42 protein-coding genes (2 of these 42 cut by a window edge) are annotated in these 57671 nt (G+C 42.8%); 27 read left to right on the top strand and 15 right to left on the bottom strand.

All coding sequences use genetic code 11. The annotated features are described in order from the left end of the window. The 3 genes from BGP76_RS10465 to BGP76_RS10455 all read left to right on the top strand — a co-directional run. A protein-coding gene (locus BGP76_RS10465; protein WP_119844619.1) for a DUF4861 family protein crosses the window boundary here: on the top strand, window positions 1-1014 show its 3' portion. The gene continues 246 nt to the left of window position 1, outside the view; only the last 1014 of its 1260 coding nucleotides appear in the window; its start codon lies off the left edge, out of view; the stop codon is at window positions 1012-1014. Window positions 1015-1138: 124 nt separating this feature from the next. Beyond that, complete coding sequence (locus BGP76_RS10460) at window positions 1139-2311, top strand: glycoside hydrolase family 105 protein (RefSeq protein WP_221409878.1); 1173 nt, start codon at window positions 1139-1141, stop codon at window positions 2309-2311. 20 nt (window positions 2312-2331) lie between these two features. Beyond that, window positions 2332-2739 carry a cupin domain-containing protein gene (locus tag BGP76_RS10455; protein WP_119844975.1) on the top strand — a complete coding sequence of 136 codons (408 nt, stop codon included), beginning with the start codon at window positions 2332-2334 and terminating at the stop codon, window positions 2737-2739. 64 nt (window positions 2740-2803) lie between these two features. On the opposite strand, the gene BGP76_RS10450 is transcribed toward BGP76_RS10455, so the two are convergent. After that, on the bottom strand, window positions 2804-5275 hold the full coding sequence (locus BGP76_RS10450) for a glycoside hydrolase family 9 protein (RefSeq protein WP_119844618.1): 2472 nt from the start codon (window positions 5273-5275) through the stop codon (window positions 2804-2806). A gap of 286 nt (window positions 5276-5561) precedes the next feature. On the opposite strand from BGP76_RS10450, the gene BGP76_RS10445 reads away from it, so the two are divergent. The 10 genes from BGP76_RS10445 to BGP76_RS10400 all read left to right on the top strand — a co-directional run bounded on the left by BGP76_RS10445 (window position 5562) and on the right by BGP76_RS10400 (window position 25925). Then, the gene (locus tag BGP76_RS10445; protein ID WP_221409877.1) at window positions 5562-9920 is read left to right on the top strand and encodes a two-component regulator propeller domain-containing protein; all 4359 of its coding nucleotides are present in this window, start codon (window positions 5562-5564) and stop codon (window positions 9918-9920) included. A 176-nt stretch (window positions 9921-10096) separates the two neighbouring features. Further along, window positions 10097-11809, top strand: a complete 1713-nt coding sequence (locus BGP76_RS10440) for a hypothetical protein (RefSeq protein WP_119844616.1) — start codon at window positions 10097-10099, stop codon at window positions 11807-11809. Between the two features lie 26 nt (window positions 11810-11835). Further along, entirely contained in the window at window positions 11836-15078 is a 3243-nt protein-coding gene (locus tag BGP76_RS10435; protein WP_119844615.1) for a TonB-dependent receptor, read from the top strand. 15 nt (window positions 15079-15093) lie between these two features. After that, entirely contained in the window at window positions 15094-16827 is a 1734-nt protein-coding gene (locus BGP76_RS10430) for a RagB/SusD family nutrient uptake outer membrane protein (RefSeq protein WP_119844614.1), read from the top strand. A gap of 186 nt (window positions 16828-17013) precedes the next feature. Then, window positions 17014-18633 carry an arabinan endo-1,5-alpha-L-arabinosidase gene (locus BGP76_RS10425; RefSeq protein ID WP_119844613.1) on the top strand — a complete coding sequence of 540 codons (1620 nt, stop codon included), beginning with the start codon at window positions 17014-17016 and terminating at the stop codon, window positions 18631-18633. A gap of 68 nt (window positions 18634-18701) precedes the next feature. Further along, complete coding sequence (locus BGP76_RS10420) at window positions 18702-20717, top strand: alpha-L-arabinofuranosidase C-terminal domain-containing protein (RefSeq protein WP_119844974.1); 2016 nt, start codon at window positions 18702-18704, stop codon at window positions 20715-20717. An 88-nt stretch (window positions 20718-20805) separates the two neighbouring features. After that, window positions 20806-22347, top strand: a complete 1542-nt coding sequence (locus BGP76_RS10415) for an alpha-N-arabinofuranosidase (RefSeq protein WP_119844612.1) — start codon at window positions 20806-20808, stop codon at window positions 22345-22347. Between the two features lie 24 nt (window positions 22348-22371). Then, window positions 22372-23931, top strand: a complete 1560-nt coding sequence (locus BGP76_RS10410; RefSeq protein WP_119844611.1) for an arabinan endo-1,5-alpha-L-arabinosidase — start codon at window positions 22372-22374, stop codon at window positions 23929-23931. Next, on the top strand, window positions 23931-24929 hold the full coding sequence (locus tag BGP76_RS10405) for an arabinan endo-1,5-alpha-L-arabinosidase (protein WP_119844610.1): 999 nt from the start codon (window positions 23931-23933) through the stop codon (window positions 24927-24929). The genes BGP76_RS10410 and BGP76_RS10405 overlap by 1 nt, the downstream gene beginning before the upstream one ends. Further along, complete coding sequence (locus BGP76_RS10400; protein WP_221409876.1) at window positions 24930-25925, top strand: glycoside hydrolase family 43 protein; 996 nt, start codon at window positions 24930-24932, stop codon at window positions 25923-25925. It abuts the gene before it with no gap. Window positions 25926-26026: 101 nt separating this feature from the next. Here BGP76_RS10400 and BGP76_RS10395 read toward each other — a convergent pair whose 3' ends face one another. Continuing rightward, window positions 26027-27160 carry a sialate O-acetylesterase gene (locus tag BGP76_RS10395; RefSeq protein WP_158584231.1) on the bottom strand — a complete coding sequence of 378 codons (1134 nt, stop codon included), beginning with the start codon at window positions 27158-27160 and terminating at the stop codon, window positions 26027-26029. A 323-nt stretch (window positions 27161-27483) separates the two neighbouring features. Between BGP76_RS10395 and BGP76_RS10390 the strand changes: the two genes are divergently transcribed. The 3 genes from BGP76_RS10390 to BGP76_RS10380 all read left to right on the top strand — a co-directional run bounded on the left by BGP76_RS10390 (window position 27484) and on the right by BGP76_RS10380 (window position 29946). After that, a complete protein-coding gene (locus BGP76_RS10390) occupies window positions 27484-28065 on the top strand; it encodes an O-methyltransferase (protein ID WP_073124629.1) in 582 nt (193 codons plus the stop codon). 224 nt (window positions 28066-28289) lie between these two features. Then, entirely contained in the window at window positions 28290-28982 is a 693-nt protein-coding gene (locus BGP76_RS10385) for an NUDIX domain-containing protein (protein WP_216009872.1), read from the top strand. Window positions 28983-29037: 55 nt separating this feature from the next. After that, window positions 29038-29946, top strand: coding sequence for a sialate O-acetylesterase (locus BGP76_RS10380; protein WP_119844609.1), 909 nt, complete (start codon window positions 29038-29040; stop codon window positions 29944-29946). Between the two features lie 15 nt (window positions 29947-29961). On the opposite strand, the gene BGP76_RS10375 is transcribed toward BGP76_RS10380, so the two are convergent. From BGP76_RS10375 to BGP76_RS10360, 4 genes are read right to left on the bottom strand one after another with little or no spacing between them, the layout of a single operon-like run. After that, window positions 29962-31047 carry a hypothetical protein gene (locus BGP76_RS10375; protein WP_119844608.1) on the bottom strand — a complete coding sequence of 362 codons (1086 nt, stop codon included), beginning with the start codon at window positions 31045-31047 and terminating at the stop codon, window positions 29962-29964. Beyond that, window positions 31022-31492, bottom strand: coding sequence for a hypothetical protein (locus BGP76_RS10370; RefSeq protein WP_119844607.1), 471 nt, complete (start codon window positions 31490-31492; stop codon window positions 31022-31024). Before BGP76_RS10370 ends, BGP76_RS10375 begins: the two co-directional genes overlap by 26 nt. A 19-nt stretch (window positions 31493-31511) precedes the next feature. After that, complete coding sequence (locus BGP76_RS10365; RefSeq protein ID WP_073124624.1) at window positions 31512-31946, bottom strand: hypothetical protein; 435 nt, start codon at window positions 31944-31946, stop codon at window positions 31512-31514. Between the two features lie 4 nt (window positions 31947-31950). Further along, window positions 31951-33510, bottom strand: coding sequence for a capsule assembly Wzi family protein (locus BGP76_RS10360; protein WP_119844606.1), 1560 nt, complete (start codon window positions 33508-33510; stop codon window positions 31951-31953). Window positions 33511-33707: 197 nt separating this feature from the next. Here BGP76_RS10360 and BGP76_RS10355 point away from each other — a divergent pair, with 197 nt between their 5' ends. Next, window positions 33708-34661, top strand: coding sequence for a glycosyltransferase family 2 protein (locus tag BGP76_RS10355; protein ID WP_119844605.1), 954 nt, complete (start codon window positions 33708-33710; stop codon window positions 34659-34661). Between the two features lie 58 nt (window positions 34662-34719). Here BGP76_RS10355 and BGP76_RS10350 read toward each other — a convergent pair whose 3' ends face one another. From BGP76_RS10350 to BGP76_RS10340, 3 genes are read right to left on the bottom strand one after another with little or no spacing between them, the layout of a single operon-like run. After that, window positions 34720-36336 carry a cyclic peptide export ABC transporter gene (locus BGP76_RS10350; protein WP_073124618.1) on the bottom strand — a complete coding sequence of 539 codons (1617 nt, stop codon included), beginning with the start codon at window positions 36334-36336 and terminating at the stop codon, window positions 34720-34722. A gap of 37 nt (window positions 36337-36373) precedes the next feature. Beyond that, the gene (locus BGP76_RS10345; RefSeq protein ID WP_119844604.1) at window positions 36374-37048 is read right to left on the bottom strand and encodes a putative nucleotide-diphospho-sugar transferase; all 675 of its coding nucleotides are present in this window, start codon (window positions 37046-37048) and stop codon (window positions 36374-36376) included. Between the two features lie 11 nt (window positions 37049-37059). Then, window positions 37060-37779: a glycosyl transferase family 90 gene (locus BGP76_RS10340; protein WP_158584229.1), complete on the bottom strand. Its 720-nt coding sequence runs from the start codon at window positions 37777-37779 to the stop codon at window positions 37060-37062. Between the two features lie 554 nt (window positions 37780-38333). Between BGP76_RS10340 and BGP76_RS10335 the strand changes: the two genes are divergently transcribed. From BGP76_RS10335 to BGP76_RS10325, 3 genes are all read left to right on the top strand, one after another. Further along, on the top strand, window positions 38334-39128 hold the full coding sequence (locus BGP76_RS10335) for a hypothetical protein (RefSeq protein ID WP_073124612.1): 795 nt from the start codon (window positions 38334-38336) through the stop codon (window positions 39126-39128). A gap of 102 nt (window positions 39129-39230) precedes the next feature. Further along, on the top strand, window positions 39231-40346 hold the full coding sequence (locus tag BGP76_RS10330) for a glycosyltransferase (RefSeq protein ID WP_158584227.1): 1116 nt from the start codon (window positions 39231-39233) through the stop codon (window positions 40344-40346). A 137-nt stretch (window positions 40347-40483) separates the two neighbouring features. After that, complete coding sequence (locus tag BGP76_RS10325; RefSeq protein ID WP_073124608.1) at window positions 40484-41707, top strand: glycosyltransferase family 1 protein; 1224 nt, start codon at window positions 40484-40486, stop codon at window positions 41705-41707. A 41-nt stretch (window positions 41708-41748) separates the two neighbouring features. Here the strand turns inward: BGP76_RS10325 and BGP76_RS10320 are convergent, their stop codons facing one another. Together BGP76_RS10320 and BGP76_RS10315 are read right to left on the bottom strand one after the other, a co-directional pair. Next, window positions 41749-43659: an ABC-F family ATP-binding cassette domain-containing protein gene (locus BGP76_RS10320; protein ID WP_119844601.1), complete on the bottom strand. Its 1911-nt coding sequence runs from the start codon at window positions 43657-43659 to the stop codon at window positions 41749-41751. Window positions 43660-43794: 135 nt separating this feature from the next. Next, window positions 43795-44145: a T9SS type A sorting domain-containing protein gene (locus tag BGP76_RS10315; RefSeq protein ID WP_073124604.1), complete on the bottom strand. Its 351-nt coding sequence runs from the start codon at window positions 44143-44145 to the stop codon at window positions 43795-43797. A 278-nt stretch (window positions 44146-44423) separates the two neighbouring features. Between BGP76_RS10315 and BGP76_RS10310 the strand changes: the two genes are divergently transcribed. The 6 genes from BGP76_RS10310 (at window position 44424) to BGP76_RS10285 (ending at window position 50614) form a co-directional block, all read left to right on the top strand. Further along, the gene (locus tag BGP76_RS10310) at window positions 44424-45584 is read left to right on the top strand and encodes a sorbosone dehydrogenase family protein (protein ID WP_119844600.1); all 1161 of its coding nucleotides are present in this window, start codon (window positions 44424-44426) and stop codon (window positions 45582-45584) included. Continuing rightward, window positions 45584-46237, top strand: coding sequence for an alpha/beta hydrolase (locus tag BGP76_RS10305; protein ID WP_119844599.1), 654 nt, complete (start codon window positions 45584-45586; stop codon window positions 46235-46237). The genes BGP76_RS10310 and BGP76_RS10305 overlap by 1 nt, the downstream gene beginning before the upstream one ends. A gap of 81 nt (window positions 46238-46318) precedes the next feature. Next, window positions 46319-48160, top strand: coding sequence for a M1 family metallopeptidase (locus tag BGP76_RS10300; protein ID WP_119844598.1), 1842 nt, complete (start codon window positions 46319-46321; stop codon window positions 48158-48160). Window positions 48161-48191: 31 nt separating this feature from the next. After that, window positions 48192-49409 carry a DEAD/DEAH box helicase gene (locus BGP76_RS10295; protein WP_073124596.1) on the top strand — a complete coding sequence of 406 codons (1218 nt, stop codon included), beginning with the start codon at window positions 48192-48194 and terminating at the stop codon, window positions 49407-49409. 116 nt (window positions 49410-49525) lie between these two features. Further along, window positions 49526-49807 carry a hypothetical protein gene (locus BGP76_RS10290; RefSeq protein ID WP_073124595.1) on the top strand — a complete coding sequence of 94 codons (282 nt, stop codon included), beginning with the start codon at window positions 49526-49528 and terminating at the stop codon, window positions 49805-49807. Between the two features lie 15 nt (window positions 49808-49822). Continuing rightward, window positions 49823-50614 carry a helix-turn-helix domain-containing protein gene (locus tag BGP76_RS10285; protein WP_073124593.1) on the top strand — a complete coding sequence of 264 codons (792 nt, stop codon included), beginning with the start codon at window positions 49823-49825 and terminating at the stop codon, window positions 50612-50614. Between the two features lie 77 nt (window positions 50615-50691). Here the strand turns inward: BGP76_RS10285 and BGP76_RS10280 are convergent, their stop codons facing one another. Together BGP76_RS10280 and BGP76_RS10275 are read right to left on the bottom strand one after the other, a co-directional pair. Continuing rightward, window positions 50692-51858 (bottom strand): porin, encoded by a 1167-nt coding sequence (locus tag BGP76_RS10280; RefSeq protein ID WP_119844597.1) that lies wholly within the window; start codon window positions 51856-51858, stop codon window positions 50692-50694. A 116-nt stretch (window positions 51859-51974) separates the two neighbouring features. After that, window positions 51975-53084, bottom strand: coding sequence for a Na/Pi symporter (locus BGP76_RS10275; protein ID WP_073124589.1), 1110 nt, complete (start codon window positions 53082-53084; stop codon window positions 51975-51977). A gap of 174 nt (window positions 53085-53258) precedes the next feature. Here BGP76_RS10275 and BGP76_RS10270 point away from each other — a divergent pair, with 174 nt between their 5' ends. Beyond that, window positions 53259-54959 carry a Na/Pi cotransporter family protein gene (locus BGP76_RS10270; RefSeq protein ID WP_119844596.1) on the top strand — a complete coding sequence of 567 codons (1701 nt, stop codon included), beginning with the start codon at window positions 53259-53261 and terminating at the stop codon, window positions 54957-54959. A gap of 56 nt (window positions 54960-55015) precedes the next feature. Here the strand turns inward: BGP76_RS10270 and BGP76_RS10265 are convergent, their stop codons facing one another. Together BGP76_RS10265 and BGP76_RS10260 are read right to left on the bottom strand one after the other, a co-directional pair. Continuing rightward, window positions 55016-57088, bottom strand: a complete 2073-nt coding sequence (locus BGP76_RS10265; RefSeq protein WP_119844595.1) for a helix-hairpin-helix domain-containing protein — start codon at window positions 57086-57088, stop codon at window positions 55016-55018. Continuing rightward, window positions 57085-57671, bottom strand: the 3' portion of a protein-coding gene (locus tag BGP76_RS10260) for a hypothetical protein (RefSeq protein WP_119844594.1). 238 nt of this gene lie beyond the right edge of the window; the window shows 587 of its 825 coding nt (coding positions 239-825); the start codon falls outside the window, past its right edge; its stop codon occupies window positions 57085-57087. Before BGP76_RS10260 ends, BGP76_RS10265 begins: the two co-directional genes overlap by 4 nt.

Genomic DNA, 57671 nt, shown 5'->3' with positions numbered 1-57671 from the left:
GATCAGGATGAGAATGGCACGGTGGATCAACTAGCCGTTCGTGCTCAATTAGCACCTAAACAGACTGTTTCGATTGATCTGAACAAGGATTTGATATCAGGTACTGATCTGCCCAAAAAAACACAAGCAGAACTATCTATCGGAACGGGAGGTACATGGAACGGTAGAAAATACGATGACAAAACTGGTTTTGAACGTGTGCAACAATTGAGAGTACCTGATGCACATACGGATCATTCCTATTTTATTCGCTATGAAGGGCCAGGGTGGGAAAATGAGCAGCTAGGCTATCGCTTTTATCTAGACTGGCGAAATGCCATCGATATCTTCGGGAAAAAAGTCGACACCTTGGTTTTGCAAACCGTCGGTCAAGATGGATTTGACTCCTATCACGAGCCATCACCATGGGGTATGGATATACTCAAAGCGGGAAAGTCACTCGGCGTAGGTTCTATTGGGCAGTACATAGGTGGTGCCGTGGAGCATTTCAAACAGACTGATTCGGTGATGTGTGAGATTACGACTGACGGGTACCTAGGGTCGCAGATAGATACGAGGTATTATGGATGGACGACTTCTGCATCGACTACTGATCTCTCTTCGACGTTGCGTATAGAGACGGGTGACCGAGCCGTAGAGCACCAGATACAGTTGAGTAAGGCGGTAGAAGGGTTTTGTACGGGGCTCGTGAAGCATCCTAAAGCAGAGAAAATGGAATCACTCGTAGGTACAAACGGCTGGGCATACATCGCTACCTATGGAGAGCAAAGTCTGGCTGGGGACAATCTAGGCCTAGCAATCATCTATCATGTCAAGGACGTGGATTATGTCAAAGTATCGGACTATGATCATTTGGTGGTATTCAAACCAACGACTAAGAAATTTAGCTACTATCTCTTGGGCGCATGGGAGCAAGAGCAAAATGGTATCAAAACCAAAGAGGCATTTAGTACATATCTCAAAGAGAAAATTGAAAGGTTGAAAGAACCTGTGACTGCTCAACTGGCTTTTTAAGTTCAGAACTGAAACCGTACAGGTGTTGACTAGAAAGAAATCCAATGTTTGTTGGAGTTTGTAAAGTGGGGTCTCTGTTCGTAGAATGGAGACCTTTTTTAATCCGGGATTAAGTTAAAAAGTGATGATGAAAGCTATAATGGTATTAGTACTGTGTGGAGTTATTGTGCCAGTGTTTGGGCAGAGGACCCAATGGGGCGTTGATTTCAGTGATGCCATCATTAGCCGTTATCAGCCCAATATCAATGCCATGACGGGCAAAGACTGGGATCATGCCAATAGCATCATTCTGCATGGCATGGAGAAGATTTATGCACACACGGGAGATAAGACCTATGTCCAATACATCCAGTCTTTTGTTGATGATTTTGTTTCGAATGAAGGAGAGGTACGAGGACTGAAGACTGAGTTGGACGGGATACATCCGGGAGTGTTGTGCCTGTTTCTGTACCAAGAGACGGGAGAGGAGCGATACCAAGTCGCAGCTCAACAGATGAGAGATTTTTTGATCGGTACGGTTGATCATCCTTCTGTTTTTCAGAAAACACCTGATGGAGGGTATTGGCATAAAAATAACGATCACTACGAGCAGGTAATGACAGTGGATGGAGCATACATGTCCAATCCTTTCTTAGTTAAGTATGGTCAGATGTTTGATGACTCAGAGAGTTTGGATGTAGCCACATTTCAAACGCTACTGATTGCGTCTCGTTCTTTCAATATCGAGAGTCATTTGCCGTATCATGGGTGGAATTATGCCAAAAACAAATCTTGGTCAAACGCTATTACCGGGACGTCCACTGAGGTGTGGAGTAGGAGTGTAGGGTGGTTTTCTATGGCGCTAGTAGATATCTTGGATGATTTGCCAGCTACACATTCCGATTACCAAAACATACTGTACTTGTTTCAGCAGCTGTCTGTTGGGATCAAGGAGACCCAAAACCAGCAAGGTCTCTGGTATCAGATGGTCAATCACCCATCTGCATTCGGTAATTATATTGAGACCAGTGGATCAGGTATGGTTATTTATGCACTGAAAAAAGGAATGGATAAAGGGTGGTTAGACACCTCATATGAAGGAGTTGTAAACCAAGCATGGAATAGCATGCAGACATATATTTCAACTAATCCAGATGGACTACCTCAAATCAATTCTTTTAACCCAGGTATGGGGATCAAAGACAATTTGGATGAGTATATCAAAGTTAGGCCAGTGTCTTGTACATCTGAATCGGAAAAGCAACACCCTCATGGGTACTGTGCCATATTGATGGCAGCATCAGTTATGGAATTTTAATCTTGAATGAGACTTTAGATATGAAAAGGAAATTAGCATTAACAGTATTGAGTATGGGGATGATATTTTATGCTCATGCTCAAGAGTATACTATGGACAACTGTGTCAATACGTTGGATACAACACGATCTGTAGAGACCAAAAGTGGATACCAGTATTGGTTTGCAGACAAGAGTTTTGCCGAAGGCAACACGTTAAAATTAAGTGTAGTTGAGCCGGGTATGTCTACACATGCACCTCATCAGCATTCGGAAGATGAGTTTTTTTACGTGCTGGAAGGAACGGCTGAGTTCTTTCTTGACGGAGAAACACGAATCGTAGGCTCGCATACGAGTCTATATTGTCCATCACAGTCCATGCATGGTATTAAAAATGCAGGCACAGGTCTGCTTAAATATCTCGTTATCAAAAAGTACGAGTTAGAATGACAAAGGCTCATCCCGTATCGATTTGGGTAAAAGTAAACTTAGGGAGCTATCATGCTTTAGTCGTTTAGTTTTTAAGAATGTCCTGTACAGCCAACACCAAAAACATATAGTCTGTTGATCCTCCTCCCATGACATACTCGGTCTGCTGCCAGAAAAATGGCCATACTTTCAGTTCTGGTAGATCCGGTCGGATTAGTGCCGTACCCGAGGCTACTCCTCCAGGGATAAAGGACCAATCCGCACGATTCACTCCATACGCTACAGTGACCGATTTTGATCCTACCCCAGAGGCAAACGAAGAAGTATTGATCCCTGGGTGTACCCCGAGTACAAAGTTGAGGGAGTTGAGTGTAAAGTCAGGAGTACAGATCTCTGGCCAACCCTTGTAAAAGAAGTATTGCTCGACACCAAAGCGCTGGATGGACCAACCAGCTCCCCAGATGTTAGGGGTGTAGGGGACGCCGTAGGGCGAGTCTGCTTTTTGTGCTGTTTTCAATTGATTATGATAGGTTTGGACCGCACCATCTATTGCTTTTCTAAATTTTCGGTCATTTGCCTGATCCATGACACGGCCTATAGCCCAGCCGCATTTCTCGATATTTTTTACTATTTGAGGTTGCAGTGTAAGTAATTCGTCGATGTATTTTCTCTTTCCAGTGCTCAGTATCAATTCCGAGAGGGCAATACTTTTGGCAGTAGCGAGAGAGGTGTCATCTGGGATCAAGTCATACAATGCCTCCGCTGCGACCAGAGATTCTGTAGCTAGGTCATCGTTATAGCCTGCGAGTACTCTACTGGCAGCCGCCAAGCCACTAATGACATGGAGTTCTCGTCTAGGGTTCTCCTCGGTAAACACCCAGCGATCATCTGACAAAGAAGAGTTACGTGCTGTTCGATCTCCTTTGGCGAGTGCTGGATCATAAAATAAATTGTCTGTCATTGCACTGGCATCTCCGAGCATCACATACTGACGGAGTGTAGGACAGATGATCCCACGATAGAGTCTGCCGAGTGACCGATATCCTGCTAATACGCTATGGAGTCCATGTTCTATTTGTTGCAAGGCATCTGATTTGCCATCAGGCTGGTGGATTTCGACCAGTTGATTGTAGGGGTCAACCATGGTAGCATCATAGTTGATACCAAATTCCTCGATCATCCAAGCGAGGTTACGGATCGTGCCGATTTGAGACTCTACGCGCAGGTCATAGTCACCTGCATCGTGCCATCCGCCTTGGTTGAGTGCAGGTACGATCTCTCCTGATTTATACTCTGTGAGTGTGGAAGTTTCCTGAATATAACCATCGAAATGATTGGTGTTAACGGGGGCCATGCGTGCATCGTCTAGGTGACAGTAGTCGTGCCATACCCGATATTTTTCGTTGACCCGCATGTGGCACATTTGTACGGGTAGGTAGTATTCCAGTACAGGTTGCCAGATATTGCGGTCATAGAGTTCTTTGCTGATTTGGAAAGCATGGGTTTCTTGCGCTCCGAATTGTACCGTGTACAAACCAGCTTCCTTTATCTCCGAAAAATCAAAAATACGATATTGGTAGCGAAGAAATTCTCCCCAGTTTTCAGGATTAACCTCTTTGACAAGTGATTTACCTTCCTGACCTATTCGGTAGAGTCGTGCTGTTTGCGGCGCAGTGCTTCTTTTGTCCAGTTCGATCACTGCTCTTTTTTCCTGATCAGGGTGATAGCCCAGCTGAGATACTTGGATGACTGGCTGATACACCCAGTCCTCTACAGTATTGGGAGTGATGATCCATACGATGGCATTTTGAGTAGTGCCTGAGGGTACGGCTTCATTGATGATGAACCAGCCGTTGTTGTGGTTGGAGCGTCCGTCACGTAGTTGTAGTATTCCACTCTGGGACTGAAAGCGAATGCGCTGTAGATCGCTTTCTGGTGCGACGGTCAGGCGCTGTCCTTTGGCCATGGGGAGTGAAATGTTGGTATCGTTTTGCTCGATGATTGGGCCATTGGGTTGAATGGGAAACTGTCCCGTTTGTTGATCCATGAGCCAAGATTTGCCAAATAAATCACCAGGAAAAAGTTCGAAATTGAAGTGGACTTTTCCGATCCACTCTTCGGGGAGCGCCTCGTCCAGATGAACAGCCACTTGAAAGCTATTGCCTTCCAATGCCTTTACTTCCACCTCATAGGCAAATGTGAGGTCTGGGTAGAGAATCGGATTGAACCCTGTTCGGTTTTTGGACGAATCTGGATACCAAAGTCGCTGTGTAATGCGCTGATTGTCTTCGTCAATTTTTATATGCCCTCCCTTGGGTACTGGTGACCATTGTCCGGGAGATGCTTCCAATCTAAGGTCACCGTTGGCAGCCACTCGATTACCATGTTGGATAATAGTCACACCTGTTTGGTGTCCATCAGGATAGATATCGCTAAATACTGTGATATTCAATCCCGGTTTTTCAAAATACCCCTGCTCGTTTATTTTTAGTCCTTGAGCAATAGTGCGAAGTGAAAAAAGTATACACAAGATGACCAAATAGGCTGTTCTGTTCATAATCACGGTTTAGAATAGTATAAGTCTTTGCTACCTACTGATTCATATTATCAGGGAAGATTCTGTGTGTAGCTTAACGCTAAGTTACTAAAATGTTTGATTTACAGGAGTGACAATAAATACGCTCAATTCCTTCGAAGGGCTTGAACACGTGAAACACCATATAAATGGATATTGCTCTCGTTACAATTTGAAAGAGCTTTTTATTGTGGTGTAGTTCTTACACTTCTTTTGTATTTTTGAGCAAGGAACGAGTAGAGACTTTCTATACTCGAAGCAGCAGATGATGAAAAAACGAATACTTGTATGGGCTTTACAGCTTTGGGCTGTTGGGTTGTTGTGGGCTAGTCACGAACCAAACATTCGTTTTCAGCATCTCACGACCGCCAATGGTTTGGCGCAAAATATGGTCGACTGCATGCTCCAAGACAGTCAAGGCTATATCTGGCTAGGGACATGGAACGGTCTCTGCAAGTATGATGGGTATAGTTTTGAAACTTTTGATAGTCAGGCCAATGTTGAATCTACCCTTGGGAATAATTTTGTCTATGCACTTCTAGAGGATCATTTTGGTAACATCTGGGTCGGTACGAGTAAGGGATTGTATGTCTACCTGTATGATAGCAAGACCTTTCGCTATACTGATCTCTCTTCTTATGACCTACCCAAGGTCGCTGCTGTTCACTCTCTTCATACCATGGATAGTATCCTATATATAGGGTCTACTGAGGGACTGACATCCTTAGAAATCAAAGATAATCAAGGGGAAGTAAAGCTTCTTCAGCACCTCCAACTAGACGGTAGAGGTGAATTGAGGGGGACAGTGGTCAATGCTATAGCACATGATACGAAAGAGGCACTATGGGTAGGGACGGACTCGGCACTTTACCGATTGGGGCAGGGGCTCCAACTGGATCAGACGTATCAGTATGATCCGATGGATGGAGCGAGTATCACAGCCAACCTGATATTGGATATTTTATTGACGCGTGATGGACAGCTTTGGATAGCTACGGAGATAGGAGTCAATCGCTATGATCCTGTCACTGATGGTTTTGTGCGCTATTATAGTCAAGCAGATGACTCCAATAGTTTGCTTCACAACTCGGTGCTGGATCTAGCTGAGAGCGGAAATCAACTCTATATAGCTACTTTGGGTGGGTTGTCGGTATTGAATGTGAAGACCGATGAGTTTAGCAATTACCGCAACAACCCTTCGGATAATTTCAGTCTCAACAATGATTTTTTGAATTGTCTACTGGTCGATACGGAGGACAATGTATGGATCGGGACCGAACGTGGAGGGGTCAATATCATCAATGCTCGTCAAAATAGTTTTGAGCAAATCAAGTTTGAGATTGGAAACCCGAATAGCTTGAGCCACAGCACTGTCAATTCGATTTATGAGGGGGACAAACACGTATGGATAGGTACTGCTGGTGGAGGCCTGAATCGGATGAATAAGAAGACAAAATCCTTTAAGCATTTCAAGATTTCGTCTACCGATCATGGGGCAATCTCGAGTGATTTTGTGACCAAAATTTACCGAATGAAGAACGGAGAGCTCTGGGTAGGTACGTGGGGTCAAGGCATAAATATCCTACCAAAAGGTCAGATGGAAGCCCCATTCCTACGGATGAATGAAGTGTATGGCATGGGTAGTAATGCATTCATTTCCTCGATCATAGAGGACAATTGGGGCTATGTATGGATTGGTACTTTGGGAGGGCTTTATCGATTGGACAGGGCCAAAAGGGAGATGATACAAATCCAATCAGTGAATCAAAAGGTGGCGATTAGTGGAGTAGGGTGTTTGGCATTGGATTCTACTAGGGGGAAAGTCTGGGTAGGTACTCGGGAGGGGTTGTTTCAACTCGACCCATTGCGGCCCAACGAAAGCATTCAAATATTTCAGCATGAGAGTCAAAATACCAATTCGATTAGTGGCAACTATGTGATTTCACTCATAGAGGACTACCAAGGCAATATGTGGGTAGGGACCTACGGTCAGGGCATCAATAAGATAACCCTTGAGGGAAGGTCTGAAATCATCAAACGATACGATACACGATCTGGCCTGAGCAACAACATCATTTTTGGGATAGAGGAGGCAGGGGACCACTCGCTCTGGCTCAGTACGGACTATGGGTTGAGTCGCTTCGATCCAGAGACCGAGACTTCTCGAAACTTCTATGTATCGGATGGTTTGCTCAACAACCAGTACTATTGGTCTTCTTCGTACAAAAACGAGGAAGGGAAGTTCTATTTCGGAGGGATGAATGGAGTGGATGCACTGCATCCAGATTGGATCAGTGATGAGATCGATCAACCGCATGTGGTCATCACTGACTTGAAACTACTGGATCAATCTGTCGTGTCTAATCATAGTTACAACGGAGTGGTCGTCAGTGAAGGATTGCTCTCCAATGCCAAAAGTATTGAGCTGTCCTACAAGGAAAAAATTGTATCATTTGAGTTTTCCACCTTCAATTTTTTGGATTCGGATGTGATCACTTTTGCCTACTATCTCGATGGGTTCGATCAGCAGTGGAACCACATCGGTTCGAAAAGACATTTTGCGAGCTACACTAACTTGAAACCAGGAGAGTATATATTCAAGGTCAAGGCAGCAGGTCCTAATGGTATATACAATGATATACCCACAGAGTTGAAAATCCGCATTCGGCCGCCGTATTGGCAGACGACTTGGTTTCAGTTGCTTTTGGTAGCCATCATAGCATCTGTGATTTTGGGCTATATCCGCTACCGTGTCTACAGTCTCAAGCGACAAAGAGCAGTACTGGAACAGCAAGTGAGAGAACGTACCGAGGAGATCAATCGTCAGAAGGAGGCATTGACCTATCAATCCATCCAGTTGAAAAAGACCAACGAGTCGCTAGAGGACAAACAGAAATACATCGAGGGACAGAATCAAGAGTTAGAAAGCAAGAACAAGGAGATCGGAGATAGGCGTGATGAGTTACTGGAGCTTAATAACAAGCTGAAGCTCGTGAGCCAGCTTCGCTTGAGCTTTTTTACGAATATTTCCCATGAGTTTCGTACACCGCTAACACTGATTATCGGTCCTTTGGAGCGGCTGATGTCACACTATAGTTTTGGAGAGGACGTGAAGAATAACCTAGACGTGATCAACCGCAATGCCAAGCGTCTGCTACATCTCATCAATGAAATCATGGATTTTAGAAAAATTGAGCAAGGCAAAGCAGAGTTGAAAGTGAGTCGAGGAGATATCAAAGGGTTTTGTATCCAAATCTTTGAAGCTTTTGAGCCTTTGGCTGAGATCAAAAGCATTGATTTTAGCCACGAAGTAGGGGAGATGCCGAGTGAGGTGTGGTTCGATGTACAGAAAATCGAGAACATGCTGTACAACCTACTCTCCAATGCATTTAAGTACACTCCGAATGGTGGCAAGGTCAAAATGGTGATTAGCAATCCATCTCTGGAGGAGAGTAAATTGACGTTGGATGAGGAGTACAATGCCGCAGATCAGGAGATCATCAGTGTCAAAATCACAGATTCTGGATCGGGGATTAGCGAAGAGAATCTTCCGTTGATTTTTAAGCGGTTTTATCGTATAGAGTCCGAAAATGCCTTTAAGATCGGCGGGTCTGGAATCGGTCTAGCCATCACCGAGGAACTGATCAAGGCACACCACGGAGAGATATTTGTAAGTAGCCAGCTTGGGGAGGGATCGGTATTTGAGATTCAGTTCCCATGTCTACGCACCTTGGCGCATGACGCAGATCAGGTGGATGGAGGAGCACCTAATATTCAGTCGCAAATTGAAATATTGAAGAACGAATTCGTGATTCGGGAAGACGAACCCCTGGTTTCTGAAAATTTGGTGATCGATGAACAACGTAGAACTGTTCTCGTCGTGGAGGATAACTTGGATTTGAGAAAATTCATATCATTGCGATTGAGCGAAAAGTACAACATCGTCGAAGCAGGCAACGGACTGACAGGGATGGAGTTTGCGGAGCAGTACAACCCAGACTTGATCGTCAGTGATGTCATGATGCCCAAGATGGATGGGTTTGAACTTTGTACTTCTATCAAAAACAACTTTAGTACGAGCCACATCCCTGTGGTACTGCTCACAGCCAAGTCCTCCGTAGAGAATCAGATCGAAGGGCTGCAGATCGGCGCAGATGACTACCTGCCCAAGCCCTTCAACTTCGAATTGCTAGAGGCACGTATCTCCAACCTCATCGAGTCTCGTAGAAAACTCCGAGAGCAATTTGCAACAGAGGAAGATGTACGCCCTGCTGCCTTGACACAAAATACTAAAGATCAAAAATTTCTAGAGCAAGCCATCACCGTCGTGGAAGAGCAAATGTCTAACTCTGATTTCAGCTCCAAAGATCTAGTGACCTCTCTGGGCATCAGTCGCAGTTTGCTGCACAAAAAACTAAGCGCTCTCACCAACCAATCTGCTTCTGGGTTTATCAATCATTTTCGAATGAAGAAATCGAAGGAATTGCTCAAAACACAAGAACTCAATGTCTCAGAAGTCGCGTACGCTGTAGGCTACAATGACCCCAAGTATTTCTCTCGATTATTTAGCAAATACTACGGGCATTCTCCTAAACAGTACCAAGAAGGGGGAGTAGATTTTCGTTGATTTATTATGAAATAATATTTTGTAAGTGTCTGTTTTGTAGTGGTGTTGTACAATAGTCCAACCCAAAAAGACATAGCTCCACCTCGTTTTTATCCTCATTGGTAACCTTTACGATAAGGATGGCCATGATCCATCTCGTAGACTAAATTTTTTAACAAGTAAGAACTAAGTATGATATGAAAAAAACTAGACTAATGAGTTGCGTTTTGTTTGCAGCGTTTTTTATAGCATTTGCCTTAGCTGGCTGTGAGGAGGACGAAATCTATAGGATAGATGCCCCTTCTGACCTACAAGCTAGAGTTGACTCGATCGCAGCTGCGAAAGCAGGCATAGATACAGGTGATACGACTTATATCGATATCGCTACGGCGATAGTAGGGGCTGAAGATTATAGTTCCGCTTGGTGGACAGCATTCTCTGATTACTTTACCATTCCATCAAACAAGCTCCTACACTTAGAGTTTATTAATCATAATGGAAGTAGCGTCAACAACTGGAACAACTGGAACGTAGCGGTAGTCAACAATGTAGCGGATCGAGAAGGCGAAGGATATGCAGAATACTTTGTCTTGCGTTCAGATGCGTTTGGCTGGGGCAATACAGATTTCGACCTTGGCCTTGTGGCCCAGGATTATCCAGTGATCGCAGGTTCTGATCCTGAAGAAGTGGACTGGGATCTATTCCGCACGACGATGGATGGTGCTTATGTGTCTCTTGAAATAGATCACTCGGTGACGGGCAACGTCTATGTGACCGCTACTGTAGAAGGTACCAATGGTATCGAGATGGTGATGACCTATAATCAGCCCGTGTCTGCTGCCGATGATATCAACGCATTTTTGGTAATGGACGCTAGCTATGTAGAGATGGAGACGGCTTATCTGCTGCCATCGAATGTATCGGTAGTAGTGGATTACAATCCTGTATCGATCGCTGTGACTGGGGCACCTGCCACAGTGGAGATTGGCAATGAAAACTTTTGGGGTAGTGCAGTGGCTACCGTGACTTACGAAGACGGATCATCGACCGAAGTGGACTCCACTGACATCTCATTCAATGTGGTGCCTGATATGACCACACTGGGCGAAAAGACTGTAGTAGTTGCTTACAGCAAAACCAAACTTGGAGAATTTACCCAAGCGGTATCAACTTATTACAATTTGGAGGTGACCAATTCTGTGGTCAGTATGGACGTGACGACTATGCCAGATATTACGAGCTATTACTTCTACAATACTGACCCTATTGTTTTTAATACTAAGGGATTGGTAGTAACAGCGACCTATTCGGATGCTACGACGGGGGTGATATCAAACGAAAATCTACAGTTCGGTACGATCACAGCTGCTGCTGGTGCACAAACCGCAGAAGTGTCCTACGTAGGATCCTCTAGTACTGTAACAACTACGGTTCCACTGACGCTGACTCAGGGAATCGATCAAGTTGGTCTTACGGATATGACGACTCCATGGTGGTCAGATTTTTCTGATGATTATACAGTCGCTTCTGGATCTAGCACGACGATCAAAATGTACTGCTACTCCAACGGTCTTAATTCTTACCACAGCCCTAGTACAATCCTTCGTAAAGCTGACGGGACTGAAAATGGAGTAGTTCGAATGGACAACTTCGGATGGGGAACTGGTTATGAAGGTATAGCTACGGCCACTAGTGACTGGAACTGGGATGTGTTCGCAGCAAATATAAGCGGCTCTTATATAGAGATCACTGTGACAAACAATGGTGACGATACCGCGGATATACGCTACGATGTTACTTATGCTAATGGGGATACACATTTCCAAGAGTATACGGGTATAGCGGTAGACAGTGCGGATTTGAATGCTGCACTCGTGTTAGAGGGAGCTTACCTCGTAATTGTTGAATAATCACTAGGATAAAAAATACTGAAACAATGAAATATTTATATATAATACTGTTAGGGGTGCTGGCGCTCGTACCTGCAACATACGCAGCAGGTACTAACAATGCCGATGTGATGGCTAGGGCTCAAGCAGAAGATATCACAGTAACTGGTAAAATCATCGATGATACGGGAGAGGCACTTCCTGGCGCTACCGTGACACAAAAGGGCACTACCAATGGAACCATTACGGATATCGATGGTAATTTTACACTTACTGTTCCTTCAGATGCTACGGTGGTAGTTTCTTTCATAGGGTTTAAAAGTACAGAAGTGATCGTTGGTGGAAGGTCTGTACTAGGTAATATCACATTAGGTATAGATTTAACCGAACTCGATGAGGTGATAGTAGTGGGATATGGTACACAGCGCAAGGTTGATCTCACGGGTTCAGTGGCGATAGTAGACACTGAGGAGATGAAGAAAGTCTCCAATTCTAACATCTCTACTATGCTGCAAGGTAGAGTGGCAGGTGTTCAAATTACATCTGACGGGCAGCCAGGTGCTGATCCTGCAGTACGTATTCGTGGTATGGGATCCTTTGGTAATACTTCGCCTCTCTATGTAGTTGATGGGGTGATTATGGGAACAACGATTAGAGATTTCTCTCCCAACGATATCGAATCAGTACAGGTTTTGAAGGATGCTTCTGCGGCGGCTATTTATGGTGCGCGTTCTGCCAACGGAGTAGTGATCATTACTACCAAGTCTGGTAAAAAGGATCAACCCATGAGGATAGATTATAGCGGATACATAGGGTTTGACCAAGTACAGAAAGATGTTTATGACGTGATGGATGCTGAGCAGTATGGTCAACACTTGACCAATGTATTTGGCAACAGTGGTCTGGATGTGCCTTCTGGTTACAATCCAAATAGTGAAAACTATTTGTACCGTGCAGACGGTACTGCAAAAGTGAATACAAATTGGTACGATGAAGTCTTCAAAACAGGTATTCGCCAAAACCACAACATCAACCTGTCAGGTGGTGGTGAGAACAATACTTACAACGTTGCGATGGACTACTTCACTCAGGAAGGAACCATGGAAGGTGCAGGGCCGAATTTTGACCGTTACACGGCTCGATTCAAAAATTCGATGGATGTGAAGTTTATCAAATTCAACACGAACGTAGTGTACAGTCACAGCGATCAGGACAATATGGCTCTTAGCAATGCCAATGAGTATGTAGAGGGGTTATATGGTTCTCAATTTCCAGTGATGGCCTCAGCGCTCATTACACCTCCCACCATCAAGGCTTACGATGAATCTACTTGGGTTCTGGATGGTACGCTTTCTCCAGCATCTGGGTACCAATACGATTCCTATGGTTATGGCACTTACTATGACGATATTCATGGTGACCTTCGTGTAACCAACGTTTTGCTCACTAATAATTTGTTAGAGAGAAACTCTACAGTAGATCGTATAGTAGCCTCAGGGTCTGCCAATGTGGACTTCTTTGAAATGTTGAATGCTGAGAGCGGCAAACACAAGTTGAGTTACAACCTGAACTTGTCGTACAGCAAGACCCATGTCAAGGATTTTACGTTTGTACCTGCTTTTATACAAAGTACAACAAACTACTTGACCAAGAGCAATGAGACGTTGACAGAGGAGCACCGTAGCTATACGGAATCTTTGATAGAAAACACGATCAATTACGATGGTCAATTCGGCCGTCATCATGTCAATGTACTGGCGGGTCAGTCTTTTCAGCGTTGGGATCACAATAGACTTACAGGTATAGGTAACAACATGACCGAGCCTTATTACCTGCAAGTAAATAACTCTGAACAGACGCAATCATCTACATACGAAGAAGTGAGCTTGATGGAATCTTATTTTGGTCGTATCAACTACGATTTTGATGAGAAATACCTGTTTTCTGCAACTGTTCGTCAAGATGCATCAAGCCGTCTTTCACCTGATGACAATACGGATATATTTCCAGCGGCTTCTGTGGGGTGGCGTATAGACCGAGAGGGCTTCTTTCCTGTCAGTGAATCGACTATAAGCTTGTTCAAAATCCGTGGTAGCTATGGTGAACAAGGCAATATTTCGAACTTGGGACCCTATGATTATATGGCCACTATGGCGCGAGGAGATTATACTTATAGCTATCAAAATAGTGTAGTGATGGGGTCGGCCATCTCTAGTTTTGTAAATGAAAGACTCTTATGGGAAAAGAAGAAAACCCTTGATATTGGGCTTGATCTGGGGCTGTTCGATGATCAATTAGAGTTTACCTTCGATTGGTATGAAGCCACGGCAGAAGACCTCCATTATGATGTAGCTGTTCCAGCTCAGGCAGGTTTTACCAATGCAGCAGTAAAGATGAATGCAGCGACGATGGTCAACTCAGGTATGGAGTTTTTGTTAGCCTATCACAACTATAACAATGAAGTGAAATTTGATGTGTCTGCTAACTTCTCTACCCTCACCAATGAGGTGACAAAGTTGGGTGTATTAAATGCACCTCGTACCGATGGTACGGCTCGTACAGAGGTAGGCCGTGAAATAGGTTCCTTCTATGGATATGTTTATGAGGGGATTTTTCAGTCGCAAGATGAAATCGATAACCGTGTCAACTCAGAAGGTAATTTTATTGATCAGCCTGGTGCACAGCCTGGTGATGTAGCCTATGCAGACATTGCTGGTGCATTTGATGCGGAGGGTAATCCAATACCTGATGGTCAAATCACCAATGAAGATCAAACCTACCTGGGCAGCGGCTTGCCTAAATACAGTTTCGGTCTGAATGCTCGTGTGGAATGGAAAGGGTTGGATTTGAGTGTCATGGCATTCGGAGCGGCAGGTTTCAAAGCGGTAGATTTTGTAGATGTGACTTTGCGTAGTTCCTATGGTGCGCTCAACAAGAGCACGGATTTATTGAATGCTTGGACACCAGAAAATACCAATACTGATGTACCTCGTGTAGCCAATAGATCGAATGGTGACATTACCAACGATATGTTCAGTTCGCGCTTCATTCAGGATGCTACTTATCTGAAAATAGCCAATATTCAAATTGGCTACAACTTTCCTGATAGTTGGTTTGGAGACTATATCAACAACGTTCGCATTTATGCCACGGGGCAAAATTTGTTCGTGTTCTCTAAATACAAAGGATACAATGTGGATTTTGCTGGAGGTACATTCACTCCTGGATACAACTACGCATCGTACCCAACACCACGAACCGTCATGGGCGGAGTTCAATTTTCATTCTAAAAATAAGGGATCAATATGAAAGGTATATATAAAATTCTAACAACGTTGGTGCTGATCGTAGGCATGGTGGCCTGTAGCGACCAACTCGAAGTTGAGAACCCAAATAATCAGACGACCTTTGATTTTGGGGATTCTGAGACAGAACTTAGAGAAGTAGTGATTGCATGCTACAACCGTATTCGTCTCGACGGTACATTTGCCCGTGTAGGTTATACATTGGATGCGGTTCGTGGTGATGAGGTATGGAACTCATCTCAACAGTGGTATTTGGAATATGATAATTTTAATTCTCCAGGCACCATCGGAATTGGTGATGAATGGCCATGGAGAGACAATTATCATGTGGTGAACCGTGCCAATTTTATTTTGTCGAATGTAGATGAAGTAGAAATGTCTGAGAATGCATACAATGAGATCAAAGGACAAGCACTCTTTCTGAGATCTTTGGCGTACTATCATCTGGCTACTTATTACCAGGATGTACCATTGATCACCGATTATGCTGCTTACTCAGACTTAGAAACACTCTATTCGTCTAACAACACGCAAGACGAAGTGTTTGATCAAATAGAGAAGGATCTCACGGAGGCAATGAATATCCTACCATCCAGAGATGCCGGAGGCGAGTGGGCAGAAGGTCGTGCGACTAACGGTGCTGCTGCGGGTTATTTGGCTCGTGCATTGATGTTTCGTCATAAGTTTGATTTAGCTCTACCTATTTTGGAAGATATCATAGCAGGTACCTACGGGACTTATGCCCTGACTGCAGATTATGGTGATAACTTCAGAGAAAGTACCGAAAACAATTCAGAGAGCCTTTTTGAGGTTCAGTTTATGGATTTTGGTACAGGGGGAACCGACGAAGAGTGGACTCCAGTAAATATCAGTAGAGTGGCTACTCAGGGTCATGCAGTAGAAAGCAACTTTGCTTCTCAGGATTTGGGTAGCTGGGGCGATCTAGCGGGTTCGCCTTGGTTGTACAACCTGTTCAAAGCAGAGAATAGTACGGACGGACGACTTGACCCTCGTTTGTACTGGACATTGGTTTCGTACGAACCTGAGTACAGCAACTATACAGACATTTCTACGGCTGCATATCCAGAAGGCGATCCTCGTAGCAATATTGTTTACCAAGCTGAAATAACAGAATCACCTCGATCGAACATTGCTCAGGGTGGGTTATCAATTGCCAAGTTTACCAATGCAAGGAACAACATCTATGCTTCCATTACTAATGGTTTGCAATGCGGGGTGAATATACGTTTGATGCGGTATAGCGATGTATTGTTAAGAGCAGCAGAATGTATCAATGAAATCAGTGGCCCAAATCAACAAGCTATCGATTATATCAACGAAGTGCGTGAGCGTGTGGCTCTCGAAGAGCTTCAATTGGCAGATTTTCCAACTGTCGATCATCTCTTCGAGCAAATTGCCAATGTAGAGCGTCCTAAAGAATTCGGTTGCGAAAACGGTCGGGGTATTGACTTGATCCGTTGGGGATTCTTCTACGATGCTGCACGTTTGCAGCAGTTGACTGAGCATGGATATTATGTGACAGATGGTACAGCCAATACCGATGCTTTGACTGCAGCAACAGCTAGTAACTCATCGTTCAATACCTACACTCCTGGAAATGAGTATTTTCCAATATTCCAAGGTACGCTAAATGCCAACCCTAATTTGGTAGGCAATTCAGCCAATAAAAATGAACCTGCTGACAAATGGGATGCACGCCCTATTGTAAACTAGGGATCATTCTATAAAATCCGAGCCTCCTTATCGATGTGCTTTTGTATGTCGATAAGGGTGCTTTTAATGTTAAACAGACGGACTTATCCCCTAAACATACCAGTAAAATATTTGGCGTATCAGTATTTGGCAATTTCAACAAAGTACTGAGTTATACCCGTCGGATTGATAAAAAATATAATTGAAATGAGACATAAGTATTTTCTGTTTTTATCTGTCACCCTAGCTGCTCTATTACTTATAGGGTGCAACAATGATGATTTAGAGCCTACAGGCATCACCGTAAAGGAGGATGAAGATGAAGTGACTGATACCACCTACACCATTCCCACATACGCTGACGACTATGCAGCGATGGCTTCTTGGAATGATCGCTCTGATTGGAACCTGGCCAATGTACATGACCCAAGTGTAGTTTTTGATGGAGACTACTACTATATGTATGGTACCAATGCTTCCTATGGCAATGCCCATGATGGACATGGACATTTTCATGGTCGCCGATCCAGAGATTTAGTGAATTGGTCCTATATGGGAGCTTCTATGTCAGTGACACCAACATGGGTAAAAGATACGCTAAACAGTATGCGAGATGCAGTGGGTTTGGCTCCAATCAACAATCCCGCTTTTGGACACTGGGCTCCTGTGGTCCGTAAGGTCGGCAATGTCTACCGAATGTACTACAGCATCATTATTGATAATTTGATAGGTAATGGATTGCCATGGTCTGAAGAAAATTTTGATAACACTTGGACAGAAAGAGCCTTCATAGGTATGATGGAAACGACAGACCTTTCTTCGAACAATTGGGAAGACAAGGGGATGGTCGTTTGCTCTGTTTCTGATCGAGGAACTGACTGGTCTAGATCGTCGACTAACGACTGGAGTGGATATTTTAAATACAATGCCATCGACCCCTCTTACGTCGTTACTCCTGAGGGTGAACACTGGATGTTTTATGGTTCATGGCATAGCGGTATTGCAGCGGTTCAAATTGATTCGGATACAGGATTGCCATTACACGAATTTGATATCAATGATGAATCCACTTGGGGTACACATATCTACACCCGAACAAACGGCTCAAGATGGCAGGGATCAGAAGGGCCAGAGGTGATGTATAGTGAAGAAACTGGGTATTACTATTTGTTCTTGGCCTATGACGGTCTGGATGTACCCTACAATACGAGAGTCGCCAGATCAGAAAATGTAACAGGGCCGTACAAGGGATATGATGGTGCTAGTGTGACGAATGGTGGAGATGTCTACCCAATTGTTACTCACCCTTACAAATTTAACAATCATTCTGGATGGGTTGGTTTTGCGCACAATGCCATGTTTCAATATGAAGAAACGGGAGATTGGTTTTACGCTTCACAGGCGCGTCTGCCAGCTAACACAGGAGGCAATGCCTATAGCAATGCCATCATGATGGGGCATGTCCGAAAAGTGAGATGGACAGAAGGCGGTTGGCCAGTGGTCATGCCTGAGCGATATACTGGAGTCCCAGAGACAGAGATCAGCGAAGCTGACCTAGCAGGAAATTGGGAGCTTATCACACTACGATACGAGTACCGAACACAGCAAACATCAGTAGCGCTCACGCTATCAGCAAATGGGGAAGCTACAGGTGCTTTAACGGGCGCATGGTCGTTTGATGAAGCAGACGATGTCCTTACGATTGGCAATACAAAACTGTATGTCGAGCGTGAAGTGGATTGGGAGGCATCTCCTAGAGAGCTGACACTTGTTTTTGCTGGGTTGAATTCTTCTGGGGATTCACTTTGGGGAAAGAAAACGCAATAGTGGAATTGATACTGTATACCAAAATGATAATCAGGCCAAATGGCTTTTTCTATAGAAATGAATTAACGATGAATAAAATAATAAATCAAATACTGGGATTAGGAGTGGGAGTTGTGCTTGCTTGTGGTTGTGGTACTACTCCGTCCGAGACGCAGACCGAAACTGCCGCATCGCATACCTTTCAAATCGACGCGAGCAAAACCATTGCCAAGGTAGAGCCTACGATGTATGGCATCTTCTTCGAGGATATCAATTTTGCCATCGATGGCGGCTTGTATGCTGAGTTGGTCAAAAACCGATCTTTTGAATTTGACAAACCCTTGCGTGGGTGGACCGAACTCAAAGACAAGGGGCTTGGCGTTCGATTTTTACCTATCAACACCAACAATCCACGAAACACTAGGTTCATGCGTGTACAAATCGAGGACCAAGGTTCTGGAGCAGGACTGTTGAATGAAGGCTTTCGAGGAATGGGCCTCAAGGAGGGACTCCCTCATAATTTTAGCATTCAGGTCAGAGGGGGGGACGGTAAGGTCTCAGCCATCCGAATTGAATTATTGGACTCAAAAGGTGAAGTAATCGCTAATAGTCGAGTGGATGGCATCAATAACGAATGGCAAACGCTAACTACTTCATTGACACCTTCTAAAACGGACGCAAAAGGTACGATGAAAATTTGGTTCGAAGGAGAAGGAACTGTTGACATAGACATGGTTTCCCTTTTCCCAACGGATACGTGGAAGGGAAGAAAAAATGGATTGAGAGCAGACCTAGTGCAATTGCTCGCCGATATGGATCCAGGGTTTTTGCGTTTCCCCGGTGGGTGTATCGTGGAGGGTTTCGATTTATCCCAGCGATATCAATGGAAAAATACAGTTGGGGATGTCGATGAACGGGTAGTGACCATCAACCGTTGGAATTTTGAGTTTGACCATAGACCTGCACCGGATTATTATCAAAGTTTTGGTGTTGGATTTTACGAATACTTCTTGTTGGCTGAGGACTTGGAGGCAGAACCTGTGCCCATTCTCAACTGTGGTATGGCTTGTCAGTTCAATACTGGAGAGTTGGTTCCGCTGGATCAATTGGATCCCTATATCCAAGATGCGCTTGACCTTATCGAATTTGCCAATGGATCAACGGACAGCAAATGGGGGGAATTGCGTGCCGATATGGGACACCCCGAACCATTTAACCTCAAGATGCTCGGTGTAGGAAACGAACAATGGGGCCCACAATATGTAGAAAGGTATGTGCCAATCGTCAACGCTGTTAAAGCAAAGTATCCCGAAATACAGATTATTGCAGCGACTGGGTCAGATGGGTCTATCTTCCCTAATGGCGAAGAGGAGATTGAGTACCTCTGGAAAGTATGGAAAAGGCTGAAACCAGAAATTGTGGATGAGCACTTTTATCGCAATCCTGATTGGTTTATGGAAAATACGGATTGGTATGACAACTATGAGCGCACAGGTTCTAAACTTTTCGTAGGCGAATGGGCCGCACAAAGTGTAGGTGTAGCTAGCCCAGACAATAAGAACAACTGGGAGACTGCTCTTTCAGAAGCAGCATTCCTGACTGGTCTGGAGCGAAATGCCGATCTAGTTACGATGACCTCCTATGCGCCTCTTTTTGCTCATGCAGAAGGTTGGCAGTGGACACCAGATTTGATTTGGTTCGATAACCTCGATTCATATGGCACGGCCAACTACTACGTGCAGAAGATGTACGCTACCAATCCAGGTACACACGTGATTCCGCTCGAAAAAGACGGCAAACCAGTGACTGGACAGAATGGATTGTACGCTACTGCCACCAGAGATGAAAATGCTGGAGAGTTGATTATCAAAATCGTGAATACTGGCGAAGCAGCAGTTGAGACCAGCTTTGATGTCGCAGGGGCTACTATTGGTGCTGAAGTGACCGCTGAGGTGCTTTCTAGCAAAGAGCTAGAGGCTGTCAATACCCTGGATGAAGGGAATAAAATCAGTCCAAGAACAGAGAAGAAAACATTAGACTCTGAAAAATTGGCTTATCAACTTGAGCCATACTCTTTCACAGTTTTAAGAGTAGAAGCTAAATAAAGGTTTAAGACTACTCCTTTCACTCATTCAATTAGGGGCAAAAGGAGTGATTAGTACTGTTTAATAATCAGGAGAAATATATAAAGTAATGAAAAAAGGAATAATCATGTTTGCGGCTTTGTTTGTTTTTGCGCTTGGTGTACAGGCCCAAAAAGCAACCGTCATCATCAATGCGGACAAAGGAGAACATACGATCAACAAAAATATCTATGGTCATTTTGCCGAGCATCTAGGACGATGCATCTATGACGGGATTTATGTAGGTGATAGCTCAGCGATACCCAATACAGAAGGAGTCCGAACCGATATCATCGATGCACTGATCGAATTGAAAGTGCCGGTACTCAGATGGCCAGGTGGCTGTTTTGCGGATACTTACCACTGGATGGATGGGATCGGTGATCGTGCCGATCGACCGAGCATCGTCAACCAATGGTGGGGCGGTACTACAGAGGACAACAGTTTCGGTACACATGATTTCCTCAACCTATGTGAGCGCATCAATGCAGAGCCATATTTGGCGGGCAATGTAGGAAGTGGACAAGTAAAGGAATTGGCGGATTGGGTGCAGTATGTCAATCACACAGGAGGCAGCCCCATGTCTGACCTGAGAATAGAGCATGGTCGTACCGAGCCATGGAATGTAAAATACTGGGGGGTAGGCAATGAAATGTGGGGATGCGGTGGCAACATGGCGCCTGAGTTCTATGCCAATTTATTCAGACAGTACAGTACATTCATGACGGATTGGTCCAACTCTGATGGACTATATAGAATCGCATCTGGTGCGAATGGAGCGGATTATAATTGGACAGAGGTGCTGATGCGTGACATCCCGAAACCACTCATCGAAGGAGTCGCCTTGCACTCATACTCGGTAATCGACTGGGGGAAAAAAGGACCTGCCAAAGACTTCAGTGAAGAGCTGTATTTTGCTACGATGAAATCAGCACTCTTTATGGAGGAGTTGGTTACGAAGCATATTGCGATCATGGACAAGTATGATCCTGAGCAGAAAGTAGACTTGATCGTCGACGAGTGGGGTGGGTGGTATGATGCACCCGAAAGCCAAACAATGGGAGTATTGTATCAGCAAAATACGATGCGTGATGCCATGATAGCTGGAGCGACGCTCAATATCTTCAATAACCACGCCGATAGAATCAAAATGGCCAACCTCGCGCAGATCGTCAATGTACTACAAGCTTTGATCTTGACCAATGAAGAGAAACTGGTTTTGACACCTACCTACCACGTGATGAGAATGTACAATGTGCACCAAGACGCGACTTTGCTGCCGATGGAGTTGACGACTGCTGATTATGAATACAAGGGAGAGAAACTGCCAGCTGTATCGGGTTCGGCCTCTGTAGATAGTGAGGGCGTGATGCATATTTCGTTGGTCAATATCGATTCGAAAGAGTCACAGGCAGCGAGCCTCAAATTACTCGGGACGAATAGTAAACAAATGAGCGGTGAGATTTTGGCTTCTGACAAATTGCAGGACTACAATTCATTTGAAAATGGAACAGTAATTTCCCCCAAAAGCTTCAAAGGCTTCAAGAAAAAGGGAGACGAGTGGACTGTGACTTTGCCACCATTTTCGGTAGTGGTTTTGGAAGTGAAATAAACAGGAACGAAATCAGTGTAGGAGATGAAGGAGATCGTAAAGGACACGTTTTTAATTTTAGTAATAGTTTTGATCACATCACTGGGGGTATTTACCTCCTGTGATGACTCTTCTTCTGGAACGGGAATCAATGTGATTGATCCTGATCAAGATAGTTTAGACTCCAATTTGGAGGATGGCCCCATAGACTTTACACAGTTCAACGACACCTATGGCAGTATTGCCAGTACTGACAATGTATATGACTGGGCACATTACAATGTTCACGATCCGTCCATTATCGATAATGGTGACTTTTTCTACTGCTATACCACAGATGTGGCTTATGGCACATCTGTAAGACCTGGTCACCAGATCAGAAGGAGCAAGAATCTGGTGGAATGGGAGTTTGTAGGCTGGGTAGTTGGAGGTAACAACCCGAACGCACAAGGTGATACAGGTTATCCTCCACTCGGGCTCGATCATATTCATTCCAACGGTGGTGAACCTTTCGATAACTTGTGGGCGCCCTATGCGATGAAAGTGGGCGGAGAGTATCGGGTGTATTACTCCATTTCATCAGAGGTGCCACGACTCAGTGCTATTGGTTTGATGGTGTCGGACAAGCCGTATGGGCCGTTTGAAGAACGAAGACTCGTAGTGACTTCTCTGAACAATTCCACACGACAAACCAATGCTATTGATCCTACGGTCACGGTGTCTCCATCTGGAGCACACTGGTTCTACTACGGATCGGCATGGGATGGTATCTATCGTATCGAACTAGATCCATCTAGTGGATTGCCAAAGCAAACGGGAGATATAGGAACACGAGTGGCACAAAGAGCCTTTACTGGGAATAGCATCAATGGCAACATCGAAGGGCCCGAAATCATCCACAACGAGGAGTTTGGCAAGTATTACATGTTCATCTCCTATGACTGGTTGCAGACCAAATACAACGTCCGAGTCGGACGATCAGACAGTCCAGATGGCCCATTCTATGACATACTCGGTCGTGACATGAACGACGGTGTGGATGATTTGCCAATGATTTTGGCTCCCTACCGTTTTCAGGGGCATTCGGGATGGCAAGGGGTGTCTCACCCCTCGGTATTCATTGACAAAGAATCCAAGGAATTTTACATGGGGCATCAGGGCAGACCTGGCATTGATAGCTATTATATGCTGTTGCATATTCGACAGATTCATTGGACAGAGGACGGTTGGCCGATGGTCAGTCCAGAGCGCTATGCAGCGGAAGAAGAAACTGCTGTGGACGAGAGCGAGATCGCAGGGGACTGGGAGCAGATCGTCATGAACTATCAAGTAGTACCAGGCTATGCAGACGAACAAACATCTCCAGATTTTCAGCAGGGTCTGAGTATAGTCATCCACTCGGACGGCACAGTGTCTGGTACATCTACTGGAACGTGGACTTACGAATCGCCTTGGTTGACATTTGACCTAGAGGGTGAGTCTGCTCCATTCAAACTCAAAGTAGAGCGTGGTAGAGATTGGGAAAATGAGGTCGATGAGACTATCCTTTTCACTGGATTGACTACCGAAGGCATAGCATATTGGGGTAAAAAAATAGTAAAGTAATGAAAAGTATAAAAGCAATCATCGTAGGGGTGGCCATGGGACTGTTGTGTTCGCCTGTATTTGCCCAAGGCATCTACGATATAGGCGTACACGATCCAGTGATGATCCAGGAGGGAGATACCTACTACCTCTATTGTACGGGGAGGGGGATCACCGTTTATTCGTCCAAAGACTTGAAGTCTTGGAAGCACGAACCCAAGGTCTTTGACGCCCCACCGCAGTGGGCTAAGGAAACCGTTACGGATTTTACAGGACATATTTGGGCACCAGATATTTCGTTTTATGACGGCAAGTACTACCTGTACTATTCGGTTTCTTCTTTTGCCAAAAACACATCGGCTATTGGCTTAGTTACCAATGTGACTTTGGATCCCAATAACCCCAACTACCAATGGGAAGATCAGGGAATGATCCTACAGTCTGTGCCTTACCGTGACATGTGGAACGCCATTGATCCCAATATCATTGTGGACGAAGAAGGCTATCCGTGGATGGCATTTGGTTCGTTTTGGGATGGAATGAAAGCTGTGAAACTGATACCTAACCGAACAGCTATCGCTGAACCACAGGAGTGGAAAACCATAGCTAGAAGAGAAAGAAGTTTCGAACTCGATGACAAAAATCCGGGAGATGCTGCCATAGAAGCTCCGTTCATCTTCCAGAAGGATACAAACTATTACCTCTTCGTGTCTTGGGACTACTGCTGTAGAGGAGAAAAGAGCACCTATAAAGTAGTAGTCGGGCGCTCCGATCAAGCCACAGGGCCCTTCGTAGACCGAGAAGGTACACCGATGAATGAAGGCGGAGGTATGCTCGTCGTGGAAGGAAATGACCGCTGGGCGGGGGTAGGGCACAACAGTGCCTATACCTTCGGCGAGACAGACTACTTGGTGTTTCATGGCTATGACATGGCCCAAGAGGGACATCCCAAACTGATCATCAAAGAAATCGAATGGAGTGACGATGGATGGCCTAAACAAGTGAAACTAGAAGATTAAATGATGAAAGTGAGCGTACAAGTATTATGGTTGTTAGTAGGAGTGATTTCTCTGGCAGCTTGTGATTCGGGACAAACGAAAGAAAAACAAACAGAAGGAGTAAGGTCGGAGAGGGCAGGAAACCCCATTATACAAGAGGTTTTTACTGCGGACCCAGCTCCCTTTGTAGCTAATGATACCTTTTATATCTATACGGGACATGACCAACAGTCCGAAGGAGGAGAGGGGTTCTTGATGAACGACTGGTTGTTGTTCTCGTCGACAGATATGGTCAACTGGGAGCGCCATGGAGCCAAGTTGCGTACGACTGATTTTGCATGGGCCAATGGGCAAGCTTGGGCAGCGCATACCGAGCAAAAGAACGGGAAATACTACTGGTACGTGACGGTCGAGCATGCGACCATACCAGGCAAAGCTATTGGTGTGGCGGTAGCAGATCACCCTACCGGACCATGGGAGGATGCGATCGGTGAGGCACTGATCACCAATGATATGACCACTCAGACAGATATCTTTTGGGATGATATCGATCCAGCCGTTTTTGTCGATGAGAGTGGGAGTGCTTATATCTATTGGGGCAATACCGTGCTGAAATGGGCGAAACTCAAGGACAACATGATCGAGCTAGATGGCCCAGTACATACGATCTCTGTACCTGAGTTTACAGAAGCGCCGTGGGTTTTCAAGCGAGAGGAGTTGTATTATTTGATTTATTCGGCACACTTTCCAGAAGAGATAGATTATGCCATGTCCGATAGTCCAGAGGGGCCTTGGGAGTATAAAGGCAATCTCAACGGTGCTTTGCCCAACTCTCCTACGCATCATGTAGGCGTGGAGGAGTACAAGGGCAACTGGTATTTTGTGTATCACACTGGACAGTTACCGACTGGAGGGGAGTTTCGTCGCAGTGTTTGTATTGATCGCCTTTACTTCAACGAAGACGGGACTATTAAGCCCGTGATAAAAACCGATAGTGGAGTAGGAATCATAGAATAAGGTATGGATCACAATGCCCGAGACTGATTAATACGCACTGGCATTGTGATCCATTCTCAAAACAAAGCGTTAAGCCACACAATCTACGGGCCTAGAGTCGTTTAATGAATTAGCACTTTCTTACTGAGCATTTTCTCGTTTGTTTCTAGTCGATAGTAGTACACGCCACGCGGTACTGATGCAAAATCATAGCTGATGCTGTGGTGACCTGATGTGCATGGCTTATTGAGGATTTGTGTTACTTCCTGTCCTGCGGTATTGTATAGTTTTAGTTTGACATGAGTGGCTTTGGGTAAGCTAAAATCAATTTGTCCGTAGCTGTCTACAGGGTTAGGATAGACTGTGCTGAGACTGTAGGTAGTGTTAGACTCGCTATGAAGGATAGGTGCATTAGCATCATACTCAAGTAAGCTTAACATTTTCTCTCCATAGCGTTTGCCCAGTTCTCGATATCCCGCAGCATCGAAGTGGATGTTGTCATCCTTATCCGAACAGCCACTAGAAGAGATGATGTGCGCATTAGGGATGATCTCGGGCAGTTGAGCGACTATTTTATTCATACTAGCTAGGCTACCCCCTTGATCTTCGTGTACCATTTCTCCAGCGAGTAGAGGGATAGCATTGGCTTCCATATCCAGATCTGATAGCAGGTCATCATAGATTTTTTTAACTTTAGTCGGCCATTGTGCATCGCCAGCGTTAGATTCTCCTTGATGCAGTAGAATACCTTTGATTACGCCTACTTCTTGCGCTTGTTTGGCTAGACTGAGTAGATGGTTATAAGGGTTACGGTCATAGCTGTCAAGTGCATTTTGAAACCAATCCTCTTTGTAGGTATCTAGATAGTCCTCATAGATGTCCTTGTCGAACAATTCGATTCGACACCCACCTACAGCGACATTGACGACACCTACATTGATATGGGAGGGTAGAGATGCTATCAGCGTACGACCAAAGTAGTCTGCGGGTGATAGTCCATTCCAGCACCGGCACAATGGAGGGATCGCAGGGTGCCATTCTGTGGCTTGCCGATTGATATTGGAACAATCGACTGCTTGCAAAACCTGAAAGCGGTTGTCTACGGTTTGATCTTGAGAACCTATCGTTCCCTGTCCCTCCATATTGGATTGACCAAAACATAGGTAGATATGAAAATTAGGGTCTTGTGCTTGTGATTGAACTGAGAAAGTGATCAGTCCTAAGGTCAATAATAAGTGTGTAATCTTTATTTTCATGCTTGTAATTTTAGTGACTAAACTAGCTCTTTGCCTCAGGGGGGATAGGGGATGATTGTAACATATATAGGTTCTTCTGTTTTTAAGGTCTGGTGAAAGGGTTTGATTTGTCAGGGTAAACGCACCGAGACGATTTTAACTATCCCAAAGTGTGGATTAATTGGGGCTCATTTTTCTGTTCCTAACCCTAAAATTTGGTGCTTTGAGCAGAGTGGGATATCATAACCTTATGAGAATGTATCGTAAATGTGTGGTGTGAGATGTTTTCTGAGAAAGAACTATAGAGTACACTGATTGTGTATACTGATAAATGTTAACGAATAATGAAAGAATCCAATATTCTGGATACGCCTAAGATGTATCCTCAACTGGAAGCAAAGTGCAAAGAGATGGGATTTACTATGCCATCGGATATTTATATTGGGACTTTGCTCAAGTCATTGGTAGCATCCAAACCAAAGTCCAATATTCTCGAATTGGGGACAGGGATCAGCCTATCGCTGGCTTGGATGATAGAGGGACTAGACGAACAGTCTAGGTTGACGAGTATTGACAATGATCCCAGTCTCATCGAAGTAGCACAAGCGTTTTTTGGAGAAGATGAGCGATTAGATTTAGTATGTGCTGACGGTGCGCAATGGATCAAGCATTACGAGGGAGATAAGTTTGATTTGATCTTTGCGGACACATGGCCAGGTAAGTATTCTGAGTTACTAGAGACATTGAAACTTGTCAAAGTAGGAGGTTTTTATATCATCGATGACATGACTCCACAGCCTAACTGGCCAGCGGGACATGAGGAAAAGGCCATACACTTAACAAAATACCTCGAAGAAAGAGATGACTTTACCATTACCAAGATGAACTGGTCTACAGGAGTGATTCTTTGTACGAAGAGGTGCTGATTAATTGTGTGGCTTTCTATCCAAAATGCCATAGAGATGTACATTATGGATAGAAAATATTCGAACTAAGCAAAATAAAAAAGAGTATAAAAAAAGCGGTGATGCATAGAAAAGTAAAATATATCTGTGCGCTCTAGATTATCATGTTCAGCGAATGGTGAAGCAGGATTTTGATCCTATGGATGCTTTCATCTCTACATGGATTCGGCTATACTTGTGTGATTATGACACTTTACAATGAATATGACCGATTATTGGTCGCAGTGGATTGCATTATTTTTGGATTTCATGGGGATCAACTGAAACTGCTATTGATCAAAAGGGATTTTGAGCCAGAGAAGGGGAAGTGGTCTTTGATGGGTGGTTTTGCCAAGAAGTCTGAGAGTTTGGATGATGCTGCTAGTCGTATTCTGATGAGTTTGACGGGGTTGCAAGAGGTTTTTTTAGAGCAACTTTATTGTTTCAATCAAGTCGATAGAGACCCTGTAGAGCGTACGATCAGTGTTACATATTATTCACTTATCAATATCGAGGATCATGACGAGGAATTGAGCAAACAGCACGATGCATCATGGTTTGATTTGGGTGAGATGCCCGACCTGATTTTTGATCACAATGAGATTGTAGACCGTGCCCATCAGCGGCTCAAATATAAAGCGGAGCACTATCCTGTAGGATTTGAACTTCTCCCACCTAAGTTTACCATGCCAGAGCTACAGTCATTGTACGAAGCGATCTTCGAGACGGAGATGGACAAGCGTAATTTTATCAAGCGCATCGATTCGCTCGGTATTTTGGTCAAACTCAACGAAAAGAAGCGTACAACAGGTAAGAAGGGGGCGTTTTTATATCAGTTTGATGAAGATAAATACAAACAGCAAATGAAAACGGGAAACAAGTTTCAGATTAAGCCTTGATGGTCAGATGCATGACAGGTGTCCCGTCCTAAGTATTGAATCAGGATATTAGAGTATGAAAAATTGGAGTGTAGCGATAGGGCTAGTAGGGCTGACTTTTTTCGCGAATGCGCAAAAGAATAGCAACGAGATAGAAGTGTACTTTCTCGGAGGGCAGTCTAACATGGATGGCTATGGGTATATCAAAGACTTGCCTGATTCGTTGAAGCGAGCGCAAGACGGGATTTATATTTTTCATGGACACACTGTGCCGGATGATGAAGAAGGTGGTGGAGTAGGGAGCTGGCAGGTGCTGAGGCCGGGGCATGGCACTGGATTTACTGCTGATATGAAAAGGAATAAATATTCGGATCGTTTTGGGTTAGAATTGAGTTTTGCGATGACGATGCAGCAGGCTAAACCTGATAGAAGGATAGCGCTAATCAAATATTCGCGTGGAGGGACTTCTATTGATAGTTTGGCAGCAGATGTGTTTGGGTGCTGGGATCCAGACTATCATGGGGTGACTGGCATCAATCAGTATGATCACTTCCTAGCCACGATGCGTCACGCCATGGCTGATGGGGATATTGATGATGATGGAGTCAAAGATGTACTGGTGCCAAAGGGCATATTGTGGATGCAGGGGGAGAGCGATAGTAATTTGGAATCTTCTGCATACGCGTACTGTGATAATCTAAAGCGGTTGATGGATTTGATTCGTGCGACGATGCTTACCGATGACTTACCTATCGTGATAGGAAAAATCTCTGATAGCAACGATGCTTCTAGAGGAGGTAAGGTTTGGAAGTATGGTGAGCTCGTTCAATATGCTCAGGAACAGTTCGTCAAGAAAGATGATCGAGCAGCCATTGTCAGAGAGACTAAACATTATGAGCACTCTGATCCATGGCATTATAAAAGTGTTAATTACATCCAGTTAGGCAATGCTTTCGCTGAGGCCATGTTGAAACTGGAGGAGTGATAGGTTGCGTGTTATCTAGAGGGGGGTATCCGGTTTTGGATGCTTTTTAAGCAAAATAGAAAGCGCTAGTATTGTCAATACAATCCATGTTGCTAACCCTGTATACAAATTGTTTTCAATAGGAAAGTAGGTAGATTGATTTTTAAAGAGTATTCCGAATAAGTTGTTACATCCTAGAATAATACCAATAGGATATATTACCCATAAGTTCAAACGTGTATTTTTGAGGTACAGGTTGTAGAACTTAGGGAGAATGAAAACCCCATACGCAAATACCTGTGGTATAAAAGGGATGTTTAGTACCAGTGTATTTCCGAGGTGAAAAACGCATAGTGCAAATAGCCAGGTGTACCACGTTTTTCTTGATTTGAGTAAAAAATAAAGTCCTGCCATCTCGAATAAGGGGATAAAATGATCCGTGATTTCAACCAAGAAGATTGGAACATACTTGAAATATGGAGCCAATAAATGTACACGATCAGAGACGTAATACCCTTCGTAGTACCATCTTAAAATCCCATTGGTTGATGTATTGAAATCCATCCATGGTATTTTAGGAACGCCAGAAGTGAATAAGCCAAAAACGATAACGATAGCGTATAGAGCGATTGCTCTGTCATGTGTTTTCTTGGTGGTGTGTGTTTCGGGTCTGATGGCAATTTTGGCTCTCGAATTAGTAAAGGCTAATATTGGAAAAATTAGTGTCATCATGATTTCGTGGTCTATTTTTCCAAGATTATAGGCAAAACCATCCATGATCAACATGATAAAAAAGGCGACCATGGATGTCAAACGAGTACGGTAACCGATTGTAATGCAAACCATGCAAATCAGCATGGTGATATCCATGATGTCAATGAACCAATCAGCTGGGAAATCTGAGAATATATTAAAGAAGTTCCATCGAGTATTTCTGTATAAGGCACTGGGTATGGATTTTAACCAACCCCAATAATGCTCTGAAAATAGTAGGCTATACAATCCAAACAGAATTCTAAAAACGCCTAGTCCATTTTGATTAAAATCAATATGGGTACTGATCAATATGCTATTGCGGGCTGTATGTGCTTTTCTGTCAATCCAGTGTATATATTTTTTCATCTATTACTGTTTGAGAAAAATCTTTGGAGTCTATTTTTAGTTTTCTTGCAATGATTACATTCTCAGAACAATGCTGTTCCTTGAGTTTTTGTCTCCACCAGTTTGTCACCTCTGTGTATTGATCAGTATGCTTGTCGTATGTGAAAAGCCCAAGGTCATTCATGATCATACCTCTCAAATCGTGGATTGGAGCAGGGAATATAAATCGCGTATGATTGAGTTCAATTTCGGTACCTGTTTTTGGATCTATACCGTATAGTTGTCTTTTTTCAAAAGTACATGTCCCATCTTTTCCAATATTTACTTTAGAGCCTGCTGCAGGCATGACCACAGAGGGGTAGATTTCTTTGCTGCTAAAAGCGATTTTAGCTAAAAAAGGAATGCCTAAAAGCAAAGCAAGGGCAGTAACTATAAAAAAGTATTTGTTTGTCGTAAGCTGGGACATGAGGCTACTATATCAAGATCTATTTCTCTTCCAGGTTTAATGTGTGCGAATTTACTATACCTACTTCAGTGTGTTTTCCGTCAGATGATTCGGTAACATACTCTAGTGCTATACCGTCTTTATATAGCTCGTAGACGACTTCCCAACTGTTTTTAGTACAGGTGATGCATTCTGCATTGTAGATGTCTAGTCGCAGTTTTATAGTATTGGATGGGAGTTTAACCATGGTAGGTTCTTTTTCTGTTTCTGGGTTTTTTCGGGTATCAAAATACAATTCGTCATTGACATAGATCAAGGCATAGTTGTTTATTTCATAGAAAATGATACTATACCCATCATCGGAAGGTAGCGGTGCGTCAGCTTTCTCTGTTCCTAATTTTTTAGGATTAGGGACACATGCGATGAGTGTAAAAATAACAATGAGGTATTGAAAAGTTCTTTTGAAAATATTCATGAGATTAGAAATTTTTGGAAAGGTTAAGGCTGATTGAAACGTTTGTTTTGTCATTATTTTCAACATAATACATGTTTTGACGAAAATTCATACCGAAGTGCATTCCGACTAGATAATTTCCTATAAACTTTGAAAAAGTGCTTTCTAATGTCCATTCATGATCATGTCTGTTTTCATCCTTAATAGTGTCGTAGAAATAATCATCGTTAAAACGGATTCTTTGGGCAGTGAGTTGTAGTATACCTGTAGCAAATACGTATTGAGCATTGAAATAATCCGAAGAGGAGCCAGGACCTATACCAGCACCAAGGATTTGTCCTTTTTGGGTATACCCTTGTTTGACGATATGGTGAGCATACCATGTAGGAGTAGCACGGTATGCGTTACTTTTGGATTGATCTAAGGTCGCATGCTCATAGGTTAATTTGATCAAATCTTTGTTTTTCAAATCTATATATTTGCTAAAACCTAATGTATAGCCTCTTGAATGATCCGGTTCTGTACCGTATAGTTTTCCTCCAAAATCATTTTTCGCGAATTCTAGGTACGTTTCAAAACCTACCTCTCTAAAAAACCACCGCATGGTAATCGAACCCATTTGGTCGTACTCATCATTCACTCCATCGACCCCATCATTGTCATCAAAATTGGTAATGAAGACCAATAGATCAAGTGGAACAAAATCCTTGGCTTTTTTGTACAATACTCTATTGAAACCGAGATAAAGACTAGGTAAAAAACTGGGGTTATAGGAAGCAGAAAAACCCGACCAATAGCGATGATTCCATTGAGTGTCTTCGTCGAAATAGTCTGATTTCTTAAGGAGTCCGTAATATATTTTTCCTTCAAATCTTCCGATTTTTGTATTGACAGGTTTATGTGTGCCAATATCAATGTGAGGAATTCCAGAAGAATTATTACTAAGTAAAATAGGGTTTCTCTGTGCTGGACCCCAGACTATGTTTTGTGTAGATGCTCCGATCGTGAATGATTTGTAGACGAGACGTATATCAGTCTGTCCCAGATCAAACTCTGCAAAGCTTTGGTCTCCATATCTTTGGACATAATCAATGCGCTTGTTTGTAAATTGATAGTTGTATGGATTGTTGTCACTGGTCTGTGGAGCTAGCTCAAATGCAGAATTTTGTGAAAAGAATACAATAGGAGCAATAGTGAATTCTAGTAGCCCGTATTTTCCTGTCACGCCTCCTTGGATAGAGCCTGTGTAGCCTTTTCCCTTCCATAGTGCTCCATCATTGTAGCCATGTGCGTAGGTTGAGTTGTAGTGGTTTGTCAGTCGGGCTGGGAGTAGTGAGATTGATTTGTTTTTTTGTTGGTCTAATTGAAAGTTGTCTTTCCAAGGATTCCATGTGATAGAGTCTTTGTTGTATTGGGAGACTATCGTGGGGAAAATATTCATTCGGTTGGATATCCCTTCATTTTTGATTTCTAGAATCCGATAGTATTCTAGGTATTCACTATCAGGGTAGAGGACTTGCGCATGCAGAGTGTTGATGTGAACGATCAGCATGCATAGAGCGAAATAGATAGTGTATCGGTTCATATATGGAAAACTTTATGCGAAGTTAATCAGCTCACAAGGGATTGCAAGCATAGAGTTTATCTAAAGTTAATTTCTACCTAGTGGTCTGTTTACGTATGACACGCCTGTGTTTTTTGGATAAAAACATCATTATCTTCGCGTGGCGAATGGCTATATCATCGATGTTCTATCGAATGTTCAACATAATGGATTAAAATATGAATACCCCCAAAATAACAGTAGTAGTGCCGATTTATAATGTGTCTCAGTATTTAACCCAGTGTATTGACAGCATTGTAAATCAAACTTTGTCTGGCTTAGAGGTGATATTGGTCAACGATGATTCTCCTGATCCGCAGGATGATGTGATTTGTCAGGATTTTGCTAATCGATATGAACATGTGTTGTATGTGAAGCATGAAAAGAACAAGGGGTTAGGAGGTGCGCGTAATACGGGGATTGAACACGCGACAGCAGAGTATATTACATTCATAGACAGTGATGATTGGTTGGAACTCAATATGTTCGAAGAGTTATACAATGCAGCTGTCAAATCGGATGCAGATATTGCACAATGTTTTTTCTATGAACATTCGGAGGGGAATGTACGGCTACAGCGTGTTAAAGGCTTCAGAAAGCAGGCTGATATTATGCATGCAATCAATGTACTGGCATGGAATAAAATTTATAAAACAAAGCTGTACAAGGATAACAATGTCTATTTTCCTGAGAAAATAGCGTCTCAGGATGTCGCGACAATGACGAGACTGTTATACTTTGTCGATAGTGTAGTCTTGGTGAGAAAGGGGCTGTACAACTATAGAATCAATCGCAAAGGATCGCTGACATCTAACTATAAGAAGCTACTGACGGATTTGCCAGTTGTATTTCAGATTATTCAGGATTTTTTGGAGCAACATGGGAAGCTAGAGTCAGACAAGAAATTTCTCGAAAAGCGCGTACTTAAGAGTTTGGTTCATCATCTCAATAGAATGAAAAAAGATACAACTATCGCTGAATCTGAAAAAGACGCGTTGATTGCTGAACATATTCAGAATTCACTAAAGTATTTGAGCCTGAGAGGAAAAGATGAAATCGTAAATCTAGATTCAGCTATTAAAAGACTGACGCGTTATCGAAACAAATTGTACGTTAGATTGTTCTTTGCCTGATAAGGATGGTGAAATGGCCGCTCTAGTTTTGGATCAGCTTGGTTAGTGTTTTGCATGTCTATTTTTCTGAGGCGACCATTCCTTCTTTCAATTCTATAATTTCGTCAGCCACATCAAAGTATTTTTCGTCGTGAGAGATCACGATTACAGTTTTTCCTTTTTCTTTTAAGAATGGAAGAATTTTGTGGTAGAATATTCCCTTGAAGTAGGGGTCTTGATTAGCCGCCCACTCATCAAAGACATAGATTTCTTTGTTGTCTAGCATGTTAGCGATGAGTGCTAGTCTGGATCGTTGGCCATAGGATAGTTTTGTAGAGCTAAATTGATCTCCGTCAATATGTACTTTTTCACCCATCTCTAGCAAAGAGATAAACTCGTTTGCATTAGAGCTGAGGTATTCTTTGTCTATGTGCGATAAATATTCGAACACATGTGAGTCTGCATAATATGCCGAGAACAAGTCTCGGTAACTAATCAAATTTTCTTGACTGATGGGCTCTTCATGGTACTTGATTATGCCATCTGTAGGGATATACAGGCCGGTTAGTATTTTAGAAAAGGTAGTTTTTCCACTTCCATTCCCTCCAATAATGAAGGTGATTTTGTTTTTCTGAAGCCTGAGGTTCAATGGACCAAAAGTGATTGGGTTTTCATGTTGCTGTTCTTGGTATTGGAATGATACCGAGTCAAATGTCAGGATGGGGCTATTCGATTCTATTGATTCAGGGATGTTTTTGTTAGATGAAATCTGATGTTGATCCACTGCTATTCCTAATTTATTGATTTGTTCTAGAGATACTGTAGCGGAGCTTTTCAACCTAAAGAACGCAGCAATTTTGGTAGTGAAAGGGATCAGAAATAGGATGGTTGGTAAGATAGCTTTGAAATGATCAAAATCAATAGGTAGTATCGTGACTCCTGCATACATGAGTAATCCCGAAAAGACAAAAACTAACAAGTCAGATAGTCTATCTGTAGTCTCTAAGAGAACTTTTCGTTTTACCTCGGCATTGTTCCAGTTTCGTAAATTGGAAGATATGACTAGTGAGATGTAGTCTTTTCTTCGAGCACCGTTCAGGGACAATTCCTTTAGACCTGAGACCATGCTAGATAAATCCCGGTACAAGAAGTTATTGTACTTGGTAGCTCTACGGGTCAATTTCCTTACGAAAGGGAGGGTAGCGGCTATCATGATGATCTGAAGCACAAATGCTAACGTGAAGAAGAAAGTTAGCTGTCCATCTGATACGAACATTACATAGAGCGTAGCGATCACAGTGGTCATAGATACCAAAAACTGTGGGATACGATTGATGAACTCAGATAGAACCGTGATGTCTCGTGTAAGTACAGGTACGATTCGTTCGGAGGAAGCTTCTATATATTCATAGTCTGCACGTAGGATTTTTTCTGATAGCTGCTGGGTTAGTTTTCGAATAACGATGGATGTGATTTTGGCCAAGAAATATCCTGAGGCTATACCTAGAATTGTAGCAGCTAAACTATATGCTAGGATATAAAGAATGAATTCACTGTTGATATTATCTACTGAGTCCAGACCTGTCTTGAGCATCATTATTACTCTAGAGGTACAGAATCCAGATAGCACACCAGTAATTGCACCAGTTATAAACAGACCAATTCTAGTTTTGATTAACGGGAGAATTTTTTGCATTCTTATGTGTTTTGATTAATTCTAGTTATTGTTAGAATTAGAAAATCTTATCATATTCTTTTTTGATCTCGGTAGCGATTTGCTCCTTGGTCATGGCGGACAGATGCTTGCAAAATTTCGTGTTTCGTTTGCTAACGATAGACGAAGGTAAGTATCCGATGAGTTTGTCCAGTTTTGGATCTAGCATTACCCCTCTTAGTAGGACGTTTTGTGTTCTTGGGTGAATATCTGCTAAGTGTTTTAGCTTTCCTTGTCCTAGTTCGAGCCAAGTGTCAATGAATTCGTGAACCTCAGGACTGTTCTTCATAATATTGAAACCAGCATTAGGGAGCGCCCATCTCTTCATCTCCAGACTTAATTTCCAGTTGTGAGAAAAGTACATGCCTAGCCTGTCTGACCCATCTTTTTGGAAGAGAATTTTTTTGTCACCAGTCATGTATTGAGTGATGAGACGCTCTAAACTGAGTTCTAGTTGATCCTTGTAGATTAATGTGTCTGCATCCACCATCATCACGTACTCGGCATCTGATGTTTTGAAGTGATCTTGAATCATCTTGATCCTACTCCATGTGAATGCCATGTCAGGAATTAATTTTTCTCCGTAATGACAAAATTTATAACCGTGTATCTCACAATATTTTTTCCATATCGGAATAGAGTATTGTGTGTATATGTCAATATGCTCGGTCGAGAGCATGAGAATATCTATCATGATGTATTTGTTTAGTATTTGATACTTACTTTTTGAGCGTATGTTTCTAAAAGAAGTTTTTGAACGGCCATGTCATTCTGTTCATCCAAAAATTGAGACATATATTTCCTTCCATTTTGTGCAATCTCGGCGCAAAGTTGATCATTTTGCTTGGCCCATTCCAATATTTGTTCTAGATCCGATAGGTCATCCTTTAAGGGAAGGTAATGTACGTAGGGTTCTAATTTTTCTTCCATGATCCAAGACTGCCAGTAGGGCTTGGGCATGATGGGGACGGAGTTGGATGAAAGTATCCACCGGAGGTTACTGGCTACATCGTTGCCTTCTAAACTAATGATGAATTTGTACTCAAGTTGTTTTTTGATTGTAACCTTTCCTCTTTTCCACTTTGTTAGTTCAGGCTTTTGTTTGGTGGTAGCAAAACCCACGTCATACTTATTGTAGTAGCTTTTGACAAAATCAACACGCTGTTCTTGACCAGTGGTAGCACCTCTCCATATTACGTTGTCTTTTTTCTCTCTCCATGAAAGGTCGTTGGCTTGGCTGGTGGTACATGGATCAGTTAATCTCAGTGACCTGAAGTTATAGATGACGCTGTGTTGGTCGGTAGCCCTTCTGGATTTTCGGATGGCTGGTATTTCTCCAGAAGAACCATGTTCACCGTAGTACAGTGGGTATTTAAAATCAACAGTCAATAGACCTGCTTTATCAAATGGGATGAAAAAATTCATTAAGGAATGCAAGTCTTTGTACCTCTTGTAAAAAGGGAGTACCCGTATATTTTTTATTCTTGGAAGATGAACAATGTGTTGGCAGTACCAGTGTGCAAAGCTGTTTTTATAATCATTATATGATACCAGATTTAGTTCTATCTTAGACCATTTTGTCAGACTCTTATAATAATTGAAGTCTTTGATGTCAATCTCAAACGTTTTCAAGTTGTTTAGATAAAATGCAACTCTATCATCATGGGAAACCCACATGTCGGGTAGGGAGCCTGTCTTGTTCATAAGAGATTAATAAATCACGCAAAAGTATGAAAAACAAGAGACAATCGGCAGGAACTGTTGTCAATAGGGGGTGAAATAATTAGTTATGTTATAAGATGACTGACTTGTCAAATCAAGTAGGGGCTTGTGTTTTCATGTAAAACAATATTAAATGCGTTTGGGGTAGATTATGTTTGCGCTTTATTTTAAATACAGCATAAATGAGCAGGATCGTTACCGAAACCATGAGGTTATTAACCTTGAGGAGTACAAATTCAAGTTATTGGATCAAAAGAATGAGTAACAAGCCAAGATCAAAGGCTGTTATATCTTTGTCAGTGTTACCTACTCGATTTAAAGGGCTGACGCCCACGCTCAATTCACTCACTGATCAGTCTGTCCTTCCCGAAAAAATCATTCTCAATTTACCGAAGGCTTTTGAGCGAGACAAGGCTGAGTACATCATTCCAGATTATGTGACTAATCACCCTTTGGTAGAGATTAATTGGATAGAAAAAGACATGGGCCCAGCCACTAAGCTACTACCTACACTTAATTTGTATGAAAACGAGCCTGAGAAATTAATTATCATAGTGGACGATGATCAGCTATATCCAAAGGGTATGGTTGAGAATTATATCAATCAATCTAAGAGCCTCCCCGATGCAGCAATGACTTTGTCTGGTTGGACTGTACCTAGCAGTTTTGATCATGGTGATAAAGTGCAATTGTATGGAGCAATTGTACGTATCTACCGCAAAGATACGTCTGTAGATGAACCCGTGCGTGTAGACTGCTTGCAAGGGGCTGCAAGTTTTGCTGTTAAGCCTAAATTATTTGATAGAGGGGTTTTTGATTTCGATAATGCACCTAGAGAAGCTTTTTTTGTAGATGATATTTGGGTAAGTGGGAATTTGTCCCGTTGTAAATCTCCAGTTTATGTGGTGCCAGCCCCGTTTCGTTACGGTCGATTCGTGTCATTGAGACAATCAGCAGAATTTGGCCTTTCGAGTACAGTCAATGCTGATAATACAAACAATAATAAGCTTTACCGGTATTTTCAAAAAGAGTGGTGGTCTCTAAATCAATAATTTAGTACTCAAATAGACAGTCTATACATGTTCACTTTAGTTGATTGTAATAATTTTTGGAGCCCATCTGGAGGGGGAGTACGGCGATATCATTTGGAAAAGATGGAGTACTTTAAAGATCGGGCTGATGTCAAGTACGTATTTGTCATGCACGATAGTGAGACCTATACTGAACAGATCGGTTCTAACGCATATATCGAACACCTGAAAGTGCCGAAGGTTTTTGGGAACTGGGAATATAGATACCTTACCAATAGTGATCGAATTGCTCCGTTGCTGGTCAAGCATGATCCTGACGCGATCGAGATAGGCTCACCTTATATTATGCCAAGAATCGTAAATAATGTGGTCACGAAGCATCATTTGAAAGCAAGAGTGTATGGGTTTTGGCATGCAGATTTTCCAGTGACCTATGTGAAGCGGTTTTTGTCGGGATTGCCGTTTTCGTTGGATCAGAGAGGTGAAGAGTTGGCATGGGCATATGCCCGGAAAAACTACAACCGTATGACAGGGGTATTGGCGTCTAGTGAGATCATTCTTGACCGGATGAAATTGAATGGGATAGAAAATACACATTTCGTGCCTCTAGGAGTCAATGAAGTGTTGTTTAACCCTGATAAAAAGGATTTGTCTCTTGTTGAGGAGTTGAAAGCAGGAGATTCTAATCGCTTGGTGATGTTTTTTCCTCACCGATTTTGCAAGGAGAAGGGGTTAGATGTGCTATTAGATGCATACCCAATTCTTTGTGAGAAGTTGAATGTCGAGCCTACACTAGTGTTAGCAGGGATGGGTCCAGATATTAAACGGGTACAATTGGCTGCTGAAAAATATGAGCATGTACGTTTCAAAGGGTTTATCCAGAGCAAAGAAGAAATGGCAACCTATTATGCTAGTGCGGATTTGGGATTTGCACTGAGTGCTTGGGAGACTTTTGGTTTGTCACTGGTGGAAGCGTTAAGTGCGGGACTACCGTTAATTGCTGCCGGTGATGGTGCAGCTAAAGAGCATATTGATCGATCTGGAGCGGGGTATGTGTTAGATACTGTGACACCAGAGAATCTTGCAGAGATGATCGTTGCTTTCGTGAATAGCTCTGAACGAGTCTCGTTCAAGGTTAAAGCAAGAGAATATGCCAAGCACCTCAATTGGAAGAATTGTTTTGACAAGCTACTGAGGATTTACCAAGAGTCAGGAGAGGAAGAAAGTATAAAAAAATAGTCATGTCATTAGGGGTAATCCACCATTAAAGTGACACCATAGTAGAAGTCTTGAAAAGCCAGTTTGGTTTGATAGGCTAAAAAATTGGTTTGGTATTTGTCAGACTAATTGGAATTATCACCGTACATAGTACCTGAATGCAGAATATTAGAAAAAAAGTAGTGCTCTTCGCCGATGTGTTGGAAGAGGATTTTGATGGAGTTAGCGTTACTTTAAACAAGATAATTGCAAATTTCCCAAAGGATCGATTTGATCTTTTGATCGTAACGCCACATCCCCCAAAGGATATGAGCGGGATCGATTTCAAGATTTTGATATGCCCTTACATTGGTCTTCCGTTTCAGGAGGGGTATAGATTAGGCCTGCCAGGCAGAATGAAGGGGCTTAAGGCTGAGTTGGATAAATTTCAACCGGATGTGTTGCACTTTACTTCCCCGTCACTATTGGGTCGCTATGCCATCAAATATGCAAAGCGTAATAATATACCAGTGATGACTATCTATCACACGCATTATCCAACCTATTTCAAATATTACCTAGGGAAAATAGGAGATTTCTTTTTGGGTGGTTTGTTTAACCAAGGAATGGCGTGGTATTATAAGAACGCAAATTTGACTCTTGTACCGACAGGACCTGTTCGCAGGGATTTAGAAAAATTAGGAATCAAACGTGATACGATGGCAATATGGGGTCGTGCGATTCATGCCAATCGTTTCAATCCAGAGTTTTATAGAGAAGACTTTTTTAAAGATCGAGTACCTGAGGGTAATAAGACGGTGTTGTTTGTCAGTCGTCTGATCAAAGAAAAGAATGTAGCTGTTTTGGCAGATATGTATCAGCTGTTCGAAAGGAAGAACAAAAAGATCACTATGGTGATAACAGGAGAAGGTCCAGAGAGAGAATGGTTGGAAGAGAGAATGCCGAAGGCACTTTTTACGGGTAAGCTTCGTGGAGATGAATTGTCACAGACCTATGCGTCTGCGGATTTGTTTTTCTTCCCATCTGCATCTGAGACTTTTGGTAACGTGGTGTTGGAAGCAATGGCATCTGGTACGCCAGTGGTAGCTGCTGACGCTTGTGGGCCCTCTGATATCGTCAAGAATGGCGTGACAGGATACTTAGCAGCTCCAGGTTCGCTTCGTGGTTTCTACAAGAGGATCTTGACTATACTAGGAGATGACCATCTTCGTGAGCGTATGAGTCGTCAGGCTTTTGAATATGCCAATGCCAAGACGATAGACAACCTGCATGCTGAACTCTGGCAGCACTATGACCGTGTGATCAAAGGGTATAATCTCTGTAAATCGAGACAAGAACAGGCACTAGCCGAAGAAATGGCACTGAGCTATGAGAAGTCCTAAAGGCTGGAAAATATAACTAAGACAAAATAGAAGAGCTGGGATCAATTTTCCAGCTCTTCTATTTTTAGTGCCAAATCTTCCCATGTTTCGGTGGCGTCTTCTAGCTGCTTTTGTAATTTTTCATACTGAGCATTCAGTTTGTTTAGCTTATCGAGATCGTTGAAGTGGTCTGGATTGGCCATGTCTACTTCTTGTTGTGCTTTCTCAGTTTCTAGCTTTTCTATTTTTGCTTCCACCGCAGATAGTTCTTTATTCAACTTAGAGAGTTGGACTTGATCCACATCCTTGGCTTTTTTCTTTTTCTCTTTTGGAGCAGTGTCTTGTTTCTTAGGGGCAGGAGTTGCTGCTTTAGGTTTTTGGTTTTGGCTTGCCCACCATTTGAATTCATCGTAGGTGCCAGGGTATTCTTTGATCTGTTGATCTTCGAGCCACCAGATTTTGTTGGCTACTTTACTTACAAAGTACCTGTCGTGAGATACGAGTATGAAAGTCCCCTCATATTGCTCTAGTGCCTGTATTAGTATATTGACCGACTGAATATCGAGGTGATTAGTCGGTTCGTCAAGTAGTAAAAAGTTGGCTTCTGAGATCAAGGTTTTTGCTAGGGCAACTCTTGATTTTTCTCCCCCAGATAAAACTTTAATCTTCTTGAATACATCTTCGTCTGAGAACAAAAAGCACCCCAGTACTCCTCTGAGTTCTTGTTCAGATTTTCCAGATCCAAATTGCTTTAGCTCTTCGAGAATTTCATTTTCGATGTTGAGAGACTGTAATTGATGTTGTGCAAAAAAGGCAGGATTGACGTTGAATCCAATTTTGGCTTCTCCTTCCATATTATCATCTCCATCAATCATCCGAAGGAGGGTGGATTTTCCTTTACCATTCGCACCGATAAGGGCGATTTTGTCACCTCTTTCGATGTTGGCACTAGCTTTTGTTAGAATATCAATATCGGGATAGGACTTGGATACTTCGTCCAAGGTGACGACATGTCGACCTGACTGCTTCCCAAAGTTGAACTTGAAGTTGATGGCTACATTGTCTTCGATGACGTCTTCGAGACGGTCCATTCTGTCTAGTGCTTTGACGCGTGATTGTACTTGTTTGGCTTTGGTAGCCTTAGCACGAAATCGCTCAACAAACTTCTCCGTTTGCTTGATTTGCTGTTGTTGGTTGAGGAAGGCGTTTTTTTGTAGCTCGTTTCGTAGCTCTTTCTCTTGTAGGTAGTTGGTGTAATTTCCAGGGTATGCGGTGAGTTTTTGCTGGCTCACTTCGACAATGGTATTGATGGTGTTGTTAAGGAATTCTCTATCGTGAGATACGACGATCACTGCTCCTTCGTAGTTCTTGAGATAATTTTCTATCCACTGAATCGAGGGGAGGTCGAGGTGGTTGGTGGGTTCGTCGAGCATGAGCAACGAAGGAGACTCTAGTAGTAATTTGGCAAGGATGACACGCATGCGCCAGCCCCCAGAGAACTCTTTGAGTGGTCGCTGCAGATCCGATGTTTTAAATCCGATTCCTTCTAGCACCTCTTCGGCTTTGCTTTGCAGCGTGTAACCATCCTTGGTTTCGAACTCTTCCTGTAGTCTCGCTAGCCTGTCTACCAGTTTGTCCTCATAGTTGGTTTCCATGAGTTTGATTGTCCTATCTATCTCATGTTGGATGTCTATGACGTCCTGAAAGGCTTCCATTACGACGGATAGTATGGAGTCTTCGGACTGAAAGGAGAGCATATCTTGGTTGAGAAACCCTATGCTGCAGTCTTTTGATTTACTGATTTCACCTCCGTCTTTTTTGAGTTGATTGGTGATGAGCTTGAGGAGGGTGGATTTACCTGTGCCATTTAGTCCGATCAAACCAATTTTGTCTTTGGGTTTGATGTGTAGAGATGCTTCTTCGAATAGTGCGCGACTGCCTAAATAGTAGGATAAATTATTGATTGAAATCATGCCGCAAATATGATAAAGATGTTTGACCTATACGGTACTCAAACGGACTAATTGGGAATAGCTTGACTTGCTAGGACATAAAAAAGCCTCGGCAAATACTGCCAAGGCTCAAATTCATCAAGTAGGGCAGTACCCTTACTTCAATGCGATAGTTTTCTTCACGCTATACACGTCGTTGGATACTGTGTAAGCGTAGTTTCCTGCAGGGTAAGCAGATAGGTCGAATGCTTTGGCATATTTAGCACCTTCTACTTTCTTGTCAGAATAGATCAAAGCACCGTAATTGTCATAGATTCTTACTTTTACTTCTTCACCTTCTAGTTTGTCAAAGATCACGATTACTTTAGAATCAGCAGTCGCTTTGATCTGTACTTTAAGCTCAGGGCTGACTACTTTTTCAGATTTCTCAGCTTTTTCTCCAGCGAAAGCTAGTGAAGAGCATGCTACCATTAGGGTCAGGGCGATTGTTTTGATTGTCGTTTTCATCGTAGTAATATTTTGTTTGTTTGAATTTGATTACGATGCAATGATAGCACAGCCCTACAGCCTACTAAAGCGGAAATCGGTGAGCTTCAAGATTTTTCAGGTGAAGTTAAGCTTTTCTCTGATTGGTGTTTTGAGCAGATATCTGTGTTTTGTTTTTTTGAGATACCGCAAAGTGAGGCAGCAGGGCATTCTTGCGACCTAGTCGTAGAAAATCCCAACTTATATTTTGGCTATCCCGTCTAAAGGCTAAATTGTACACTCAATCTATGAAACCAAAAATGAAGAATCTAATCACCTACCTGCCCCTGTTAGCATGGCTGACGATAAGTAGTTCATGTGGATCAACTGAAACGGGTTCTGAACAACCTGCCGACGAGTCTGATACGATCGAAGAACCGACTGGACAACTGGCGACATTGAAGTTACCAGAGGGTTTTCAAATCTCAGTGTATGCAGATGGAGTTGAGAATGCGAGATCAATGGCAGTCAGTCCAAGTGGGGTACTCTATGTAGGAACTAAGGATGCGGGTAAGGTCTATGCGATCAAAGATACAGATGGAGACGGTCAGGCAGATGAGGTGATTACGTTACTAGAGGATCAGAATATGCCAAATGGGATAGCTTTTAGAGACGGTAGCCTGTATGTCGCGGAGGTTGATCAACTGACCAGATATGACGATATAGAACGACAGTTGGATGCTTTAGGTGAGGGAACGGTGATTTATGATGATTATCCGTCGGACAAGCATCATGGCTGGAAGTATATTGCTTTTGGCCCGGATGGTAAACTCTACATACCTGTAGGTGCCCCCTGTAATATATGTGAGAGTAAGGACGAAATATACGCCTCCATCACCAGAATGAATCCCGATGGCTCGGATCGTGAAATTTACGCACATGGAGTGAGAAATTCAGTAGGTATCACGTGGGATTCTGCTGGTACACTTTGGTTTACTGATAATGGTCGTGATTTGCTCGGGGATGATATGCCTCCTTGTGAGCTAAACAAGGCGACCAAGCTGGGGCAGCATTTTGGGTATCCCTACTGTCATGGTGGAGATATTGCAGACCCTGAGTTTGGAGCTAAGTTCCCCTGTTCGGATTTTGTGATTCCAGCTCGTAAGTTAGGTGCGCATGTAGCGCCGTTGGGATTGAAGTTTTATAATGGAGAGATGTTTCCTCAGGACTATCGTGGGTCTATCATTATCGCTGAACATGGCTCATGGAATCGCTCCAAAAAGGTAGGCTACAGACTCACTCAGGTCAAAGTTCAGGATGGGAAAGCGATTTCTTATGAGCCGTTCGTAGAGGGATGGTTGGATGTAGAGGAGCAGGAGGCATGGGGAAGACCTGTCGATGTATTAGTCCTTGACGATGGGAGTCTGTTGGTCTCGGACGATAAGGCAGGCAAGATTTACCGAATAAGCTACAGCGACTGATGGGGCAAGTCAACCACGTGTCAGTGGAGATACAGGCTAGTTATCATACGCTCAATGAATTAACCAGAGACACCAAACATATTTGGCTGGTGTGTCATGGGTATGGACAGCTATCTGAGCATTTTATTGGTCACTTTGACGAGTTAGATGCTGAGACACATCATGTGATTGCGCTACAGGGCTTGTCTAAGTTCTATCTGCCAGGTCATAGGCAAGTGGGAGCGAGCTGGATGACTAAGGAAGATCGGGCAGTTGAGTTGACAAATCAACAAGCTTATTTTTCGTCAGTCATGTCTGTAGCATTAGATAGGCGTGAGATTGCTGATTATCAAATTCATTTGTTAGGCTTCTCGCAGGGCGTGTCTGCGATATGTAGATTGGCTGCTCACTTGCAGCTGCCACTTGCATCTCTGATACTTTGGGCAGGGAGTTTTCCTCCAGAGTTGCAGGCTTCTGATTTTTCGTTTCTGTCTGGAGAGGAAAAAATATATGGAGTCTTGGGAGATAATGATCGATACTTTGATACTGATCTTTATGCGATTGAAATGGAGAAAGTAGCTATAGCCACTGGAATAGATCCCGAACTGATACCTTATCAAGGAGCGCATGAGTTGAATCCCCAGGTTTTGAACTCCATAGTGTCCAAGTTTTAATCCTACCGTCTATCAAAATGTTCTGGGTAAAACCTTATACCCTCTTTAGTTTGCACGAAGGAAAAAAATCAAAAGTTAGTTATGAAATACATCAAAGCGTTAATGATCCTGTTGGTGCCAGTCATGTCCCTGGCACAAGACCGATGGCAACAAAGAGTAGAATACAAAATGGAGATTGATATGGACGCTGCCTCCAACCGATTCACTGGAGATCAAACGCTGAAGTATTATAATAATTCGCCAGACACGTTGACTCGCGTATATTTTCATCTCTATTATAATGCCTTTCAGCCGGGTAGTATGATGGATGTACGCAGTAGAACTCTGCCTGACCCAGATCGCAGGGTGAAAGATAGAATCTACAAGCTCGAAGAGAATGAAATCGGCTATCACAAGATTGAGTCTCTCAAACAAAACGGGAAGAAACTAAGCTATACCATAGATGGTACGGTTATGATCGTAGATCTCAAGAAGCCCATATTACCTCGATCTACAGCAGAGTTTTCGATGAAGTTCGAGAGTCAGGTGCCACTACAGATTAGAAGAACGGGTCGGGACAATGCCGAAGGTGTGCGTCTATCTATGGCACAGTGGTTTCCTAAAATCGCCGAATATGATAGAGCTGGTTGGCACACGCACCCTTATATAGCCAGAGAGTTTTATAGCCCATGGGGAGATTATGATGTGAAGATCACGATTGACAGTGCCTATAACATAGGGGCTACTGGTGTGCTACAGAATACGAGTGAGGTAGGCAAAGGCTATGGTGCGGGACGTCCGACTGCTGAGAAGATGACTTATCATTTCAAAGCAGAAAATGTGCATGATTTTGTTTGGGCAGCTGATCCAGATTATCAACATGATGTGGTGGATATGAAAGAGGGACTACAGTTTCACTATTTTTATCAGGGAGATACCCTAGTGCAAGAGTGGAAGGATCTACAGGTCTATATGAAAAAGGCACTGCCATTCATCGAAGAGAATTTTGGAGAATATCCGTATCCTGTTTATTCGGTGATTCAAGGAGGCGATGGAGGAATGGAGTACCCGATGGCTACTTTGATCACTGGGCATAGAAGTGCTAGAAGTCTCGTAGGAGTGACTGTGCACGAGATGATGCATAGTTGGTATCAGATGATGTTAGCGACCAATGAGAGTTACTACTCTTGGATGGACGAAGGCTTTACAACCTATGCGTCTAATTTGGTGATGGACTATTTGTTCAACGAAAAATATCCAGCCATTAACCCTCATGGAGCAAATATGAGGGGCTATCGTCGATTGGTAGAGGCGGGTAAGGAAGAACCGCTGACGACACATTCAGACTTTTTTAGTACGAATTGGGCCTATGGGACGGCGGCTTATTCCAAAGGAGCAATTACACTCCGTCAGTTGGAGTACGTCGTGGGATCGGAGAATCTACGTGCTGGACTCCTACAGTATTACAAAGAATGGAGATTTAAGCATCCTGATATGTTGGATTTTCAAAAGATCATAGAGAAACAAAGTGGGATTGAGTTGGATTGGTATTTTGATTTTTGGGTAAAAACTACCAAATCGATCGATTATGCGATCACTCAAGTCTATGCGTCAGCAGGAAAAACGAATATCCACCTCCAGCGGATCGGGGAGATGCCTATGCCTGTAGATGTGAAGGTTACTATGCTAGATGGGACTGAACAATGGTATCACATAGCACTCGGACTCATGCGCGGTGCGAAACCTATCGCTAAGAATGCTGAACAGTTGACCAACTGGCCATGGGTCTACCCATATTATACTTTCTCAATCGACCTGCCATTGGCGCAGATCAAAAGCATACAGATCGATCCTGATGAGTTTACTGCCGATATGAATCCAGAGAACAATGCCTATCCTTTCAAGTCATCAACCGTCGAATTAAAAGGAGTTATTCAAGAATAAACACTAGATTTGACCTTTATCAAATCATAATATGACGTTAAAATTTAAAGAAGTTGGCATTCAAAGCCCCGTGCTAGAAAGTGTAGAGGCTATGGGTTATGAAACTACCACGCCAATACAAGAACAAGCAATTCCAATCATATTGAATGGAAAAGACCTGATCGCCTGCGCACAAACAGGGACAGGTAAGACTGCAGCATTTTTGTTGCCTACCATACAGCAGATTCAGGCTCAGGAAGATCACGGGTCTATCGATGCATTGGTCATCGTACCTACACGAGAGTTGGCAATACAGATCGATCAGCAGATACAGGGGTTAGGTTATTTTGTCAATATCAGTTCACTTGCTATCTATGGTGGTGGAGATGGTACTTCATGGGATGTCCAAAAGAAGGCTTTGGTCAATGGAGCTAACGTGATCATTGCCACGCCAGGTCGTTTGATTGCACACTTGAACCAAGAGTATGTAGACCTGTCTAAGGTGAAGCATTTTATCTTGGACGAAGCAGATCGTATGTTGGATATGGGATTCTATGATGATATCAAAAAGATCATGGAAGGTCTGCCAGCCAAAAGACAAAATTTAATGTTCTCAGCGACTATGCCTCCTAAAATGCGAAAGCTTGCTAAGGAAGTACTGAATGAACCAGAGGAATTGAATATTGCGATCTCTAAGCCAAGTGCTGCGATAGTGCAAGCTGCCTTCATGGTATATGATGGACAGAAATTGGACTTAATTAAACATCTACTCAAGGCAAAACCACTTGAGAGCGTGTTTGTCTTCCTCTCTAAAAAATCAGAAGTTGATAGAGCTGCTGCTGAGATCAAGAAGATAGGTATCAATGCAGAAGCAATCCATTCAGGTCTAGAGCAGTCTCGAAGGGAAGTTGTACTGCAGGAGTTTATCAATAAGAAAATTAATGTTCTCGTAGCGACTGACGTGATGAGCCGTGGGATCGACATCAAAGGGATCGACATGGTGATCAATTACAACGTGCCTGGAGATGCGGAGGATTATGTGCACCGTATCGGACGTACAGGACGAGCAGAGGCCAAGGGTATTGCATTTACCTTCGTCAATGAGGAGGATATGTTTAAGTTCAGCAAAATCGAGGAGCTGATAGAGAAGGATATTAGAAAAGTTCCGCTACCTGAGTATATAGGGGAGGGGCCAGAGTACAACCCAAAGGCGTCATCTAAATTCAGAGGAAGTTCACGTCCAAAGCGAGGTTTTAGTAAGAGAAAGTAGTTAATGCTAAAATAATTAGTTAATTATTTTGCCTGCTAAAAGTAATAGGCTAATTTTATTATCAAATAGTGCTAGTAGTACAATTTGTATCTCATTAATTGATAATAAAATTAGTAATGGAAGAATATCATATCGGAGGAAACTATAAGCTGAAGCTATCCTCAAAGAAATTGAAGTCAGGAAAATGCCAAGTGAAGTTCCATGCCTCTTTGGAACAGAAGAAGAATATGTATGGCTATGTTCTAGCAGACTCTGGGGAGACATTGACCAATGTCGTACAGAAGATTTACATGCGCCTCGATCAAATACAGCACAACGGAAATACACATCATATCAACCTATATTCGATCGGTCGTGCCTGTAATAATGACAATGGTATTATTATGTTTGAGGCCTAAATTAGAAGTCACCGTATGGAAGTTGCTAAGCTGAACGAGAATATTAAATTTCTGAGAAAGAATTTTGGGTACACACAGGAGACCTTTGCCAATGCGATTGGTATCAAGCGGTCTTTGGTGGGAGCCTACGAAGAAGGGCGAGCAGATCCACGACTCAATAATTTGCTTCGTATGTCAGAGCTGTTTAATGTGAGTGTTGATACACTGATCAGCAAAGATGTGTCTAAGTTGTCTGACGAGGATTTATATATTACTGGTGATGGTGCAAAAATATTGTCTATAACAGTGGATAGTCAGGAGCGTGAAAATATCGAACTGATACCACAAAAGGCTTCTGCGGGTTATCTTAACGGTTATGCAGATCCAGATTATATCGAGTCATTGCCGAGGTTTCAGTTACCTATGCTCCCGAGCAACGCTACCTACAGAGCTTTTGAAATATCGGGCGATTCTATGCTTCCTTTGCAGCCTGGTACGATTATCATTGGTCAGTATTTGGAGCGTATTTCTGATATTAAGAATGGTAAAACCTATGTACTCCTGAGCAAGGAAGAGGGTGTCGTCTATAAGCGTGTCTTTAACTATGTCGATGAAAATGGTATGCTATTTCTCGTGTCAGATAATAAATCCTATTCTCCGTATCAAGTGGATGCTAAAAATATCATAGAGGTGTGGGAGTCCAAAGCATTTATCAGTATAGATTTTCCAGATCCTAGTTCGTCTACGCCAGAGATGAATATGACTGAACTTACTGCCATAGTTGCCAACCTGCAAAGCGAAATAGTGAAGCTAAAGGAAGACAAGTAACAGTGAGGGGTAAGATGGGCTCTATTATTACTAATCTTCCTGTGATAGATGAATGAATCGATAAGGGTGAAGTCGAATTAAAAGCCTATTTCAGCTTGACACATGAACAACAGTTCGTTGGCCTCTTCATGATTGTTAATATAGGATGCGCTGCTCTGTAGTTTGAGTGTGTGGCCTGAGATGTACTTGGTCAAATTGAGTGTTACTATCTCTGAATCTGGAGCTATATCGATCCTTTCAGGTCTGTTGATGACGTATCGCCCAGCTATTTCAAACTTGTTTTTGAAAAGGTAACCTGTTGATAAATTGAAGGCTTCTCCCATATAAAAGTAACGCTGTTCCCCGAATTCATCCTGACCGAAAGCTGCACCATTCACTAAACGTCTGTTGGCGTACTCCGACATGATACTAAATCCATGATACTTGAACATCAGGTCTGCATATATACTACTGATGTCTACATGCGTGTCTAGGAACCTTCCTAATTGCCCTCTTTCACGGTTATTGTTGTCATTGAAGTCGTAGGTGATACCTATGGATAGCTTTGGTTTAGGTTCTCTCATTAGATCTCCACCAAAGTAGTCACCTTTTTTTTGGAACTTTCCAAAGGGTAGAACTTCAGCTCTGACGGTATATCCATATCCTTGAACATTAGAAGCAGTGATGTTTCGACCTTCTCCCATGGAGATGGATCCTATCTCTCTGATTATCCAGCCGTTCATTTCGTGTTCATGATGTAATTGGAGTCCCATGTCTCGATCCAGATTGTAAAATGCATTGAGTTCACTGCGCTCAGTAAACTGCATCGAGCCAGAGGATATGACTCTTTCTCGGTTACCAGGTAGTTTAGTTTGACCTCCCCAGAGTTCCCAGCCTTCCCTGAACTCCCATTTTAGTACTGCGTCAAGTACGATATTGGCTGCACCATTGTTTTCGTTGTAGAAGTTGCCTTGATCGCGATTAGAGAGTCCTAGTTCGATTTTGTATTGTATGCTTGGGTCGTACAAAAAACCCTTGAATTTGATTCGGTATCTTCTGATGAGGAAGTTGTCTGTATAGTTGCTATTCTCGAGATTCATGAGCCCAGAGTATCTGGACTGAAACCTAACATTGATTTGAGTGCTAAATGACGAGTCTTTAGCAGTGTATCTGATGCCATTTCCTAGTTTGTTGTCTGCAAATCCTTGCGAATATGCGGACGCACTGACACAAAGGAATAACATTCCTAAGATGTATAATCTCATTTTCTGAATTTTGATTAAGCTGCAAGGTTAGATATAATCGGTAACATTGACTTAATATTCAGGAAACATTTGCGTATTGTTGCTTGATATGCTTCGCTTAGAAGATGTTGTTAATTTTAGAGTTTTCCTAAGAAAATAAGTGAGAGAGGGAGGATGAAAAATACGACCAATATGTAGAAAAAACCTATGATTTTATATCTCATGGTCATTGATCCGAATTTTTGTGCGTAGATGACTGGTATCTTTTTGATACCAGGGGTCAATAGGAATATAACTGTGCCTATCAGGTTGAAAAGGAAGTGCACCAAGGCGATATTCATAGCTGCTTCTGATTTGTTGACTGCAGCGATGAGGGCGGTAATTGTTGTCCCAATATTCGCCCCTACTATGTAGGGAAATATCTTCTCTAGTTTGATTTTTCCTGTGGCACCTAGTGGGACGATCACTGTAGTGGAGATAGAGCTTGACTGGATGACAGCTGTTAAGATAGCCCCTAAACTAAAGGCGTTGAAGTTGTTTTTGAAGAATACAGATTCGAACTTTTCCCTCATCGTACCAATCATTCGGTTACTGATTGTTTTGGACATAATCTTAATTGATCCAAACAAGCTAGCTGTTGAAAGTAGAATGAGTAAAGGTTTGAAACTAGTGATGCCTATCAAATAGCTATTGATATAATCAAATAAGCCAGAGTGTGTTACTGCTACGTCTGTTGCCGTTTTATTTTTGAAACCTACAAAATGAGTGATGTCTTGTGATAGCTCAGTTAATATGTGATAATTCCATTCGAGAGGGAAAAGGATCGTCACGGTTAGAATGTTAAAAAAATCATGCATGACGCCTGTCGCTATAGCATTTTTAAACTCCTTGTTGTTGGTGATATAACTGAGCGATACGATGGTACTGGTTAGTGTGGTGCCGATGTTAGCGCCCATGACCATAGGTACTGCGTTTTGTAGTGGGAGACTGCCTGAGGCGACTATCGCTACGATTAGTGATGTACTGGTAGAACTGCTCTGAATCACTGCAGTTATAAAAATCCCTATAAATAGGCTCACAAATGGGTTGGAAATGATGTCTAGCAACCTGATGACTGTGTCATTACCTATGATCTGAAATGTCTCTGTCATCAAGTCTAGCGACCAAAGAAAAATGGTCAAAGAAATTACTAGACTAAGTACAAACTTGATGATACCTTTGGGCGCATGTTCAGATGTTTTTATCATAAGGAAGCGCAAAATTAATATATATGTCGGTGCGCAATGTTAATAAATCATTAACTGTTCTATGGTGATTTTAGGTGATTACGGTGATATGTTAATATTTAAATAAAATGGTACGTGTGAATAATTCTTACATTTGCACGCGTTTGAAATAATCGAATATTTAAAAAGAGAAAGGTGGAATACGGCATTTTTGAGATTTTAAAGCTAATTGGAGCACTCGGGTTCTTTATCTATGGGATGAAGGTCATGAGTGAATCTATCCAAAAGGTGGCAGGGGATAAGTTGAGAGGGGTGATGAGTCTCATTACATCTAATCGTTTTAGTGGAGTGTTGACTGGTTTTTTGACGACTGCTATCATACAGTCATCCTCAGCGACTACCGTGATGGTCGTGAGTTTCGTGAATGCGGGGCTTTTGAAGTTACGTCAAGCGATTAGCGTCATTATGGGTGCTAACATTGGCACTACAATTACGGCTATTTTAATATTATTTCTTGGATTTTCTAAGTTTAGCATATCTAATTATGCTTTGCCAATTATAGCACTGGGATTTCCTTTGTTGTTTGCGAAGCGAGCTGACCTAAAATATTGGGGTGAGTTTTTTATTGGTTTTGCACTTTTATTTATGGGATTGGATGAGTTGAAACATTCTGTGCCAGATTTGAAAAATAACCCTGAAATTCTAGAGTGGATCGCTAATCTAAATGAACTTGGGTTTTTAGCGATTATCATAGCAGTGCTTATAGGTACAATTTTGACGGTAGTAGTTCAGTCGTCTAGTGCCGCTATGGCGATAACGCTGATCATGTGTGACAATGGATGGATTCCGTTTGATATGGCGGCTGCTATTGTTTTGGGTGAAAATATAGGGACTACCATCACGGCTAATCTAGCAGCACTGGTTGGTAACGTACATGCCAAACGAGCTGCACGGGCTCACTTTGTATTCAATGCTGTGGGTGTAGTTTGGATGCTCTTGATATTCAATGTCTATATCAATGCAGTAGATACCTTCATGACGATGACGGATCATGGATCGCCTTTGACCAATGTAGCGGATGTGAAATGGGGATTGACTTATTTTCACATGAGTTTCAATATCATTAATACCTTATTGATGATATGGTTTGTGCCTTACATAGAGAAACTGGTGATCAAAATGGTACCATCAAAAGAAGAGGAAGATGATGAGTTTCATTTGGAATTCATTGGTACGAGTTTGATGCAGACGTCTGAGATTTCTCTCCTAGAGGCTAGAAAGGAGTTAACGGTCTTTGGTAAAATCATTAAGAAAATGCATAAGCTGTCTGTAGAGTTAATCACCTCGGATAGCGAGAAAAAAATAGAAAAGCTACTCAAGAAAATTGAGAAGTATGAACAACGTACAGATGATCTAGAGCTAGAAATAGATGATTACCTAGTGAAAGTAGCCGAAGGAAGGCTATCTGCCGCATCGTCTGAGGAGATCCGTGCGATACTCAGCATCACTGGTGATTTGGAGCGTGTAGCCGATATCATCATGCGGATGTCTAAAGACGCTAGCAAAAAGGCAAAGCATAAACTGAACTTTTCGAAGGAACAATTCAAGAATCTTGAAGAGATTATCGGATTGGTGGATAACGCCATAGATACGATGATGGATAATTTAAATATGTCCTATCGTGATGTAACACTGGATAGCGCGATGCTCATAGAAGAGGCGATTGATGTGAAAACGAAAAAATTGAACAAAGCATATTACAAGAAAATCGAAGAGAAAAACTATGATATACGTACAGGAGTGGCGTATAGGGATTTAGTTTTTGCTTGTGAGAAAATTGGTGATCACTTGATCAATGTGACAGAAAGTCTAGCAGACCTGAAAGCTGACGACTAATACCTAAAGCTACAAGTGAGGTGATAAAAAGGCTGTTTCGTGAGAGGCAGCCTTTTTTATATTTTGTAGCGGATTTGAAATTTGATTTCAGATTTGATGTGCCCGCTGATTTGTTCGTTGCTGGTACCTATGGATTCAGTTTTGGTATCGTAGTGGTACCGCCCATATTTAGCCCATAGCGTTATTTTTTTGTGAGGACGATATTGTACGAGAATGTAGCTACGCGTACCCAAGCCTGAGTAGGCGGGAATGGAAAAGGCATAAAGTAGATCTCTTTCATAGACGTACTGTCGGTTTTCATAGTCCTCGGTATCGAATACCGCAAAACGTGTACTGATTTTGAATCGCGCTATTTTGATATTGACATCCTGAATGATGGAGATGCCTTCCGTTTTGTTTCCAGCCAAATTATAGGTGCTGTATTGAACTCTAGACTTGAGGCCGAGATAGGTATTGACATTGAAATCTAGGTTGGCAGCTAATGAGCGTTTAAGTCCTGCCGCTAGTTTTTTGAGCTGGGTTTCTTGTGTGATCGTCAGTTCTTTGGACTGCTGACGATACTGTAGATAGAGGTTGATTTTCCGGTTAGGAGAGTGTTGTGCTTTGACGAGGTATTCATAACCTGTACTAGGTGCTTCGGCTCGATATCTGAGCCATGGAAAATGGAACCTGTCGTAGAATGCAGAAAAAGTCCAGCGTTTGGATGGTGACAGATGGATGCCCCAGTACATACCAGTTTCGTTGATGGTGCGAGAGCTTTCACCAAAAGCATTGCCGTAGAAGGCATGGTAGTTTCTGTCATAGTGGCGATAGACGAAGCTCATGGAGAGTATGGGGGACAGGCTGCTCATCAATCCAGCGACATAGGCTTTTCCGCCAGATTTGGATAGAGCAGCTTCTCCGAACAGGAGCATGTTGTGCCAGTTATAGTTCGCAAATACGCCCAAGTTATAGTTTTGCTGCCCCTTGAACTCGTGCTGGTTGTAGTTGGTAGGTGACTTGATCAAAGGGACGGAATACTGATTGTTGATGTAGGTGACTCCTCCTTGAAAATTCTTGTTGCCGATATCATTGTAGGTTAGATTGATCCCAAAGGTTTGCTCAGTGATTTGGTGACGTTTGTTCTTTTCTGTATGGGTGCGGTGAAAACCTGTCTCTTGTATGCTCGACACGTATTCTTCATAGCTTTCTAGATCACCAGCAGGTTGAATGCCTGCGTCTTTTCGCGTATGCGAGTAGAATGGACTGATATCGATGTGTTTGGCTAATGTGTAGGTAAAGGCCGCACCTCTCATGAAACCAGACTCGAGTACAGAGCTGTACGGACGAATGCCTGAGTTGCCACGTTTGACAGTGGTAATGGTTTCAGCACCTTTGCCAGGGTTGAATCCTGCTCCGAGTATTAGCCCTTGCCCGAATTGCATCTGGTAGTCTCCCAAATTGATTTTTTTGAAGTTGCCTTTATTCTCTAGAAACAGGTGAAAGGAATAGTAGTCAAACCCATACTGCTTTTGTTTATGATCCCAAATCATCTGTTCTCCAGCATCTTTTTCGAAGGTGAATCCGAGACTAAAATCTTTGGTATGTCGTGTCAAAAAACGTCCATAGACTTTGTATGGAGAACCGAGATACCTTCCAGAATCTTGGCGGATATAGCCTTTTTTGTTTTCCAATGTTCTTTCGGTTCGTAGCAGGAGGTAGGTGTTTTCTTCTTTTGCAATGCGTTGTATGAGATTTCCTTGTGTCGCATAGTCTCCTTTGGATCGGACGGTAATGAATGGACGTAGCTGGTCGATGGTTTGGGTGTCAAAATCATCTATGACCTGAAGTTCATAGATGGAGAGTAGTGGGCCATGGTGTGCGATGTAATCTGTGAGGTTGTTGATCTGGCGAATATTGAGTTGATAGAGGCTGTTCAATTCTGATTTGGTGGTGTTGTTGAGGTTGATAGGGTTGAGGTAGAGTTGATAGAGAGACTCGTAGAGATCGTCATAGTTGATGTCTTGATCGGGAACCTGAAACATATCTTCTACGAAAGTCTGTATATCGATCTCTGGCCGTTCGGGTTCTTGTGCCCAGACTGTAAGTGACAACCCCAATATCCATATCGTAGCAACGACCCGCTTCATTCTTTGCGTCTGATTTGGTAGGTAAAGGAGACTTGGTGGATGTTTCCTAGGTCAGGATGAATCCCAAAGGAATAGTCTGCTTTGAGGTGTTTGATATGAAAACCTAATCCGAAATTGCTGATAAAAGGTTCTGTTCGAAAACCCATGCGTAGGGCTAGCACTTTGATGATTTGGTATTCTAGACCTGTTCTTAGTGTGACAGGGTCGTCTAGGTTTTTCTCTACTTCGGCATTGAGCATGATGCTTTCATTGGGACGATAGCTTAGTCCTGTTTTCAGGTATGTCGGAACTAGTTCTTCTGTAGCGGTGGACAGTTCGGCTTGGTTGATGTTCGATATGTGCGCACCAAAATAGAGTTGTTCGCTGATCTTAGCTTTGCCTCCAAAGTCGATCATCATTTGGCTGCTGGTACCGCCATCTTCCACATAGTATTGAAAGTAGCTCATGTTGAGCCCGAGACTCACCAGCCCGAGTTGATAGCTGTAGCCGAGGTTGATGCGTTGTTCGTTTAGCAGGTCTCCTCCATAGCGATAGATACCTAAACCCAAAGTGCCGTTCCAGAGGGGGACAGTTGCTCCTATGG

This window comes from Reichenbachiella sp. MSK19-1 (assembly GCF_003590315.1).
Taxonomy (GTDB): Bacteria; Bacteroidota; Bacteroidia; order Cytophagales; family Cyclobacteriaceae; genus Reichenbachiella; species Reichenbachiella agariperforans.
This window is presented reverse-complemented; position numbering and strand designations above follow the sequence as displayed.

Coding starts and splice junctions, on each gene's coding strand:
- BGP76_RS10305 (WP_119844599.1), top strand. CDS start 45,584: ATGGGGCAAGTCAACCACGTGTCAGTGGAGATACAGGCTAGTTATCAT.
- BGP76_RS10380 (WP_119844609.1), top strand. CDS start 29,038: ATGAAAAATTGGAGTGTAGCGATAGGGCTAGTAGGGCTGACTTTTTTC.
- BGP76_RS10430 (WP_119844614.1), top strand. CDS start 15,094: ATGAAAGGTATATATAAAATTCTAACAACGTTGGTGCTGATCGTAGGC.
- BGP76_RS10435 (WP_119844615.1), top strand. CDS start 11,836: ATGAAATATTTATATATAATACTGTTAGGGGTGCTGGCGCTCGTACCT.
- BGP76_RS10425 (WP_119844613.1), top strand. CDS start 17,014: ATGAGACATAAGTATTTTCTGTTTTTATCTGTCACCCTAGCTGCTCTA.
- BGP76_RS10280 (WP_119844597.1), bottom strand. CDS start 51,858: ATGAGATTATACATCTTAGGAATGTTATTCCTTTGTGTCAGTGCGTCC.
- BGP76_RS10365 (WP_073124624.1), bottom strand. CDS start 31,946: ATGAATATTTTCAAAAGAACTTTTCAATACCTCATTGTTATTTTTACA.
- BGP76_RS10315 (WP_073124604.1), bottom strand. CDS start 44,145: ATGAAAACGACAATCAAAACAATCGCCCTGACCCTAATGGTAGCATGC.
- BGP76_RS10440 (WP_119844616.1), top strand. CDS start 10,097: ATGAAAAAAACTAGACTAATGAGTTGCGTTTTGTTTGCAGCGTTTTTT.
- BGP76_RS10345 (WP_119844604.1), bottom strand. CDS start 37,048: ATGATAGATATTCTCATGCTCTCGACCGAGCATATTGACATATACACA.
- BGP76_RS10390 (WP_073124629.1), top strand. CDS start 27,484: ATGAAAGAATCCAATATTCTGGATACGCCTAAGATGTATCCTCAACTG.
- BGP76_RS10360 (WP_119844606.1), bottom strand. CDS start 33,510: ATGAACCGATACACTATCTATTTCGCTCTATGCATGCTGATCGTTCAC.
- BGP76_RS10420 (WP_119844974.1), top strand. CDS start 18,702: ATGAATAAAATAATAAATCAAATACTGGGATTAGGAGTGGGAGTTGTG.
- BGP76_RS10355 (WP_119844605.1), top strand. CDS start 33,708: ATGAATACCCCCAAAATAACAGTAGTAGTGCCGATTTATAATGTGTCT.
- BGP76_RS10405 (WP_119844610.1), top strand. CDS start 23,931: ATGAAAAGTATAAAAGCAATCATCGTAGGGGTGGCCATGGGACTGTTG.
- BGP76_RS10385 (WP_216009872.1), top strand. CDS start 28,290: ATGACACTTTACAATGAATATGACCGATTATTGGTCGCAGTGGATTGC.
- BGP76_RS10350 (WP_073124618.1), bottom strand. CDS start 36,336: ATGCAAAAAATTCTCCCGTTAATCAAAACTAGAATTGGTCTGTTTATA.
- BGP76_RS10295 (WP_073124596.1), top strand. CDS start 48,192: ATGACGTTAAAATTTAAAGAAGTTGGCATTCAAAGCCCCGTGCTAGAA.
- BGP76_RS10415 (WP_119844612.1), top strand. CDS start 20,806: ATGAAAAAAGGAATAATCATGTTTGCGGCTTTGTTTGTTTTTGCGCTT.
- BGP76_RS10310 (WP_119844600.1), top strand. CDS start 44,424: ATGAAGAATCTAATCACCTACCTGCCCCTGTTAGCATGGCTGACGATA.
- BGP76_RS10325 (WP_073124608.1), top strand. CDS start 40,484: ATGCAGAATATTAGAAAAAAAGTAGTGCTCTTCGCCGATGTGTTGGAA.
- BGP76_RS10285 (WP_073124593.1), top strand. CDS start 49,823: ATGGAAGTTGCTAAGCTGAACGAGAATATTAAATTTCTGAGAAAGAAT.
- BGP76_RS10265 (WP_119844595.1), bottom strand. CDS start 57,088: ATGAAGCGGGTCGTTGCTACGATATGGATATTGGGGTTGTCACTTACA.
- BGP76_RS10460 (WP_221409878.1), top strand. CDS start 1,139: ATGATGAAAGCTATAATGGTATTAGTACTGTGTGGAGTTATTGTGCCA.
- BGP76_RS10370 (WP_119844607.1), bottom strand. CDS start 31,492: ATGTCCCAGCTTACGACAAACAAATACTTTTTTATAGTTACTGCCCTT.
- BGP76_RS10330 (WP_158584227.1), top strand. CDS start 39,231: ATGGAGTACTTTAAAGATCGGGCTGATGTCAAGTACGTATTTGTCATG.
- BGP76_RS10320 (WP_119844601.1), bottom strand. CDS start 43,659: ATGATTTCAATCAATAATTTATCCTACTATTTAGGCAGTCGCGCACTA.
- BGP76_RS10395 (WP_158584231.1), bottom strand. CDS start 27,160: ATGAAAATAAAGATTACACACTTATTATTGACCTTAGGACTGATCACT.
- BGP76_RS10455 (WP_119844975.1), top strand. CDS start 2,332: ATGAAAAGGAAATTAGCATTAACAGTATTGAGTATGGGGATGATATTT.
- BGP76_RS10445 (WP_221409877.1), top strand. CDS start 5,562: ATGAAAAAACGAATACTTGTATGGGCTTTACAGCTTTGGGCTGTTGGG.
- BGP76_RS10410 (WP_119844611.1), top strand. CDS start 22,372: ATGAAGGAGATCGTAAAGGACACGTTTTTAATTTTAGTAATAGTTTTG.
- BGP76_RS10275 (WP_073124589.1), bottom strand. CDS start 53,084: ATGATAAAAACATCTGAACATGCGCCCAAAGGTATCATCAAGTTTGTA.
- BGP76_RS10400 (WP_221409876.1), top strand. CDS start 24,930: ATGATGAAAGTGAGCGTACAAGTATTATGGTTGTTAGTAGGAGTGATT.
- BGP76_RS10450 (WP_119844618.1), bottom strand. CDS start 5,275: ATGAACAGAACAGCCTATTTGGTCATCTTGTGTATACTTTTTTCACTT.
- BGP76_RS10300 (WP_119844598.1), top strand. CDS start 46,319: ATGAAATACATCAAAGCGTTAATGATCCTGTTGGTGCCAGTCATGTCC.
- BGP76_RS10335 (WP_073124612.1), top strand. CDS start 38,334: ATGAGTAACAAGCCAAGATCAAAGGCTGTTATATCTTTGTCAGTGTTA.
- BGP76_RS10375 (WP_119844608.1), bottom strand. CDS start 31,047: ATGAAAAAATATATACACTGGATTGACAGAAAAGCACATACAGCCCGC.
- BGP76_RS10290 (WP_073124595.1), top strand. CDS start 49,526: ATGGAAGAATATCATATCGGAGGAAACTATAAGCTGAAGCTATCCTCA.
- BGP76_RS10340 (WP_158584229.1), bottom strand. CDS start 37,779: ATGAATTTTTTCATCCCATTTGATAAAGCAGGTCTATTGACTGTTGAT.